The 55840-nt window shown below is 70.0% G+C and carries 56 protein-coding genes and 1 pseudogene (1 of these 57 cut by a window edge); 25 read left to right on the top strand and 32 right to left on the bottom strand.

Going from position 1 to position 55840, the window contains the following annotated elements; all coding sequences use genetic code 11:
* Positions 1 to 1269, bottom strand: the 5' portion of a protein-coding gene (locus ACFWSK_RS15600; RefSeq protein ID WP_383785505.1) for a menaquinone biosynthesis decarboxylase. 189 nt of this gene lie to the left of the window's left edge; the window shows 1269 of its 1458 coding nt (coding positions 1-1269); it begins with the start codon at positions 1267 to 1269; its stop codon lies off the left edge, out of view.
* Between the two features lie 90 nt (positions 1270 to 1359).
* Between ACFWSK_RS15600 and ACFWSK_RS15595 the strand changes: the two genes are divergently transcribed.
* The 3 genes from ACFWSK_RS15595 to ACFWSK_RS15585 all read left to right on the top strand — a co-directional run bounded on the left by ACFWSK_RS15595 (position 1360) and on the right by ACFWSK_RS15585 (position 5585).
* Positions 1360 to 1767, top strand: a complete 408-nt coding sequence (locus ACFWSK_RS15595) for a PLD nuclease N-terminal domain-containing protein (RefSeq protein ID WP_383785502.1) — start codon at positions 1360 to 1362, stop codon at positions 1765 to 1767.
* A gap of 136 nt (positions 1768 to 1903) precedes the next feature.
* Positions 1904 to 4033, top strand: a complete 2130-nt coding sequence (locus ACFWSK_RS15590; protein ID WP_383785499.1) for a hypothetical protein — start codon at positions 1904 to 1906, stop codon at positions 4031 to 4033.
* Positions 4026 to 5585: an ABC transporter substrate-binding protein gene (locus ACFWSK_RS15585; protein ID WP_383785496.1), complete on the top strand. Its 1560-nt coding sequence runs from the start codon at positions 4026 to 4028 to the stop codon at positions 5583 to 5585. Before ACFWSK_RS15590 ends, ACFWSK_RS15585 begins: the two co-directional genes overlap by 8 nt.
* Here ACFWSK_RS15585 and ACFWSK_RS15580 read toward each other — a convergent pair.
* The 8 genes from ACFWSK_RS15580 to hemL all read right to left on the bottom strand — a co-directional run bounded on the left by ACFWSK_RS15580 (position 5582) and on the right by hemL (position 13861).
* Positions 5582 to 6052 carry an SRPBCC domain-containing protein gene (locus ACFWSK_RS15580; protein ID WP_383785493.1) on the bottom strand — a complete coding sequence of 157 codons (471 nt, stop codon included), beginning with the start codon at positions 6050 to 6052 and terminating at the stop codon, positions 5582 to 5584. The genes ACFWSK_RS15585 and ACFWSK_RS15580 overlap by 4 nt on opposite strands.
* 45 nt (positions 6053 to 6097) lie before the next feature.
* On the bottom strand, positions 6098 to 7183 hold the full coding sequence (gene ccsB, locus ACFWSK_RS15575) for a c-type cytochrome biogenesis protein CcsB (RefSeq protein ID WP_383785489.1): 1086 nt from the start codon (positions 7181 to 7183) through the stop codon (positions 6098 to 6100).
* A complete protein-coding gene (locus tag ACFWSK_RS15570) occupies positions 7180 to 8898 on the bottom strand; it encodes a cytochrome c biogenesis protein ResB (protein ID WP_383785486.1) in 1719 nt (572 codons plus the stop codon). Before ACFWSK_RS15570 ends, ccsB begins: the two co-directional genes overlap by 4 nt.
* Positions 8899 to 8902: 4 nt before the next feature.
* Positions 8903 to 9658 carry a cytochrome c biogenesis CcdA family protein gene (locus ACFWSK_RS15565; RefSeq protein ID WP_383785483.1) on the bottom strand — a complete coding sequence of 252 codons (756 nt, stop codon included), beginning with the start codon at positions 9656 to 9658 and terminating at the stop codon, positions 8903 to 8905.
* 4 nt (positions 9659 to 9662) lie between these two features.
* Positions 9663 to 10268 carry a TlpA family protein disulfide reductase gene (locus ACFWSK_RS15560; protein ID WP_383785480.1) on the bottom strand — a complete coding sequence of 202 codons (606 nt, stop codon included), beginning with the start codon at positions 10266 to 10268 and terminating at the stop codon, positions 9663 to 9665.
* Positions 10269 to 10335: 67 nt separating this feature from the next.
* Positions 10336 to 11589 (bottom strand): hypothetical protein, encoded by a 1254-nt coding sequence (locus ACFWSK_RS15555; protein ID WP_383785477.1) that lies wholly within the window; start codon positions 11587 to 11589, stop codon positions 10336 to 10338.
* A gap of 275 nt (positions 11590 to 11864) precedes the next feature.
* Positions 11865 to 12557 (bottom strand): histidine phosphatase family protein, encoded by a 693-nt coding sequence (locus ACFWSK_RS15550; RefSeq protein ID WP_383785474.1) that lies wholly within the window; start codon positions 12555 to 12557, stop codon positions 11865 to 11867.
* On the bottom strand, positions 12554 to 13861 hold the full coding sequence (hemL, locus tag ACFWSK_RS15545; RefSeq protein WP_383785472.1) for a glutamate-1-semialdehyde 2,1-aminomutase: 1308 nt from the start codon (positions 13859 to 13861) through the stop codon (positions 12554 to 12556). Before hemL ends, ACFWSK_RS15550 begins: the two co-directional genes overlap by 4 nt.
* Before the next feature lie 285 nt (positions 13862 to 14146).
* Between hemL and ACFWSK_RS15540 the strand changes: the two genes are divergently transcribed.
* From ACFWSK_RS15540 to ACFWSK_RS15525, 4 genes are all read left to right on the top strand, one after another.
* Entirely contained in the window at positions 14147 to 14731 is a 585-nt protein-coding gene (locus tag ACFWSK_RS15540) for a hypothetical protein (RefSeq protein ID WP_383785470.1), read from the top strand.
* A 68-nt stretch (positions 14732 to 14799) separates the two neighbouring features.
* The gene (locus ACFWSK_RS15535; RefSeq protein ID WP_383785468.1) at positions 14800 to 15156 is read left to right on the top strand and encodes an ArsR/SmtB family transcription factor; all 357 of its coding nucleotides are present in this window, start codon (positions 14800 to 14802) and stop codon (positions 15154 to 15156) included.
* Between the two features lie 171 nt (positions 15157 to 15327).
* A complete protein-coding gene (locus ACFWSK_RS15530; RefSeq protein ID WP_383785465.1) occupies positions 15328 to 16452 on the top strand; it encodes a hypothetical protein in 1125 nt (374 codons plus the stop codon).
* Positions 16453 to 16566: 114 nt separating this feature from the next.
* Entirely contained in the window at positions 16567 to 16881 is a 315-nt protein-coding gene (locus ACFWSK_RS15525; RefSeq protein WP_383785462.1) for a hypothetical protein, read from the top strand.
* On the opposite strand, the gene ACFWSK_RS15520 is transcribed toward ACFWSK_RS15525, so the two are convergent.
* A complete protein-coding gene (locus ACFWSK_RS15520; protein ID WP_383785459.1) occupies positions 16814 to 17386 on the bottom strand; it encodes a TIGR03086 family metal-binding protein in 573 nt (190 codons plus the stop codon). The genes ACFWSK_RS15525 and ACFWSK_RS15520 overlap by 68 nt on opposite strands.
* An 81-nt stretch (positions 17387 to 17467) precedes the next feature.
* Here ACFWSK_RS15520 and ACFWSK_RS15515 point away from each other — a divergent pair.
* From ACFWSK_RS15515 to ACFWSK_RS15500, 4 genes and pseudogenes are all read left to right on the top strand, one after another.
* Positions 17468 to 18280, top strand: a pseudogene (locus ACFWSK_RS15515) (DUF6597 domain-containing transcriptional factor); the annotation flags it as partial.
* A 96-nt stretch (positions 18281 to 18376) separates the two neighbouring features.
* Positions 18377 to 18928 carry a GNAT family N-acetyltransferase gene (locus tag ACFWSK_RS15510; protein ID WP_383785744.1) on the top strand — a complete coding sequence of 184 codons (552 nt, stop codon included), beginning with the start codon at positions 18377 to 18379 and terminating at the stop codon, positions 18926 to 18928.
* Between the two features lie 85 nt (positions 18929 to 19013).
* The gene (locus ACFWSK_RS15505) at positions 19014 to 19793 is read left to right on the top strand and encodes a metallophosphoesterase (RefSeq protein ID WP_383785457.1); all 780 of its coding nucleotides are present in this window, start codon (positions 19014 to 19016) and stop codon (positions 19791 to 19793) included.
* 82 nt (positions 19794 to 19875) lie between these two features.
* Positions 19876 to 20631: a Mut7-C RNAse domain-containing protein gene (locus ACFWSK_RS15500; RefSeq protein ID WP_383785454.1), complete on the top strand. Its 756-nt coding sequence runs from the start codon at positions 19876 to 19878 to the stop codon at positions 20629 to 20631.
* 19 nt (positions 20632 to 20650) lie between these two features.
* Here ACFWSK_RS15500 and ACFWSK_RS15495 read toward each other — a convergent pair whose 3' ends face one another.
* Both ACFWSK_RS15495 and ACFWSK_RS15490 read right to left on the bottom strand, forming a co-directional pair.
* Positions 20651 to 20836, bottom strand: a complete 186-nt coding sequence (locus tag ACFWSK_RS15495) for a hypothetical protein (protein WP_383785451.1) — start codon at positions 20834 to 20836, stop codon at positions 20651 to 20653.
* A 21-nt stretch (positions 20837 to 20857) separates the two neighbouring features.
* Positions 20858 to 21370, bottom strand: a complete 513-nt coding sequence (locus ACFWSK_RS15490) for a hypothetical protein (RefSeq protein ID WP_383785448.1) — start codon at positions 21368 to 21370, stop codon at positions 20858 to 20860.
* A gap of 107 nt (positions 21371 to 21477) precedes the next feature.
* Between ACFWSK_RS15490 and ACFWSK_RS15485 the strand changes: the two genes are divergently transcribed.
* Entirely contained in the window at positions 21478 to 21828 is a 351-nt protein-coding gene (locus ACFWSK_RS15485; RefSeq protein WP_383785445.1) for a YnfA family protein, read from the top strand.
* Between the two features lie 96 nt (positions 21829 to 21924).
* A complete protein-coding gene (locus ACFWSK_RS15480) occupies positions 21925 to 22683 on the top strand; it encodes an SDR family NAD(P)-dependent oxidoreductase (protein ID WP_383785443.1) in 759 nt (252 codons plus the stop codon).
* 62 nt (positions 22684 to 22745) lie between these two features.
* Here ACFWSK_RS15480 and ACFWSK_RS15475 read toward each other — a convergent pair whose 3' ends face one another.
* Positions 22746 to 23939, bottom strand: coding sequence for an RtcB family protein (locus ACFWSK_RS15475; protein WP_383785440.1), 1194 nt, complete (start codon positions 23937 to 23939; stop codon positions 22746 to 22748).
* Between the two features lie 171 nt (positions 23940 to 24110).
* Between ACFWSK_RS15475 and ACFWSK_RS15470 the strand changes: the two genes are divergently transcribed.
* From ACFWSK_RS15470 to ACFWSK_RS15460, 3 genes are all read left to right on the top strand, one after another.
* A complete protein-coding gene (locus tag ACFWSK_RS15470; RefSeq protein WP_383785438.1) occupies positions 24111 to 24962 on the top strand; it encodes a DUF3558 domain-containing protein in 852 nt (283 codons plus the stop codon).
* 200 nt (positions 24963 to 25162) lie between these two features.
* The gene (locus ACFWSK_RS15465) at positions 25163 to 25990 is read left to right on the top strand and encodes a DUF3558 domain-containing protein (RefSeq protein WP_383785434.1); all 828 of its coding nucleotides are present in this window, start codon (positions 25163 to 25165) and stop codon (positions 25988 to 25990) included.
* 239 nt (positions 25991 to 26229) lie between these two features.
* Positions 26230 to 27639 (top strand): DUF2637 domain-containing protein, encoded by a 1410-nt coding sequence (locus ACFWSK_RS15460; protein WP_383785431.1) that lies wholly within the window; start codon positions 26230 to 26232, stop codon positions 27637 to 27639.
* Between the two features lie 96 nt (positions 27640 to 27735).
* Here the strand turns inward: ACFWSK_RS15460 and lysS are convergent, their stop codons facing one another.
* Positions 27736 to 29496 (bottom strand): lysine--tRNA ligase, encoded by a 1761-nt coding sequence (lysS, locus tag ACFWSK_RS15455; RefSeq protein ID WP_383785429.1) that lies wholly within the window; start codon positions 29494 to 29496, stop codon positions 27736 to 27738.
* A 178-nt stretch (positions 29497 to 29674) separates the two neighbouring features.
* Between lysS and argS the strand changes: the two genes are divergently transcribed.
* Positions 29675 to 31447 (top strand): arginine--tRNA ligase, encoded by a 1773-nt coding sequence (argS, locus tag ACFWSK_RS15450; protein ID WP_383785741.1) that lies wholly within the window; start codon positions 29675 to 29677, stop codon positions 31445 to 31447.
* 73 nt (positions 31448 to 31520) lie between these two features.
* On the opposite strand, the gene ACFWSK_RS15445 is transcribed toward argS, so the two are convergent.
* The 3 genes from ACFWSK_RS15445 to ACFWSK_RS15435 all read right to left on the bottom strand — a co-directional run bounded on the left by ACFWSK_RS15445 (position 31521) and on the right by ACFWSK_RS15435 (position 34659).
* Positions 31521 to 31946 (bottom strand): hypothetical protein, encoded by a 426-nt coding sequence (locus ACFWSK_RS15445; RefSeq protein ID WP_383785426.1) that lies wholly within the window; start codon positions 31944 to 31946, stop codon positions 31521 to 31523.
* A 108-nt stretch (positions 31947 to 32054) separates the two neighbouring features.
* Positions 32055 to 33248: a phosphatidylserine/phosphatidylglycerophosphate/cardiolipin synthase family protein gene (locus tag ACFWSK_RS15440; RefSeq protein WP_383785423.1), complete on the bottom strand. Its 1194-nt coding sequence runs from the start codon at positions 33246 to 33248 to the stop codon at positions 32055 to 32057.
* Positions 33249 to 33321: 73 nt separating this feature from the next.
* Positions 33322 to 34659, bottom strand: coding sequence for a helix-turn-helix domain-containing protein (locus ACFWSK_RS15435; protein WP_383785420.1), 1338 nt, complete (start codon positions 34657 to 34659; stop codon positions 33322 to 33324).
* Between the two features lie 371 nt (positions 34660 to 35030).
* Between ACFWSK_RS15435 and ACFWSK_RS15430 the strand changes: the two genes are divergently transcribed.
* Entirely contained in the window at positions 35031 to 35777 is a 747-nt protein-coding gene (locus tag ACFWSK_RS15430; protein WP_383785418.1) for a DUF4232 domain-containing protein, read from the top strand.
* Here the strand turns inward: ACFWSK_RS15430 and ACFWSK_RS15425 are convergent.
* The gene (locus tag ACFWSK_RS15425) at positions 35738 to 36190 is read right to left on the bottom strand and encodes an ATP-binding protein (RefSeq protein WP_383785415.1); all 453 of its coding nucleotides are present in this window, start codon (positions 36188 to 36190) and stop codon (positions 35738 to 35740) included. The genes ACFWSK_RS15430 and ACFWSK_RS15425 overlap by 40 nt on opposite strands.
* 113 nt (positions 36191 to 36303) lie before the next feature.
* Here ACFWSK_RS15425 and ACFWSK_RS15420 point away from each other — a divergent pair, with 113 nt between their 5' ends.
* The 4 genes from ACFWSK_RS15420 to ACFWSK_RS15405 are packed head-to-tail and all read left to right on the top strand — an operon-like array spanning position 36304 to position 38456.
* Complete coding sequence (locus tag ACFWSK_RS15420) at positions 36304 to 37128, top strand: Scr1 family TA system antitoxin-like transcriptional regulator (protein ID WP_383785412.1); 825 nt, start codon at positions 36304 to 36306, stop codon at positions 37126 to 37128.
* Positions 37125 to 37376, top strand: a complete 252-nt coding sequence (locus ACFWSK_RS15415) for a DUF397 domain-containing protein (RefSeq protein WP_383785409.1) — start codon at positions 37125 to 37127, stop codon at positions 37374 to 37376. The genes ACFWSK_RS15420 and ACFWSK_RS15415 overlap by 4 nt, the downstream gene beginning before the upstream one ends.
* Before the next feature lie 24 nt (positions 37377 to 37400).
* Positions 37401 to 38057 carry a 1,4-alpha-glucan branching protein gene (locus tag ACFWSK_RS15410; RefSeq protein WP_383785407.1) on the top strand — a complete coding sequence of 219 codons (657 nt, stop codon included), beginning with the start codon at positions 37401 to 37403 and terminating at the stop codon, positions 38055 to 38057.
* A gap of 48 nt (positions 38058 to 38105) precedes the next feature.
* On the top strand, positions 38106 to 38456 hold the full coding sequence (locus ACFWSK_RS15405) for a hypothetical protein (RefSeq protein WP_383785404.1): 351 nt from the start codon (positions 38106 to 38108) through the stop codon (positions 38454 to 38456).
* A 26-nt stretch (positions 38457 to 38482) separates the two neighbouring features.
* On the opposite strand, the gene hemB is transcribed toward ACFWSK_RS15405, so the two are convergent.
* The 6 genes from hemB to ACFWSK_RS15375 form a co-directional block, all read right to left on the bottom strand.
* Positions 38483 to 39481, bottom strand: a complete 999-nt coding sequence (gene hemB, locus ACFWSK_RS15400; RefSeq protein WP_383785401.1) for a porphobilinogen synthase — start codon at positions 39479 to 39481, stop codon at positions 38483 to 38485.
* 112 nt (positions 39482 to 39593) lie between these two features.
* The gene (locus ACFWSK_RS15395) at positions 39594 to 41261 is read right to left on the bottom strand and encodes a uroporphyrinogen-III synthase (protein ID WP_383785398.1); all 1668 of its coding nucleotides are present in this window, start codon (positions 41259 to 41261) and stop codon (positions 39594 to 39596) included.
* Positions 41258 to 42244: a hydroxymethylbilane synthase gene (hemC, locus tag ACFWSK_RS15390; RefSeq protein WP_383785395.1), complete on the bottom strand. Its 987-nt coding sequence runs from the start codon at positions 42242 to 42244 to the stop codon at positions 41258 to 41260. The genes ACFWSK_RS15395 and hemC overlap by 4 nt, the downstream gene beginning before the upstream one ends.
* Positions 42241 to 43719 carry a glutamyl-tRNA reductase gene (locus ACFWSK_RS15385; protein WP_383785392.1) on the bottom strand — a complete coding sequence of 493 codons (1479 nt, stop codon included), beginning with the start codon at positions 43717 to 43719 and terminating at the stop codon, positions 42241 to 42243. Before ACFWSK_RS15385 ends, hemC begins: the two co-directional genes overlap by 4 nt.
* Positions 43716 to 44486, bottom strand: coding sequence for a redox-sensing transcriptional repressor Rex (locus ACFWSK_RS15380; protein ID WP_383785390.1), 771 nt, complete (start codon positions 44484 to 44486; stop codon positions 43716 to 43718). Before ACFWSK_RS15380 ends, ACFWSK_RS15385 begins: the two co-directional genes overlap by 4 nt.
* Positions 44487 to 44757: 271 nt before the next feature.
* Positions 44758 to 45033 (bottom strand): glutaredoxin family protein, encoded by a 276-nt coding sequence (locus ACFWSK_RS15375; protein WP_383785387.1) that lies wholly within the window; start codon positions 45031 to 45033, stop codon positions 44758 to 44760.
* 159 nt (positions 45034 to 45192) lie between these two features.
* Between ACFWSK_RS15375 and ACFWSK_RS15370 the strand changes: the two genes are divergently transcribed.
* The 3 genes from ACFWSK_RS15370 (at position 45193) to ACFWSK_RS15360 (ending at position 48822) form a co-directional block, all read left to right on the top strand.
* Positions 45193 to 46125: an HAD family hydrolase gene (locus ACFWSK_RS15370; protein ID WP_383785383.1), complete on the top strand. Its 933-nt coding sequence runs from the start codon at positions 45193 to 45195 to the stop codon at positions 46123 to 46125.
* A 513-nt stretch (positions 46126 to 46638) separates the two neighbouring features.
* Positions 46639 to 47415 carry an ECF subfamily RNA polymerase sigma factor, BldN family gene (locus tag ACFWSK_RS15365; protein ID WP_383785380.1) on the top strand — a complete coding sequence of 259 codons (777 nt, stop codon included), beginning with the start codon at positions 46639 to 46641 and terminating at the stop codon, positions 47413 to 47415.
* A gap of 210 nt (positions 47416 to 47625) precedes the next feature.
* Positions 47626 to 48822: a DUF5667 domain-containing protein gene (locus ACFWSK_RS15360; RefSeq protein ID WP_383785378.1), complete on the top strand. Its 1197-nt coding sequence runs from the start codon at positions 47626 to 47628 to the stop codon at positions 48820 to 48822.
* 64 nt (positions 48823 to 48886) lie between these two features.
* Here ACFWSK_RS15360 and ACFWSK_RS15355 read toward each other — a convergent pair whose 3' ends face one another.
* From ACFWSK_RS15355 to ACFWSK_RS15320, 8 genes are all read right to left on the bottom strand, one after another.
* Positions 48887 to 49951: a lysophospholipid acyltransferase family protein gene (locus ACFWSK_RS15355; RefSeq protein ID WP_383785375.1), complete on the bottom strand. Its 1065-nt coding sequence runs from the start codon at positions 49949 to 49951 to the stop codon at positions 48887 to 48889.
* A 15-nt stretch (positions 49952 to 49966) separates the two neighbouring features.
* A complete protein-coding gene (locus ACFWSK_RS15350) occupies positions 49967 to 51025 on the bottom strand; it encodes an NAD-dependent epimerase/dehydratase family protein (RefSeq protein WP_383785372.1) in 1059 nt (352 codons plus the stop codon).
* Between the two features lie 192 nt (positions 51026 to 51217).
* The gene (locus tag ACFWSK_RS15345; RefSeq protein ID WP_003948845.1) at positions 51218 to 51316 is read right to left on the bottom strand and encodes a 30S ribosomal protein bS22; all 99 of its coding nucleotides are present in this window, start codon (positions 51314 to 51316) and stop codon (positions 51218 to 51220) included.
* A 110-nt stretch (positions 51317 to 51426) separates the two neighbouring features.
* Positions 51427 to 51639, bottom strand: coding sequence for a helix-turn-helix domain-containing protein (locus tag ACFWSK_RS15340; protein ID WP_362843200.1), 213 nt, complete (start codon positions 51637 to 51639; stop codon positions 51427 to 51429).
* 128 nt (positions 51640 to 51767) lie between these two features.
* Entirely contained in the window at positions 51768 to 52583 is an 816-nt protein-coding gene (locus ACFWSK_RS15335) for a phosphatase (protein WP_383785369.1), read from the bottom strand.
* A gap of 114 nt (positions 52584 to 52697) precedes the next feature.
* Positions 52698 to 53867, bottom strand: coding sequence for an acetoin utilization protein AcuC (locus ACFWSK_RS15330; RefSeq protein WP_383785366.1), 1170 nt, complete (start codon positions 53865 to 53867; stop codon positions 52698 to 52700).
* Entirely contained in the window at positions 53836 to 55041 is a 1206-nt protein-coding gene (locus tag ACFWSK_RS15325) for an MFS transporter (protein WP_383785363.1), read from the bottom strand. Before ACFWSK_RS15325 ends, ACFWSK_RS15330 begins: the two co-directional genes overlap by 32 nt.
* A 42-nt stretch (positions 55042 to 55083) precedes the next feature.
* Positions 55084 to 55728 carry an HAD family hydrolase gene (locus tag ACFWSK_RS15320; protein ID WP_383785360.1) on the bottom strand — a complete coding sequence of 215 codons (645 nt, stop codon included), beginning with the start codon at positions 55726 to 55728 and terminating at the stop codon, positions 55084 to 55086.
* Positions 55729 to 55840 lie beyond the last annotated feature (112 nt).

The following is a 55840-nucleotide window of genomic DNA, read 5'->3' as shown; positions in this document are numbered from 1 at the left end:
GGCGACGGTCAGGTCCCGTGCGTAGTCGGTGTTCCCCAGCGCCCGCCACGCCACTTCGTGGAGGTCGTGGACGTCGCAGTCGGAGTCCACCACCACGATCAGCTTGGTCAGCGACATCATGTGCGCGCCCCAGATGGCACTCATGACCTTCTGGGCGTGCTTCGGGTACTTCTTGTCGATCGAGACGATCGCGCAGTTGTGGAAGCCGCCCGCCTCGGGCAGGTGGTAGTCCACGATGTCCGGCACGATGATCTTCAGGAGCGGCAGGAAGAACCGCTCCGTCGCCCGGCCGAGCGGCCCGTCCTCGGTCGGCGGCCGGCCCACCACGATCGACTGGATCAGCGGACGCTTCCGCATGGTCACGCAGTCGATCGTCAGCGCGGGGAACGGTTCCTGCGGTGTGTAGAAGCCGGTGTGGTCGCCGAACGGACCCTCCGGCAGCATCTCCCCCGGCTCCAGCCACCCCTCGATGACGACCTCGGCGTTCGCCGGGACCTGGAGCGGCACGGTCTTGCAGTCGACCATCTCGATCCGCTTGCCCTGGATGAAGCCCGCGAAGAGGTACTCGTCGATGTCACCGGGCAGCGGCGCGGTCGAGGCGTACGTCACGGCGGGCGGCGCCCCGAAAGCGATCGCGACGGGCAGCCGCTCGCCGCGCTTCGCGGCGACCTGGTAGTGGTTGCGGCTGTCCTTGTGGATCTGCCAGTGCATGCCGATGGTGCGCTTGTCGTGGCGCTGAAGGCGGTAGAGCCCCAGATTCCGGATGCCGGTCTCGGGGTGCTTGGTATGCGTGAGCCCCAGGTTGAAGAAGGAGCCGCCGTCCTTGGGCCAGGTGAAGAGCGCCGGCAGCTTGTCCAGGTCCACGTCGTCGCCGGTGAGGACGACCTCATGGACGGGGGCCTGCTCGGACTTCACCTTCTTCGGCGGCACGTGCACCATCGAGCCGAGCTTCCCGAACGCCTCGCGGACCCCGACGAAGCCGTGCGGCAGCTCCGGCTTGAGCAGCCCGCCGATCTTCTCGCTGATCTCGGCGTACGACTTCAGTCCGAGCGCCTTGAGGAGCCGCCGGTCCGTCCCGAAGACGTTCATGGCCAGGGGCATGCTCGCCCCCTTGACGTTCTCGAAGAGCAGGGCGGGCCCGCCCGCCTTGTTCACCCGGTCGACGATCTCGCCGACCTCCAGGTGCGGGTCGACCTCGGCCTTGATGCGCTTGAGATCGCCCTCGCGCTCCAGAGCCCGGAGCAGGGAGCGAAGATCGTCGTAAGCCATGCGACCCAGTATCGGCCACCCGCTACCCTGGCCCCGTCACCGGGGCGGGACACCGCGCCCCCTCACCTCTTCTCGGGGGACCCTTCCACCATGCTCAGGGCCTTGATCTACCTTCTGCCGCTGGCACTGACGATCTACGCGTTCATCGACTGTCTGAACACCCCGGAGGACGAGGCCAAGCACCTTCCGAAGCTGGCCTGGGTCTTCATCATTCTGCTGTTCTGGATCGTGGGCCCGATCGTGTGGTTCGCCGCGGGCAAGACGCGCGTGGCTCCCGCCGGAGGCCGTACGCCTTCGGAGTGGCACCGCAACCACCGTCGGACGTGGGTGGCGCCCGACGACAATCCGGACTTCCTGAAGTCGCTCAAGGACGAGAACGAGAAGGACGAGTCCGTCCTCAAGGACTGGGAGGCGGACCTGCGCCGCCGCGAGGAAGAGCTGAAGCGCCGTGACGGCGAGGGCGGGCCGTCCGAGGGCCCGACGCCGCCGAAGGGCTGAGCCCTCGGACGGCCGGGCCCGGCCGGTCACGATTGGGCTCAATCGTTCGAAAATCTCCCCCCGCCTCCAACACCCCGCCGATATCCTGGTGTTGACGCTGTGACAGGTCGTACGGGGTGTCGGCACTGGGGGTGCGGTGGACAGAGAGCTGTACGGCCGCGAGGCGATTTTCGGCAACGACGGCCTGGCCGCACGTCTGACGGGTCTCACTCCGTACGGCTCGGCCAAGGCGCCGTACGAGCACCGCGACGATCCGCCGGTGGTCGTGCTGACCGGTGGACGCGGCATGGGCAAGACGGCGACGCTCAAGCAACTGCGCCATGTGTACCGGGAGATCACCCCGGTCGCCCTGATCGACTGCGAGGCGGTCGCGCCTCCGGAGGACCCGGGGCCGGGCTGGACCCCGGTCACCGGGGCGCTGCCCGCCCTGGCCGTCCAGCTGACGCCGAGGGTGCGGGCGGCGAAGCCGGTGCAGTTCCCCCGGCTCAGCCTGGGCCTCGTGGCGGTGGCGTCCATCGCCTGGAGCCGTGAGGACGAGACGCAGGCGCAGCGCGATCTCCAGTCGCTCGGGCCGGTGCTCGCGACCGTGGACTCCCGGCCCGGCGCGGCGCAGGGCTGGGTCACCAAGGTGCTGACGAAGCTGGCGGCGACGGCGTTCGACGCGGTCGCGCCGCTGGCCGGGCTGATCGCCGAGGCGACCGTCGAATCGGTGCTGGAAGAGACGTTCAGCCGGTTCCAGCGCCGTACCGTCGACTGGTACGGCGCCTATCCGCACGCCGGGGGTGACGGCCGGATCGGGCTGCGGCAGCTCGCGGTCGACTTCGAGCGCGGCGGGGACCTGCGCAGACGGGCCGAGGACCATCTCGTCGGGGCAATGGTCGAGGATCTGTACCGCGCCTACCGGGGTACGGCGCTGGGAATGCGCCGGGGCCGCCCGGTGATCCTCCTGGACAACGCGCACAACGCGCTCGGCCGCCACCTGGTCGAGCCGATGCTGCGGGCGCGGGCGGCGGGCCGCCGCGACCAGATCGTCCTCTTCGCCGCCTCCCGCTCCCGTGACCACGAGGGGCTGCGGCACGCCGTCCACCACCGGCTGCCGGAAGTAGCGCACGCCTCGCACTGGACCCGCGGTACGGAGGTGACCTCGGGGATCCTCGCGGTGGGCCTCACCCCGCTGAGCGCCGCGCACGCCCAGGCCGCCTTCGAGCGCCATGACCCCGCGGGCCGTACACCGGCCGGCCTGGCGCGCGGGGTGCACCGGCTGACCGGCGGCCGGCCGCTGGGGGTTGCACTGTTCGCGCAGGCGGCGGGCGAGGCGGACAGGCCGGGCTCACTGGTGCCGGGAGCACTGCTCGACTGCACGGTCCGGGTCCGCGAGGACCGGGAGCCGGTACGGCTGGCGGACGAACTGCTGGGCCGGCTGCTGCCGGGGCAGCGCCTCGACGTACTGGGCGTACTGGCCGCGGCGCACGGCGAGGAGTCGGCCAGGCTGCTGGCCAGGGTCCGGCTGCGGGGCGAATCCCTGGACGGCGATGTGGCGTTGCGGGTACGGGACGTCCTGCGCGCGGAGGACTGGCAGGTCGGCCCCGGCCACTTCGTCGCCGATCCGTTGCTGCGGTCGCTGCTGCTGCACCGGCTGCGTTTCCAGGACGACGACCCGCCGCGGTACGCGGTGTGGCGCGCCGTCCACGAGTCGCTGCGCGACGTCTACCAGACGGGGAACGCGGCGAGCGCCCCGCACCGGCTGCACGAGGAACTGCTGCTGGGCCGGGACGCGGCGTGCGTGACACATCTGCGGGTGCGGTTCCCGCGTCCTGACGTGCCGGGCTGGCTGGGCGAGCTGCGGCTGATCGCCTCGGCGCCGTATCCGCGTGAGCGCGGGGCGCGGGGGCCCGATCCGCGGCGGGCGGTCGCGCTCGGCCAGGACGTGGCGGCGGGGCCGCTGCCCGAGGAGCGGACGGGCCTCGCCGGGCTCGACGAGGAGGCCGCGGAGCTCCAGTTGCGGATGCGGCGGCTGCTGCACGCCGTGTGGCTGCTGTCCGATCCGCTGGCCCTGCCGGACGACGAGGTGACCGACAAGATGGCGCACGAACTCCGGCAGTTGTCCGGCAGACACCTGACGGGCAACGCGGTGCTGTGGGACGCGGCGACGCACTGGCCGCGGGACGTCAGGGCATGGCGACCGCTGTCGATGCCGCCGGGTACACCGTCGGCCGGGGCACCGGACCGACGGGACCGACAGGGGGACGGTGGCTCGGATGCGTAATCCGCTGCGTTATCGCGTCTGGTACACGACCCGGCAGAGGATCGTCACGACGGTCGTCGTGGCGGCGCTCGTGACGGGGGCCGGGTGGTACGGCATCGACCGCGTGACCACGCCGGAGGACCGGAGCTGTGTGCCGGGTGTGGAGCGCCCGGCGGGCAGCGACGAGTGCGTGGGGGTGTCCGGCTCGGGCTACGACTTCGGGATGAAGAACCTCACGGAGGTCGCCTCGGCGATCGGCCGGGAGAACGGGAAGCTCAAGGCGGGCGAGTACGCGACCGTCGCCCTGCTGCTGCCGCTGACGTCGACCGATCCGTCCCTGGGCACGAAGATGCGGCGCGAACTGCAAGGTGCGTTCGCCGAGCAGTACCGGGCCAACCACCTGTCGAACGCACAGGTGCCGAAGATCCGGCTGGTGCTCGCCAACACCGGGAAGAACAACGTCTTCTGGGAGCCGACGGTCAACCGGCTCAGGACCATGACGGACGCGCCCGACCACCTGCGGGCCGTGTCCGGGGTCGCCACCAGCAGCTCCGAGGTGAAGCTGGCGGTCCAGGCGCTGACGAGGGCGCGGATCGCGGTCGTCGGCACCACGATCACGGCCGACGACATCGCCAACGGGCCCGGCGGGGACCCGTTCCCGGGACTCGCACGGGTCTCGCCCACCAACCGGGACGAGGCACGGGCACTGGCGCAGTACGGCAAGGTGGAGGCCGACAAGGCGCTGCTGGTCGAGGACACACGTACCGGGGACCACTACACGGACACGCTGAAGGCCGCGTTCACGGCGCTGGTGAAGGGCACGAAGTACGAGGCGCAGTTGTTCACCTCGCCCCCGGACGCCACGGACGAGGGCACCACGTCCAACACGTTCAAGCAGATCACGCATCTGATCTGCGATACGGACGCGGAGACGGTGTTCTTCGCCGGGCGCCACACCCAGCTGCGGCAGTTCATCAACGAGCTGGGGCGGCGCGGCTGCCAGAACCGGGCGTTCACCGTGCTCACCGGCGACGAGGGCTCGTACCTCGGCGGGGACGAGAAGCTGGACCGGAGCGCACTCAGCCGGAAGGTGACCGTCCGCTACGCCTCGCTGGCCCACCCGGACGCCTGGGTCGCGAGGAAGGGCGCGCCGGTACCGGCGACGGGCGGCTCCGCGCAGGACTTCCGGGCCTTCCAGGAGCTGCTGGCCCAGGTGGCGAAGAAGCCGGTCGGCCCGATCGGTCCGACCGGCCGGGCCACCATGACGGACGGCCAGGTGATCATCGCGTACGACGCGATGGCGACGGCCGTGCACGGCATCCGGCAGGCGACCCCGGACGGCAGGCGGCTGCCCACGAAGAACGACGTGGGTAACCAGTGGCCGCAGGTGAAGTCCTCGCTGAAGGTGGCGGGGGCCAGCGGGTGGATCTGCCTGGACAACCACGGAAACCCGTACAACAAGGCGGTTCCGGTGGTCGAGCTGACGAACGAGGGTGTGCAGCGGTTCGTGGAGATCGCCTGGCCGGAGGGACGCCCTCCGGACCGCCGCTGCCTGCCGCCGCCGGGGCGCTAGGAGGGTTCCGCGGCCCGGTCTCCCGCGAGCGCGGCGACAAGGCGCTCGAAGTGCGCGTGCCAGGCCACGATGCGGTCCGCGCACCGGGCGTCGTCGCCGCGGAACTCGTGGGTGAAACGGAGGACGACATGATCGCCGCGCGGCGGCTCCAGATGGAAGCGGATGCGGCTGTGCGGCGCCCCGACGGTGTACTCGGCGACCCGTTCGACGTCCCAGGCGGTGACGGTGCCGGAGGCGTCGTCGGCCTCCCCCTCCGGCTCGGTGCTCAGCCGGCGCAGGGTGATCGCACCTCCGATGCGCGGCTCGAAGGGCTCGGCGACGGCGAGCCAGCTCCGCAGCCCCCCGGAACTGGCAACGGCTGCCCACACCCGCGGAACGGGATGGGGCAGCCGCAGCGTGAACCTCAGTACCCGCGTACCGTCGCGCGTCTCGCAGGTACCTCGCTCGATCGCATCGGCCTGGCTCATACCTCCAGGGTGACGCAATCACGCCCGCCCGGCACGGCCTGGCCCTTACACGCCCGCGTACGAGTGCTTGCCGGTGACGAAGATGTTCACGCCGTAGTAGTTGAACAGCCAGCAACCGAACGCGATGAGCGCCAGATACGCGGCCTTGCGTCCCTTCCACCCAGCCGTCGCCCGCGCGTGCAGGTAGCAGGCGTACGCGACCCACGTGATGAAGGACCAGACCTCCTTGGGGTCCCAGCCCCAGTAGCGGCCCCACGCGTCGCCCGCCCAGATCGCGCCCGCGATGATCGTGAACGTCCACAGCGGGAAGACGGCCGCGTTGACGCGGTACGAGAACTTGTCCAGGCTCGACGCCGAGGGCAGCCGCTCCAGCACCGACCGGGCGAAGGCACCGGGCGAGCCGCCGTTGGCGAGCTTGTTCTCGTAGCTGTCGCGGAACAGGTAGAGCAGTGTGCCGACCGCACCGAGGTAGAAGACGGCCCCGCAGATGATGGCGGTGGAGACGTGGATCCACAGCCAGATGGAGTCCAGCGCGGGGACCAGCTGGTCACTGTCGGTGTAGAGCGTGGTGGTCGCGATGCCCAGGTCCAGCAGGACCGTGGTGACGAGCATCAGGCCCATCCAGCGGACGTTCTTCCTCAGCGCGAGAAGGACGAGGTACGAGCCGACCGCCACCGTGGAGAAGGTGATCGAGAACTCGTACATGTTGCCCCAGGGGGCCCGCTGCACCGACATGGCGCGGGCGATGACGCCACCGGCCTGGACGAGGAACGCCACGACGGTCAGCGAGACCGCGATCCGCCCCCACAGGTCACCCCTGAACGTGCCGCCGGCCGCGCCCGGGCCGTCCGGGACGTCCCGGGTCCCGGCGGCGGAACGCGTGACGATCTTCGGGCGCTCGATGACGGCGGTGGCGCCGCCCTTCCGCGCGACCTGCACCTTCACCGTGGACGACGGCGCCGCCGGGGCTCCGGCCAGCGCGGCGGCGGTACGGCCCACCTTGCTGCGGCTGCCGAACACCCACTCCGCGATGTGCGCGAAGAAGGCCAGGGTGTAGACGGCCATCGACGAATAGATCAGCACATTGCTGGTGTGTGCCAGATTCTCGTTGGTTGCGGCGGCGAGATTCACTTCTCAGCCCCTTCGGCAGGTTCTTCGGAAGGTACGTCGGGACCGGAACCGGCGTCGGTCTCCGGGTCGTTCGTGGCATCGGGCGCGGTGGGCGCCAGACCGTTGAGCTCGACCGCGAGATCGGCCAGCTCCTCGGGGAGTTTCGCGGACTCGGACCGGCCCAGACCGGCCATCTCGACGACGGTGACGCCGTCCGCTCCCCGTACCGCCCGGACCCACACGCGGCGGCGCTGGATGAACAGCGATCCGGCGAGCCCGGCGATGGCGGCGATCGATCCGGCGAGCGCCCAGCCGGTGCCCGGCTGCTCCGAGACCTGGAAGCTGGCCCATTCCTCGACGCTCTCGAAGGTGATCGAGCCGGCGCCGTCGGGAAGCTCCATGGTCTCGCCGGGAAGCAGCCGCTTCTTGAGCTTCTGCCCGCCGGCGTCCTTGAACTCCTTCATCTTCGTGGAGTCCAGCTGGTACACGTTCTGCGGCAGGCCCGAGTCCACGCCGAGGCTGCCGTGGAAGCCGTTGAGGGCCAGCACCGGGAACTCCGCGCCGGGGAACTGCGAGAACATCGTGCCCTTGCCCGCGCCGGCGAACGTCGGGACGAAGAACGCCTCGAAGCCCAGCTGGGTCTTCTCGCCGTTCTTGTCGCGGTAGCCATCCATGACCTTGATCGCACCGGTCGAGGTGATGTTGTTGTCGATGGGCAGCAGCGGCACGGCGGTCCGGTAGATCTCCTTGCCGTCACCGTCCTTGACGGAGACGACGGGGGCGTACCCGTGCGAGATCAGATAGACCTTGGTGCCGTCGACGACCAGCGGCTCGTTGACCCGGATGACCGACTTCTTCTGCTTCCCGTCCACACCCTCGGCGTACGTCACACGGGCCTCGAAGGTGCGTGGGGTGCCGCGCTGGGGGCCCTTCTTCTCGTACGTACCGACGAAGTCGTCGAGGGTGAAGCTGAACGGGGCGAGCGAGTCCGTGTCGTACAGCGAACCGGACTTGAAGTCGTCGTACTGGGTGAGCGTGTTGGAGAAGCCGTCGCCCTCGACGATCAGCTTGCCGCCCTCGGACTTGAAGAGCTGTCCGGCGGCGAAGGCCACGAGCATCACGATCAGCGCGATGTGGAACATCAGGTTCCCGGCCTCGCGCAGATAGCCCTTCTCGGCGGCGACCGCGTCACCCACCGCGTGCGAGCGGAAGCGCCGCTTGCGGAGCATGGCGGCCGCGGCCTCGCGGACCTGCTCGGGCTCGGCGTCCGTACGCCACGTCGTGTACGCGGGGAGCCGGGTGAGCCGCTTCGGGGCGCCCGGCGGGCGGCTGCGCAGCTGGCCGACGAACTGGAAGGTGCGCGGGACGATGCAGCCGATGAGGGAGACGAACAGCAGGATGTAGATCGCGGAGAACCACACCGAGCTGTAGACGTCGAACAGCTGGAGCTTCTCGTAGATCGGTGTGACCGTGGTGTGGGTCTTCTGGAAGTCCTGCACCTTCAGCTCGTCCACGCTGTTCTGCGGGATCAGCGAGCCGGGGATCGCGCCGAGCGACAGCAGGAAGAGCAGGATCAGCGCGACCCTCATCGAGGTGAGCTGCCGCCAGAACCAGCGGGCCCAGCCGATGACACCCATCGCGGGAAGCGTGCCGGCGGACTCCTCGCGCGGGGCGGTGGAGAGCTCCTCACCGGCCGCGCCGAGCTCGCGCTCTTCCGTGGTGTTCGTGTTGCTCATGGACTCAGATCCCCACAGTGAAGCCGTTTGACCAGACCTGCATCTCCTGCATGAGGGAGTCCCAGACGCCCGTCAGCAGGAGGATTCCGGTCGCGATCATCATGCCGCCGCCGATGCGCATGACCCATGCGTAGTGGCGCTTGACCCAGCCGAACGCGCCGAGTGCCTTGCGGAAGGCGACCGCCGCCAGGACGAACGGGACACCGAGTCCCAGACAGTACGCGACGGTCAGTACCGCCCCGCGTCCGGCGGTGGCCTGCTGGGCGGAGAGCGACAGGACGGAGGCGAGTGTCGGGCCGATGCAGGGGGTCCAGCCGATGCCGAAAAGGGCGCCGAGCAGCGGCGCCCCGGCCAGCCCGGCCACCGGCCGCCTGTGGAAGCGGAACTCGCGCTGCGTCACGCCCGGCAGGAGCCCCATGAAGAAGATCCCCATCAGGATCATCAGACCGCCGAGGACCTTGTTGAGTACCCCGGCGTGCACCTGGAGCTCCTGGCCGAAGTAGCCGAAGAGGGCGCCGGTGGAGGCGAAGACGACGGTGAAGCCGAGGACGAAGAGCGAGGCCCCCGCCACCACCCTGCCGCGCCGGGCCTCCGCCAGGTCGGTGCCGCTGACCCCGGTGACGTAACTCAGATAGCCGGGCACGAGCGGCAGCACGCAGGGCGAGAAGAACGAGACGAGACCGCCGAGCAGGGCGATGGGAACGGCCACCAGCAGAGCGCCGCTGAAGACGGTCTCGTTGTACGCGGCGAGGGTGATCACCGGATCACTTCTCCGCGATCAGCGGGTCGATCATCTTGCGCAGGTCCTCCGCGTTGAGGGCCTGCAGGGTGCGGGCGGCGAGCTTTCCGTCCCGGTCGATGACCACGGTCGACGGGATGGCCACCGGGTTCAGCGTGCCCTTGGGGAAGCGCAGGATGAGCTTTCCGGTCGGGTCGAAGAAGCTCGGGTAGGTGACGCCGTAGTCCTTCTCGAAGTTCACCGCGGCGGCCTTCTGGGCGTCCCGGGTGTTTATGCCGATGAACTGGACGCCCTGGTCCGCGGTCTCCTTCGACACCTTGGCGAAGTGCGTGGCCTCGGCGCGGCACGGACCGCACCACGATCCCCAGACGTTCAGGACGACGACCTTGCCCTTGTAGTCGGCGACGTCGAGGCTCTTGCCGTCCAGGGTGGTGCCGTCGAGCTTCGGGGCGGCGACGCGCTCACCCTTGGCCACGGTCGAGATTCCGCCGCTGCCGGTCACGAAGTTCGTGTTGCCGCCGCCACCGGCCTTGTTGCCGTCCCCACCGCACGCGGACAGGGTCAGCGTCGCGGCCGCGGTGGCGGCGGCGAGCAGGATGAAGCGGCGTCGGGGTGCGCGGCCAGGGCTCATGTGAAAAGTTTCGCATGACGGATTCGGGGATCTTGCGCACCCCCCTCTCTGCCCGTAAAGCCCCTTGTCAAGGCTGTTTAAAGAAGGCATTCCAGCCGCCCGCGGGTGACTGGCCGACGTCAAGCGTACGGAGCTTCGCCAGCACCGCCGGATCCTGGACGTCGAGCCAGTCGACGAACTGCCGGAAGGAGACGAGCCGCACGTCCGGCTTACCGGCGATGTGCTTGATCACTTCTTCGACGGCATCCATATAGATTCCGCCGTTCCACTCCTCGAAGTGATTGCCTATGTAGAACGGCGCGCGATTCGTCTCGTACGCACGCCGGAAACCGTTCATATAGGCACCGGCCGCCTGCTTGCGCCAGCCCGGATAGCGGGACGGCATGCCCTTGGTCGAATTCAGCGACTGATTGGCGAGGATGTTGTAGTCCATGGAGAGGACTTCGAAGGAGTGCCCGGGGAACGGCATGCCCTGCAACGGAAGATCCCATACTCCCTGGCGCTTCTCCGGCCACATCTGACGGCCACCGGGCGAGCTGGCGTCGTACCGCCATCCCAGCTTCTTCGCCGTCGGCAGGAGATTGTCCTGACCGAGCAGACAGGGAGTGCGTCCGCCGATCAGTTCCTTCCGGTAGTCGAACGGGAGCGGATCAAGGTTTTCCCAGCCGGTGTTGGTCCGCCATTCGGTGACGAAGGAGACCGCCTGGTCGATCTCGCTCTGCCATTGCGCGGGCGACCAGTTGGCGACCGACCCGGAGCCTCCGCAGAAGTGGCCGTTGAAGTGGGTGCCGATCTCGTGGCCGTCGAGCCACGCCTCACGGACGTACTTCAGCGTGTCCTTCACATGGCCGTCGGTGAGATAGCCGATGTCGGAGGCACCGCGGGGATTGTTCGGCGGACGGTACAGCGACTTCTTCGACTCGGGCAGCACGTACAGCCCGGAGAGGAAGAAGGTCATCGCGGCGTCGTGTTCCCTGGCCAGTTCGAGAAAGCGCGGGAACAGTCCGTTGCCGACCTCGCCCGCCCCGTCCCAGGAAAAGATCACGAACTGCGGCGGCTTCTGGCCGGGTTCGAGAGGGACGGGCGCGGAAGGCTGATGCGGCTGCTTTCCGGTATCCGCGGTCGAACCGTCACCGATCAGCCGGATGTCCTTCTTCGGAGCCCCGGCTCCGGGCCCGTTCCCGTCGCCTCCACCGCCGCCCCCGGAACTCTCCGGACGCCCCGGACCACCTTTACCGGAGGATCCGCAACCGGCGATCCCGATAGCGGCCGCGGCTCCCAGCCCGGCGCCCAGCAGACCCCTTCGCCTGATCTCGCGCATATCGTCCCCATCCGCGTCGTTCACCTCACGCCCACACAAACCGGCGAAGGCTTAGATGACCGAAGGAACACGGGGGTTCCGCGAACGGGAACAAATATCGATACGAGACCGGACCCTTACGGAACCTGCACACCAAAGAAGATCAGAACTACGGCCGCGGGAATCGCACACCGCGGATCATGGCCGAGAGCCGCCACACCAAGCCCCTCCGGCACATGAGGACGAAGCGGCACCCGGACGCACCCGGGCACCGCCCCAACCACCCACACCAGCGCCTACGCGCCGAACGCCTTCGACTTCCCCTTCACCGGCTTGGCCCCGGCCAGCAGATGCGCCGGTACGAGATCCCGCGCCGGCTCCGTGTACGCGACCGACACGATCTTGTCGCCCCGGTACGTGAAGCTGGTCAGCGAAGCCAGCGTGCACTGCCGCCGCCGCGGGTCGTGCCACAGCCGGCGGCGCTCCACGAAGCTCCGCACGATCCAGATCGGCAGCTGGTGGCTGACGCACACCGCCTCGTGCCCCCGCGCCGCGTCGCGCGCCGCGTCCAGGGCGCCCATCATCCGTACGACCTGCTCGATGTACGGCTCCCCCCAGGACGGGGTGAACGGGTTGGTGAGGTGCTTCCAGTTCTCCGGCCTGCGCAGCGCCCCGTCGCCGACCCCGAAGGTCTTGCCCTCGAAGACGTTGGCCGCCTCGATCAGGCGCTCGTCGGTGGCGAGGTCGAGGCCGTGCGAGGCGGCGACCGGCGCGGCCGTCTCCTGGGCCCGCTCCAGCGGGGAGGCGACGACATGCGTGACGTCGCGCTTCTCCAGGTGCTCGGCGACCCGGCCGGCCATCTGCCGGCCCAGCTCGGAGAGGTGGTATCCGGAGCGCCGCCCGTAGAGGACGCCGTCCGGATTGTGCACCTCGCCGTGGCGCACGAGGTGCACCACGGTGGTGTCGTCACGGCTCGCGTTCTCGCTCATGCGGTCGCCTCCGCCGCGGCCCGCGCCGCGGCCGGCAGGGCAGCCGCGATGCGCTCGACGGCCGCCGTGTCGTGTGCGGTCGAGACGAACCAGGACTCGAAGGCGGACGGCGGCAGGTAGACGCCCTGCGCCAGCATCGAGTGGAAGAAGGCGGTGAAGCGGAAAGCTTCCTGCTTCTTCGCGTCCTCGTAGTCACGGACGGGCCGGTCGGTGAAGAAGACGGAGAACATGTTGCTCGCCGACGACACCGTGTGCGCGACGCCCTCCTTGGTGAACGCCTCGCCCACCAGCCCCCGCAGCTCCGCGGAGACCGCGTCGATCCTCGCGTACGCGGCGTCGTCCAGCAGCCGCAGCTGGGCGAGCCCCGCGGCGGTCGCGACCGGGTTCCCGGACAGCGTGCCCGCCTGGTAGACGGGGCCGGCCGGGGCGAGGTGCGCCATGACGTCGGCACGCCCGCCGAAGGCCGCCGCCGGGAAGCCGCCACCCATGACCTTGCCGAAGGTCATCAGGTCGGGGCGGACGCCGTCGATGCCGTACCAGCCGGCCTTGGAGGTGCGGAAGCCCGTCATGACCTCGTCGGAGATGTACAGCGCGCCGTTGGCCGCGCAGATCTCCTTCAGGCCGGCGTTGAAACCGTCCAGGGGCGGGACGACGCCCATGTTGCCCGGCGATGCCTCGGTGATCACACAGGCGATCTCCCCGGGCTGCGCGGCGAACGCGGCCCGCACGGCCTCCAGGTCGTTGTACGGCAGCACGATCGTGTCGCCGGCCTGGGCGCCCGTGACCCCGGGGGTGTCGGGCAGACCGAAGGTGGCGACGCCGGAGCCTGCGGCGGCCAGCAGCGCGTCGACGTGCCCGTGGTAGCACCCGGCGAACTTCACGACCTTCGCGCGGCCGGTGAACCCGCGGGCCAGCCGGATCGCGGACATGGTCGCCTCGGTGCCGGACGACACCAGCCGCACCTGCTCCACCGGCTCGATCCGCGCGACGATCTCCTCGCCGAGCGCGACCTCGCCCTCACCGGGCGTACCGAACGAGGTGCCCTTGGCGACCGCTTCCTGGACGGCCGCGATGACCTCGGGGTGGGAATGGCCGAGAATCATCGGCCCCCAGGAGCAAACGAGGTCGACATACTCGCGACCGTCGGCATCGGTGAGGTACGGACCGGTACCGGACACCATGAACCTGGGCGTACCGCCCACGGCCCGGAACGCACGTACGGGAGAGTTCACGCCGCCGGGCGTCACAACGGACGCACGGTCGAACAGCGACTGTGAAACTGGGGCTTCGTATGAATACGCCACTTTGGTCCTGATCTGCGATTCGGGGGTCGGGAGGCCGGGCCGGAAGTCCTGGCCAACGGTGAGCAAGGAGCGCACTCTCCTCGTATCACGAAAGGGAGTCAGCCCCCTCGCGTCTGCGAAACTGGGGCGTCATTAGGGAAAGCTCACACATGCCATGGTGTCAGAGGCACGGACGGTCTTGCGGACAGGTGTTTCACCGCACGCCCGTGGGGGAGGTCACTGACACGATGATCGGGTTGCGCAGCCGGGGCTGTGTCTCCTAAGAAGTAGTCGGGTGGATGAGATATGCATCGCGGTGGCGGAGTGGGCGAAGGGACCGACGACCTGGGGCCCGAGCCTGCCCGGCGAGGGCGGCACCGGCGCGGGGCAGAGCGCGCACAGGGTGCGCAGGCAGGGAACGCGAGAAGTTCCGGAAGCAGGAGCAGTGGCCGCGTGGGGGTGACCTACAAGTACTTCGGGGCCCCCGACGGGGCCACGGCGGCACGCGTGCCCATTTCGATGCGCCCCGAGGAGCTCGGTGGTGACGAGCTGGGCATGGGCGGCATGTTCACGAAGATCAAGCCGGAGACGGTGGCCGCGATGGTCCTCACCGGCATACAGGGCATACCCCTGCACCAGGTCCCCCCGCTCGAACTGGTCGTTCTGCACCCCGACTACGCGGTGGTCAAGCTCCCCATGACGGTCGTCGACCCCCTGCGCGACGTGGGCGAGGAGTCGGTCGGCGCGGCGGCCTTCATCTGGTCCACGGTCCCGGACCGGGGCGGCCCCCGCGACGCGTTCAACGTCTACCAGCTGCTCCACGAGTGGCAGGACTTCTCCCACCGCCTGCACGACGCCGGCCACCAGGCGTACTGCCTGGTGTGGCCGTAGCCGGTCATCACGACGCCCGTCCCCGCTCTCGGCCGCCCCCTTGATTCGACATGTGTCAACATAGACATATGTCGAATGCGAAGGCGTTGCCCCTGCTGGAGTCATCGGCCGCCCCCTGCTGCGCGCCCCTTTCGGAGCGTCCGCTGACCGCCGAGGAGTCCGTCCGTACGGCCACGATGTTCAAGGCACTCGGCGACCCGGTACGGCTGCGCCTCTTCTCGCTGGTGGCGTCCCACGAGGGCGGCGAGGCGTGCGTGTGCGACATCTCCGACGTCGGGGTCTCCCAGCCCACCGTCTCCCACCACCTCAAGAAGCTCAAGGACGCGGGCCTCCTCACCTCCGAACGCCGCGGAACCTGGGTCTACTACCGGGTCGAGCCGTCCGTGATCACCGCCATGAGCCAGTTGCTGACCCCGCGCGGCTGAAGCCCGCACCCTTCGACCGCACCGCACCGTTCGACCGCACCGCACCGTTCGGCCGCACCGCACTCTTCGACAGCCTCCGCACCCTTCGACAGCCTCCGCCGCCAAGTGCCACTGTCGGACCCCCGCCCTACAGTTCCCTTAGATCATCAGGCACTTCGGGAGGGGACCCCCATGACCGGCGCAGTGACCGCTCGGCCCGTCACCACATTCACGGCTCCCCTGGGCCCGGCCGGGAAATCGGTCGACGCCCCTTCCATACTCCGTTGGCCGACCGGCCGCCGGCTGCTGGTGCAGCGCGGTGACACCGAGGCGGCCGTCGTCGACCTGGACGCCGAAGGCACTCCGCAGACCCGCTTCCCGGCCCCCTGGCCCGGCGCGTTCGGCACGTTCACCGTCGCCCCCGACGCCGGCCTCGCGGTCTTCGCCGGGCTGCACGCGGTGCGCGCGGTCGAACCGTCCGGCGCGGTGCGCTGGGAGGTGCGGCACGGCTGCTGGGACGGCAGCTGCCGCGTCCTGCACCACGCGTACGAGGAGTACGCCGCCGGAAGCCGCTCCCACCTGTACGCGGACAGCGGCTCGGTGATGTTCTCCCCGGACGGCTCGGTCGTCTGGGCCCACATCCGCGGCCCGGTCGCCGCATCGGGTCAGGACCCCGAGGCCGTGGACGAATGGCTGGTCATCGACGCCGTCGACGGCAGGGTGCTGGGCCGGGCCGACGCCGAGACGGTGGCCGCGGGGTCGGACCACGTACCGCACCCCGATCCCGCCCTGATGGGGCTCAGCGTCGGCGAGGGACAGGACGGGGCGCCGCTCCTCTGGGGCCGGTGGGACGGCCGGGAACTGTCCGTGGAGCACTTCTGCGAGAGCGAACGCATCCTCGCCTCGGTGAGCCCCTCGGGCAAGCACTTCCTGACGGTGGGCCACGACCTGGCCTCGATCGCCCTGCACGAGATCGCCGACGCCACCGTGGTCGCCGAACTGGACGCCGAAGGCGCTCTGCCGCGCCATCCGGACGCCGGGGAGGACGACCCCGACGCGGAGCAGGTGATGTGGGACTACGTGTGCGGCCACATCGACGAGGACTGGGCCGTCGCCGGCTCGGGGGAGTACGACGAGGAGTACGGCGCCGCCCGGCACTGGCTGCTGCGCACCACGGAGCTGGACTCCGCACGGCCCCTCACCTACCCGACGCCCATATCCGGCGTGCCCTGGGGGCTGGGGGACGGGACCTGGTACACGACCTCGCCGGACGGGGGCGCGTTGCATCTCTGGGCGTTGCACATTCCGCGGCCCTGAGTCCGGCGTACGCCCCCGCTCGGCTCTATCCGGCCAGTCATTGGCCGAAGACCCGTCTGAGCTGACACCCCGAACGTGCCGATGCAAGGGGCATCGACACCGAGGGAGGCCACCGTGGACGACATTCTGCTGGCCCTGTCCATCCCCGTGCTGGTCTTCGCGAGCGGCATCTACGCGGCGTGCGACAGCTGGTGGCGGCGCCGTCATCCGGCGCCGCCACCCCCGTACGCCCACCGGGCGGCCCGGCTGGCCGAGCACGCGATGCTGACCCGGGCCGAGGACATCGTCGACGGGGCGTACGAGACCCTGGCGCCCCTCTACGATGCTCCTGCCGCAGGCATGCCGACGGCAGCCGCGTACGTCACCCCCGGTGCGAGCGCCAGCCCGGATCACGACCGGTCACGGCCAGCACCTGCTCGAAAGCGCTAGCCCCGGCCTGTACGGGGAACGGCTCGCCGAACACCTTGCCCTCCCGGGCCTTCGGCGCCAGCGCGGCGAGAGCGGGTCCCACCTCGTCCACCACGGCCGCGTCGGGCACGAAGTCCTGACCCGTCGCCCTCGCCAGGTCCCAGGCGTGCACCGTCAGATCCCCCAGGACCATGAGCCCGACCGTCCTGGCAGGCAGCCCCATCCCGCCCGCGACGCCGTCCTCGGCGCCGGGCGCGTCCCACGCCGTCACCAGCCGCTCCGTCTCCCGCGCGAAAGCGCCGCGCCAGTCACCCGACACGACATCGGGCGCCTCACCGAAATCCGTCGGCTGCCTGGCCGCCAGCGCCTGGAAGTTGACGACCACCTGGAAGAGATGGCTGAGCAGGGCGCGGACGTCGTACTCGCTGCACGGCGTGGGATCTCCCAGCCGCTCGTCGTCGATGCCCGCCACCACGGGAAGGGCCTGGTCGCGGGCGGCCGCCAGCAATTCACTGATCTTCTGCATGCCTCAGACCGTGGACCCACCGGCCCGTCGGCGTCTTGAACAAACGCGCCACGGACCTCTGGCGCTCATAGGATCACCCGCATGGCCGGACCCCGACGCGATACCCGGGGCATCGTCGACGCCCCCGACCTGTTCACGCACGTACGCTTCCGCCGCCGCGAGCCGGCCCCCGCCCTGCGGCCGTATCTGGAGCACTACTGGCTGATCGACTGGGACCTGTCCCAGCCCTACGTTTCGCATGTGGTGCCGCACCCCTCGGTGAACCTCGTCTTCCAGCGGTTCGAGAGCGGCGACGAGAGGGAACGGACCGGCTTCGCGGAGGTCTCCGGCATCGGACTCGAACTCTTCGCCCAGAAACTGGAAGGGCGGGGGCGCGTCTGCGGCGTGCAGTTCCGGCCCGGCGGATTCCGGCCCTTCGCCCCGGAGAGGCCGGTGTCGGAGTGGACGGGCCGGCGGATTCCCGCCGAGCAGGTGCTGTCCACGCGAACGCCTCCGTCGGCCGTACTCGACCCGGCCGACGAGGACGCCCGGGTCGCCGCACTCGACCGCTGTCTGCTGTCGCTCGGACCCCGCCCCGATCCCCAGGCCGACCGGGCCATGGCCGTGGCCGAACGCGCTCGCGCGGACCGCTCCTTGCGCCGGGTCGGACAGCTGGCCCGCACCGAAGGGCTGTCCGCGCGCTCACTGCAACGGCTCTTCTCGACGTACGTGGGCGTCGGCCCCAAGTGGGTCATCCTCCGCTACCGCGTCCACGAAGCGCTGGAACGCGCCGAGTCGGGCCCGGAGACCGACTGGGCGGCGCTGGCCGCGGACCTCGGCTACAGCGACCAGGCACATCTGGTCAGGGACTTCACCGCGACGGTGGGCGTACCCCCGACGGCCTTCGCCCCGCGCCGGCCTGACCGGCCGCGCGCCGGTCCGGCCCCCGCGCCGACCGTCCGTGTGCTGCCGCGCCCCCCGTTGTCAGTGCCCGGCTCTACAGTCTTCGGCATGGAAAGCGCCGCGTCATCACCGTCCCCGCCGGACCGGCCGGCCTCCCCCGTCCGGATCGTGCCCTGGTCCGACGGCGACCTCGAGCTGCTCCGCCGGGCCAACGCACCGGAGCTGATGGATCACCTCGGCGGACCCGAGAGCGAAGAACAGCTGACGGCCCGCCACGACCGCTACGTGGCGCTGAGCGCGGACCGCACGGGCAAGGGCCGGATGTTCCGGATCGTCCTGGCAGCCGGCGGCGAGGACGTGGGAACGATCGGCTTCTGGGAGCGCACCTGGCAGGGCCGGGAGGTGTACGAGACGGGCTGGGCCGTCCTCTCCGGCTTCCAGGGTCTCGGCATCGCGACGGCGGCGACGGTGGCGGTCGCGGCCGAGGCGCGGGCCGAGCACAAGCACCGCTACCTGCACGCCTACCCGTCCGTGGAGAACGGCGCGTCGAACGCGGTGTGCCGCAAGGCCGGCTTCACGCCGCAGGGCACCTGCGAGCTCGAGTACCCGCCGGGCAACCCCTTGCTCTCGAACGACTGGCGGCTGGATCTGCGCACATGAGCGGACCGGGTCTTGCGCGACCCCTCGGCCTAATGGATGAATACGCATGAACCATTAGCCGATTTCACCGACGGATGGGCACACGATGTTGCTGGCACACATCAGCGATCTGCATCTCGACGGAACCGACCGGGCGACGGACCGGGCCACCCGGGTGGTGACCTACCTCAACTCCCTGGCCCGGCAGCCGGACGCGGTCCTGGTGACCGGCGACATCGCGGACCACGGCGCTCCCGAGGAGTACGCCGAGGCGGCCCGGCTGCTCGCCGCGCTCACGGCACCGGCGCTCCCCTGCCCCGGCAACCACGACGACCGCGCCACCTACCGCAAGGTCCTGCTGGGCGACGAGCACACCGAAGGGGCGGACGGCGTCACCGGCCCCATCAACCGACTGCACCACGTGGCCGGTTACGCGCTCCTGCTCTGCGACTCGACGATCCCCGGCGAGGACGCGGGACGGTTCGACGACGAGACGCTCGACTGGCTGGCCCGCACCCTGGACGACCTGGGTGACACCCCGGCACTCCCGGCCTTCCACCACCCGCCGGCCACGGTCCACCACCCGTACCTGGACTCCACGAACCTGACCAACGCGGCACGCTTCGCCGAACTGCTCGCCGAGCGCCCCGTCGACAACGTCCCTGCGATCCTCACCGGCCACGCGCACACCTCGATGGCGGCCACCTTCGCCGGGCGGCCCCTGCTCGTGGCGCCCGGCGTGATCTCGACACTGCGGCTACCGTGGGAGAGCGGCGAGGGACTCGTCGACCGGATCGCACCGCCCGGGGTCGCCTTCCACGTCCTGGACGAGGGCGTCCGGGGTGCGGGCGGACGGATCACCACGCACTACCGCGTCGTGCCGTGACCGCCCGGCGGGGCGCACCCAAGCGGCCCGCGGCTCCGGAAAACCCTCGCTGCCGCGCCCCGCACAGTGGCATCCTGACGAGGTGAACGGACCGGAGATCGACCTCGAAGTAGCACCTGAGCTGCGACTCTTCGTTGCGCACGAACGCCGGGGCGGGCGCACGAGCGTCACCACCGACGGCTCGTCGACGCTCGGCCATGTCGTGGAGTCCCTCGGAGTCCCGCTCACCGAGGCCGGACAGCTGCTCGTCGACGGCCGCCCCGTACCCGTATCGCACATCCCCAGCGCGGGAGAACTGGTCGAGGTCCGCGCCGTGGAACGCCCCCAGCGCGTCCCCGGCGCCCCGTTGCGCTTCCTCCTCGATGTCCACCTCGGCACGCTCGCCCGGCGACTGCGACTCCTGGGCGTCGACGCCGCGTACGAGAGCGAGGACATCGGCGACCCGGCGCTGGCCACGCTCTCGGCGACGGAGCAGCGGGTGCTGCTCTCCCGGGACCGCGGGCTGCTGCGGCGACGCGAGATCTGGGCGGGGGCGTACATCTACAGCGACCGCCCGGAGTCCCAGCTCCGTGACGTACTGGGCCGCTTCGCGCCGGTCCTGGCGCCGTGGACGCGGTGCACCGCCTGCAACGGGAAGCTGGCGGATGCCGACAAGAGCTCGGTGAGCGCCCAGCTGGAACACGGCACGCAGCAGTCCTACGACGTGTTCGCCCAGTGCACGGAGTGCAGCCGGGTGTACTGGCGGGGAGCCCACCACTCGAACCTGGAAGCCATCGTCGCGGACGCCGTCCGCGAGTTCGGCGGACTCGGCACCGAGGCTCCGGCCGCCGGGAGCTGACACCTGGTCAAGCCCCCTGTCACGGCCGCTCCGCGGCCAGACAGCGCTGGATCGTCGGCGCGAGCCGGGCCAGGAACTCCTCACGAGCGAGCACCCCGAGCCGGATGGCCTGCGCCACGCCCTGGGCCGATGACGCCCCACCGCGGACCTCGGCCCCGACGCCCCGACGCCCCGCCTCCATCGACGCCGACGCGGCACCCGTCATCGCCCCCGACGGCTCACCACCTCAGAAGACGTACGCGTCCCCCGTGGCCGGCGCCAGCACCACGTGCTTGTTGTTCCGCGGCTCACGGTCGGGCATGCCACCGCTCCACATCGTGTCGACCCGGACGACCACCTCGGCAGGCCGTGCCCCGAGCCGCAGATCGAGCGTGGCGCGCCGGGTCTCCCCGTCCGCCGACAACGGGCCCGTCCGGCACAGCACCGTGCTGCGGCCACCCCAGAGACAGTTCTGCGGCAGCCCCTGACGACCCGCCAGAGGCGTGGAGAACCGCAGCCGCACCGTGGCGTCCATCAGATCCCACGGACCGCTGTTCGCACTCTCCAGCCAGACTCCGAGCCGATCACCCCAGAGGGAGACATGCCCGTGATGGGACACATCCGCCTCCGGCACCACACCCCGGGTCAGGGGCGGGACCACGGGCCGGGCCGCGGCCGAGGGCCCCGCCCCCCACAGCACGGTCGCCGCCATCGCCGCCGCGGCGGACACCACCAGCAGAGCTCTACGCGTCGCTACCATGCGGCGAACATACCGATCGCCCCCAATCATCCCTATTTAATGACCGGTTCGACGCGCCTCACCCCACCCGCACGGCCCACGCGTCCCCCACGTGAAACGCTCCCCCCATGCTCGTCGCACGCTCCATCGCCCTCTTCGCCGTCGCCGCGCTCTTCGAGATCGGCGGAGCCTGGCTGGTCTGGCAGGGGGTCCGGGGCAGCGACGCGCACGGCGGACGGGGCTGGATCTGGATCGGCGCCGGTGTCATCGCCCTCGGCCTCTACGGATTCGTGGCGACCCTCCAGCCGGACGGCGAGTTCGGCCGCATCCTCGCGGCGTACGGCGGCGTGTTCGTCGCCGGCTCGATCGCCTGGGGCATGGTGGCCGACGGCTACCGCCCGGACCGCTGGGACGTGATCGGCGCACTGGTCTGCCTGGCCGGCATGGCCCTGATCATGTACGCCCCCCGCGGCCGGTAGACCCCGCGCCGTCGCCGCACCCGTGGCCGGTGAACCCCCGCCCCACCTGCCTGCCTATCCTTGGCCCGTATCGATCAGCCGTCCGAGGAGATCGCCATGGCCGCCACCCCCATCGCCGTCATCACCGGCGCGAGCAGCGGCATCGGTGCCGCGACCGCCCGGCAGCTCGCCGCCGCCGGCTACCGCGTCGTGCTCACCGCCCGCCGCAAGGACCGCATCGAGGCGCTCGCGGCAGAGATCACCGAAGCGGGCCACGAGGCGACGGCGTACGCCCTCGACGTGACCGACAGGACCGCGGTCGACGAGTTCGCCACGGCCTTCCGCTCCCTCGCCGTCCTCGTCAACAACGCGGGCGGCGCGCTCGGCGCCGACCCCGTCGCCACCGGCGACCCCGCGGACTGGCGCCAGATGTACGAGACGAACGTCATCGGCACCCTCAACGTGACCCAGGCCCTGCTGCCCGCCCTCACCGCGAGCGGCGACGGCACGATCGTGATCCTCTCCTCCACCGCGGCCCTCTCCTCCTACGAGGGCGGCGGCGGCTACGTGGCCGCCAAGCACGGCGAGCACGTCCTCGCCGAGACCCTCCGCCTGGAGATCGTCGGCACCCCGGTCCGCGTCATCGAGGTCGCGCCCGGGATGGTCAAGACCGAGGAGTTCGCGACCACCCGCTTCCGTGGCGACACGGAGAAGGCCGCCAAGGTGTACGCGGGCGTCGACGCCCCCCTCACCGCATCCGACGTGGCCGACACGATCACCTGGGCCGTCACCCGCCCCAGTCACGTCAACATCGACCTCCTGGTCGTCCGCCCCCGCGCGCAGGCGTCCAACTCCAAGGTCCACCGCACCCTCTGACCCGGCGCACAGGAGCCCCGGACCGCATCGGTCCGGGGCTCAGGTACGTCGCCGCGCGGGGCTCACCCCTTCACGCAGATGACCTGCTTCAGCTTCGCGACGACCTCGACCAGGTCCCTCTGCTGCTCGATGACCTGCTCGATCGGCTTGTACGCGGCCGGGATCTCGTCCACGACGCCGGAGTCCTTGCGGCACTCCACGCCCCGCGTCTGGTCCTCCAGGTCCTGCGTCGTGAAGCGCCGCTTCGCCGCGTTCCGGCTCATCCGCCGGCCGGCACCGTGCGAGGCCGAGTTGAACGACTTCTCGCTCCCCAGTCCCTTCACGATGTACGAGCCCGTCCCCATGGACCCCGGGATGATCCCGTACTCCCCCGAACCGGCGCGGATCGCTCCCTTACGGGTGACCAGCAGGTCCATGCCCTCGTACCGCTCCTCCGCCACGTAGTTGTGGTGGCAGCTGATCTCCTGCTCGAAGGCGACCTTGGCCTTCTTGAACTCCTTGCGGACGACGTCCTTCAGGAGCCCCATCATGATCGCGCGGTTGTACTTCGCGTACTCCTGCGCCCAGAACAGGTCGTTCCGGTACGCGGCCATCTGCGGCGTCTCGGCGATGAAGACCGCCAGGTCCCGGTCGATCAGACCCTGGTTGTGCGGCAGCTTCTGCGCCTGGCCGATGTGATACTCGGCCAATTCCTTGCCGATGTTCCGGGAACCGGAATGCAGCATGAGCCAAACAATATCGGTCGAATCAATACAAAGCTCGACAAAATGATTCCCCTGGCCGAGCGTTCCCATCTGTTTCGTGGCACGTTCCTGACGGAATTTGACCGCATCGGCGATCCCGTCGAACCGTCCCCAGAAATCGTCCCAGCCCGCCGTCGGGAAGCCGTGCAGCGTCCGCGGCTCGACCATCTCGTCGTGCATCCCCCGGCCCACCGGAATGGCCTGCTCGATCTTCGACCGCAGCCGCGACAGATCACCCGGCAGGTTGTTGGCCGTCAGGGACGTCCTCACCGCCGACATTCCGCAGCCGATGTCCACACCCACCGCCGCCGGGCAGACCGCACCGTGCATGGCGATCACCGAACCGACGGTCGCGCCCTTGCCGTAATGGACGTCCGGCATGACCGCGAGACCCTTGATCCAGGGCAGCGTGGCAACGTTGCGCAGCTGCTGCATCGCCCCGTCCTCGACCGATGCCGGATCGGCCCACATGCGAATCGGAACCTGCGCCCCCGGTACCTCTACATACGACATAACCCCTCGATTCCCCCGAAAAGACTGAAAGCGCAAAACTGGCGCCAAGATCGGCAAACACATCGGCCGACCGGCATTCACAGCTGCGCGTGCGATACACATTGTGTCCACCGGCCGCCATCGGGCGGCAACCTGTTTTCGTATCGAAGGGAGCCTGGGAGCGTGCGACACATGGCGTATGTACCCGGCGTCGCGCTCCTCGCAGCGCTCGTCGTCGGCTGCAGCGCGAGCTCGGGCGGCGATGCCGACGACGCCGACAGCAAGGTGGGCAGCCCGACGATCACGGCCGCCCCGCCCGGCAAGTACCGGACCCTGCCCGAACCCTGCCGTGCGGTTCCGCGCTCCACCCTCAAGGACCTCCTGCCCGGCGCCGCCGAACTGCCAGAGGACCAGCAGGAGAAGGTGTACGAGGGCGCGGCCGCCGTGACCTACGACACCGACCGCAAGGTCGGCTGCCGCTGGAAGGCCGACTCCCCGGACATGTCCCGCAACCTCGTCATCGACTTCGAGCGCGTCGTGTCGTACGACCCCGCTGTGAGCGACGACTACCGGGCCGGCGAGGTCTACACGAAGAAGGAGAGCGCCGCCGGTCTGTCGGCCGCCTCCATCCCCAGCGGGGAGAAGACGACGGGCCAGGGCTCGACGCCCGCCACCCCGTCGGCCGGGAAGAACGCCGGCGGCACGGACAGCGCGGACGGCACGTCCGGCACCGCCGGCCCCACCGACGCGGCCGACCCCACCGACACCGCGAGCACCGGCACCCCTGGCGCCACCGCCGTGGACCTGGAACCGCGCATCCTGGACAACTTGGGAGATGCGGCCTTTCTGGATGATGTACTCACACGGGCAGGTTCCACCGCCCAGCACCGCACGGTGAGCGTGGTATTCCGCACATCGAACGTCATCGTGACCGTCCAGTACGCCGAGCAGCCCACCCTCGTCACCAAGGTCCCCGACAGCAAGGAACTGCAGGAAAAGGCCCGCGCGCTGGCCCGGCAGCTGGCCGAGACGCTCAGCGAATAGCCGTGGCCCGGCGGCCGGGACCGCACCCCGTCCACCTTGGCGAGGTCCGCGACCGAGGCGGCATCCGGCCACCGTCCGTCGTACCGTGGCCCTCCGGACCACCCCGCCCGCCCGGTCGGCCGACGACCGGCCGCCCGACCGCCCGACCTGCCCGACCGAAGACCCGCACGAGACCGCCGTGCCATCCGAGTGAAGGAACCATGCACCGATCAGCCCCGCGACTGTCCCGCATACTCGCCTGCGCCGCCGTCCCGGTGATGCTCGTCGTCGCCGGCTGCTCGTCGGACGACGGCAAGAAGAACGCGGACGCCTCCGCCTCGGCGAGCGCGAAGCCGAAGGCGCCGACCGTCGAGCCCGCGAAGTTCTCCGAGCTGCCCGACCCGTGCAAGGCGATCGCGAAGAAGACGATCTCGTCCCTGGTCCCCAAGGCCAAGGTCAAGGACGGCACGCCGGGCAAGTCCAGCGACGTCTCGGCCCGCGCCGGCTGTTCCTGGAACGGTCTGGACGACAACGGCGTCAAGGGCTCCCAGTACCGCTGGCTCGACGTCGGCTTCACCCGCTTCGTCTCGGACCAGTCCCTCGGCAGTGGCGCCAAGCGCGCGACGGAGGACTACACGAAGCAGGTCGCCAAGGCCCAGGCCACCGAGGACGCGAAGAAGCTCGAGACCGCCGCTGTCAGCGGCATCGGTGAGCAGGCCACCGCCGTCACGTACGACCTCACCAAGACGAAGGAGGACTTCGAGTACGCGACGGTCGTCGCGCGTACGGGGAACGTCGTCGTCACCCTCACCTACAACGGCGCGGGTTACGCGGGTGCCAAGGCACCGTCCGCCTCCGACATCCTGAAGGGTGCCGAGAAGGCGGCGAAGGAAGCGATCGCCTCGGTCGCCACCGCCAACGCGGCCGCGGCCACCGACGAGGACTCCGACTCCGCGACCACCAAGGCGCCCGCCCCTGGCAAGTCCTCCGCCAAGTCCTCCGCCAAGCCGTCCGCCAAGACCTCCGCCAAGTCCTCTGCCAAGTCCTAGGGCACGCCCCTGGAGCGGGGCACCGGAAACCGTCGGCACATCGTGACGTAGCCCGGCAGCAGCCCCAACCGGCCTGTACAGAAGCACTTTCACGAAGCCCGGCACCCCCTGGGGAGCCGGGCTTCCCCCCTCCCCGCGCAACGCGTGCCCCACGCATGTGCCAGGCTGTGCCCGCGCCGGACGTACTGAGTCGGGCGGAGGGCAGCAGCCCAGGACAGAAGACGGGGAGGGGATCGCGCGTGGCCGCGATGCAGCTGACACGCACGCACCGGATACTCATCGGAATCGTCATCGCCGGTGCGGTGCTCATCGCCGCGATCGGATTCGCGGGCTCGTACGCGGCCGTCCGCGAACTGGCCGTGGAAAAGGGCTTCGGGTCGTTCTCGTACGTCTTCCCGATCGGCATCGACGCGGGCATCTGCGTCCTGCTCGCGCTCGACCTGCTGCTGACGTGGATGCGCATCCCGTTCCCGCTGCTGCGTCAGACCGCCTGGCTGCTGACCGCCGCGACGATCGCCTTCAACGGCGCCGCGGCCTGGCCCGACCCCCTGGGCACGGGCATGCACGCCGTGATCCCGATCCTGTTCGTCGTCTCCGTCGAGGCCGCCCGCCACGCCGTGGGCCGGATCGCGGACATCACGGCCGACAAGCACATGGAAGGCGTACGCCTCACCCGCTGGCTGCTCTCCCCGATCCCCACCTTCAAGCTGTGGCGCCGGATGAAGCTGTGGGAGCTGCGCAGTTACGAGCAGGTCATCAAGCTCGAACAGGACCGGCTGATCTACCAGGCCCGCCTCCAGGCCCGTTACGGCCGCAGCTGGCGCCGCAAGGCCCCCATCGAGTCACTGATGCCGCTGCGCCTGGCGAAGTACGGCGTCCCGCTCGCCGAAACCGCTCCGGCCGGGCTCGCGGCCGCGGGCATCGAACCGGCGCTGCTGCCGCCGGTCGTCCCCGTCCAGCCGCAGGCCGAACTGCCGTACACCGCGCCCCAGAAGACGCAGCCGGGCCAGGAACACCAGCAGGGGAACGAGCAGGACTCCGAGCGCGAGTTCGAGCGCGACTTCGAGCGGGACTTCGAGCGGGACTTCGAGCAGGGTCACGAGGAAGAACAGCACGGCGCGCCCCACCCCCAGCAGTTGCCGCACGAGCAGCGGCAACACGGACACGAAAGCCCCTGGTTCGCGGCGCCGCAGGTGCCGGAGGGCGCGTACGAGGGCGCGTACAACCCGACGTACGTCGAGGGTCTGGAGCCCACCCCGGTGATGATCCCGTCGGGCCCCGGCGGCCGCACCCGTCCCCTCGGTGACGTGGGCACGATCGGCGCGGTCCCCCACCCCCGCAGCGCGGAGCCCCAGCAGACGCACCCCTCGGAGGAGCGGTTCCAGCAGGTACGGGAGCAGCCGCGGGAGCCCGAGGAGGACCTGGCGGAGTGGGCGCAGGAGGACGCGGAATTCGCTGAGATCGCGTACGAGGAGTTCGCGGCGTTCGTGAAACAGCACAACGACTACCCGAGCGTCGAGGCCCTCGACATACACGTCGTGGACGTCCACAACCTCAGGCACCCGCGCAGCGCGGCGCTGATCCGCCGCTTGATGCCGGAGTTCAAGAACCGTTACCACGCGGTACTCGAGGCGGATCACATCGCGTGAACCGGCCATGCGGCCCGTCCGGCGCTTGAGGACGGAAACCGGTACGGCGGAGGGCCGTCACCCAGTTCACCGGGTGACGGCCCTCCGCCCATGGCACTACGCGCCGAGCAGCCTCCGCACCCGGTCCGCCCCCACCGCGAGCAGCAGCGTGGGCAGGCGCGGCCCGGTGTCGCGGCTGACCAGCAGCCGGTACAGCAGCGCGAAGAACGACCGCTGGGCCACCTTCAGCTCCGGCGTCGGCTTGGCATCGGCCTCCAGCCCGGCCAGCACCTTCGGTACGCCGTAGACGAGCGTGGTCAGCCCGTCGAGCGACCAGTGCGAGTCCAGCCCGTCCAGGAGCAGCCGCAGCGACTCGCGGCCCTGCTCGTCCAGCGAGCCGAGGAGTTCCTTGTCCGGCTCGTCGCGGACGATGGTGCGCGCCTCGGGCGGGACCTGGCTGGTGATCCAGTTCTCGGCGCGGTGGAGACGGGGCCGCGCCTCGTCCAGCGAGGTCAGCGGATTCTCCGGGTCCAGCTCGCTGAGAATGCGCAGCGTCTGGTCCTCGGCCCCGGCCGTGATGTCGGCGACCGAGGCGAGGGTGCGGTACGGCAGCGGGCGCGGGGTGCTCGGCAGCTCACCGGCGGCCGTGCCGATGGCCCGTGCGTACGCCGCCGCGTCGGCCGGCAGGACGGAGCCGTCTGCGACCTTGCGCGCCAGCGAGTCCCACTCGTCGTACAGCCGCTGGATCTCCTGGTCGAAGGCGATCTTGAAGGACTGGTTGGGCTTGCGGCGCGCGTAGAGCCAGCGCAGCAGTGGCGCTTCCATGATCTTCAGCGCGTCGGCGGGCGTCGGGACGCCGCCCTTGCTTGAGGACATCTTCGCCATGCCGGAGATCCCGACGAACGCGTACATCGGTCCGATCGGCTGCACACCGTCGAAGATCTCGCGCACGATCTGGCCGCCGACGACGAACGAGGAGCCGGGCGAGGAGTGGTCCACACCGCTCGGCTCGAAGATCACGCCTTCGAACGCCCAGCGCATCGGCCAGTCGACCTTCCAGACCAGCTTGCCGCGGTTGAACTCGCTCAGCCGGACCGTCTCGGCGAAGCCGCAGGCCGAGCAGGTGTAGTTCAGCTCGGTGCTGTCGTCGTCGTAGGAGGTGACGACGGTGAGGTCCTTCTCGCAGTTGCCGCAGTAGGGCTTGTACGGGAAGTAGCCGGCGGTGTTGCCACTGCCGTCGTCCTCGTCCGCCGCGCCGGAGCCCTCGGCGGCCTCCAGCTCGGCCTCGTCGACCTTCTTCTGCTGCGGCTTCTTGCCGCCCTTGGCCGCCGCGCCCGGGTCCTTCTTCGTCCGGTAGCGGTCGAGGATCGCGTCGATGTCGCCGCGGTGCTTCATGGCGTGCAGGATCTGCTCGCGGTACGTGCCCGCCAGGTACTGCTCGGTCTGGCTGATCGCGTCGTACTCGACACCGAGGTCGTCCAGCGCCCCGGTCATGGCGGCCTTGAAGTGCTCCGCCCAGTTCGGGTACGCGGAACCCGCCGGGGCGGGCACCGAGGTCAGCGGCTTGCCGATGTGCTCGGCCCAGGTCTCGTCCACACCGGGGACCCCGGCCGGCACCTTGCGGTAGCGGTCGTAGTCGTCCCAGGAGATCAGGTGCCGGACGGTGAGGCCGCGGCGGCGGATCTCGTCGGCGACCAGGTGCGGGGTCATGACCTCGCGGAGGTTGCCGAGGTGGATGGGGCCCGACGGGGACAGACCGGAGGCGACGACGACCGGTTTGCCAGGCGCACGACGCTCCGATTCGGCGATGACATCGTCCGCGAAGCGGGAGACCCAGTCGGTCTCGGTGCTGGTCTGACTCTCGGCCACGGTCGGCACGTCCTTCTCTCGTGTAGATCCCGTCGGGGGGCACCGCCCATTCTCCCAGGTCCCACCGACAGCGCGAAAACGGCTTTAGGCGGCGGGGCGAACCCCGCACGCCGCCGCGTAAACCGCTTTACACCCCGTGGGATACTTGGGCGATCCCTCGTACCCCTACGGAAACGGCAGCCAGCTCATGGCCTCGGTCAATTCCCTCGCTTCCACGCTCCAGCAGCAGCTGGCGGACGCCCTGACGGCAGCACTGCCGGATGCCGGCACCGCGGACCCGCTGCTGCGCCGAAGCGACCGGGCCGACTTCCAGGCCAACGGCATCCTGGCGCTCGCCAAGAAGCTCAAGGGCAACCCGCGCGAGCTCGCGTCCCAGGTCACGGCCGCCCTTCCGGCGGGCGACCTGATCAAGGACATCGAGGTCTCGGGGCCCGGCTTCCTCAACATCACGCTGACGGACAAGGCGATCATCGAGACGCTGGCCGCCCGCGCCACGGACGGCGAGGGCCGTCTCGGCGTCCCGCTCGCCGGGAATCCGGGCACGACGGTCATCGACTACGCCCAGCCGAACGTGGCGAAGGAGATGCACGTCGGCCACCTGCGGTCGGCGGTCATCGGCGACGCGATGGTGCAGATCCTGGAGTTCACCGGCGAGAACGTGGTCCGGCGCCACCACATCGGCGACTGGGGCACGCAGTTCGGCATGCTCATCCAGTACCTGATCGAGCACCCGCACGAGCTGGACCACCGGGGCGGCGCCGACGACGGCGAAGCGGCCATGTCGTCGCTGAACCGCCTCTACAAGGCATCGCGGGTCCTCTTCGACTCCGACGAGGAGTTCAAGGCCCGCTCCCGCGACCGGGTCGTGGCGCTCCAGGCGGGTGACCCGGAGACGCTCGCCATGTGGCAGCGCTTCGTCGACGAGTCGAAGATCTACTTCTACTCCGTGTTCAACAAGCTCGACATGGACATCCGCGACCCCGACGTCGTCGGCGAGTCCGGTTACAACGACATGCTCGAAGACACCTGCCGGATTCTGGAGGAGACGGGCGTCGCCGTCCGTTCCGAGGGCGCGCTGTGCGTGTTCTTCGACGACGTGAAGGGCCCCGACGGCAACAAGGTCCCGCTGATCGTCAAGAAGACGAACGGCGGCTACGGCTACGCGGCGACCGACCTCTCCGCGATCCGCGACCGGGTGCGGAACCTCAAGGCTGACTCCCTCGTGTACGTGGTGGACGCCCGGCAGTCCCTGCACTTCAAGATGGTCTTCGAGACGGCCCGTCGCGCGGGCTGGCTGGGCGGGGACGTGAAGGCGCACCAGCTGGCCTTCGGCACCGTGCTCGGCAAGGACGGCAAGCCGTTCAAGACCCGTGAGGGCGAGACGGTCCGGCTGGTGGACCTGCTGGACGAGGCGATCGACCGGGCGACGACGGTGGTCCGTGAGAAGGCCGAGAAGGTGGGCCTCACGGAGGACGAGATCGTCGAGAACGGCCGGTACGTCGGCATCGGGGCCGTGAAGTACGCGGACCTGTCGACGTCCGCGGTGCGGGACTACAAGTTCGACCTGGACCAGATGGTGTCGCTGAACGGCGACACGTCGGTGTACCTCCAGTACGCGTACGCGCGTATCCGCTCCATCCTGCGCAAGGCCGGCGACGCGAAGCCGGTCGCGCACCCGGAGCTGGAGCTGGCCCCGGCCGAGCGCGCGCTGGGTCTGCACCTGGACCAGTTCGGCGAGGTCCTGTCCGAGGTGGCCGCCGGGTACGAGCCGCACAAGCTGGCCGCGTACCTCTACCAGCTGGCGTCGCACCTCACCACGTTCTACGACCAGTGCCAGGTCCTGAGCGACGAGAATCCGGCCGAGGTCGTCGAGAACCGGCTGTTCCTCGTCGAGCTGACGTCCCGCACGCTCCACCAGGGCATGAAGCTCCTCGGCATCCGCACCCCCGAGCGTCTCTGAGCACTCACCCTGTTCATGGAGATACCGAAGGCCCCGCACGACACGTGCGGGGCCTTCGGCCATGAACGGGCGGCTACTGGGGCTGTCCCAGCCCCCAGCCGGACACATCGGCCAGTCGGCCGCGCCACAGCGGCATCGACACGGAATTCACGGCACCGACCACCAGCGTCGCGTTCCGCAGGTGAATCCACCGTGGCAGCTGGGAGTCGTCCTCGGCCCGGAGTTCCTTGATCCCCTGGTCCACCGTCTCGGGAAACTCGGCGATCAGGTTCGCCGCGTCGCCCGCCGCCTGGCGCACGCTCCTCGCCCATTCCGACTTCCACGCCTCGTGGCCGATGATGTCGCCGTACAGCACTCCGCTGGGGACGTTGAGCGTGATCGGCAGGCTCGACCGCAACTCACGGTCGAGCAGCTGGATCAGCAGCTGAAGCTGGAGATCGGGGACCGGCTCGGTGATCACCGATGTCGAGTCCTGCGATGTCCCGGCGGACTCGTTCATGGGTATCCCTTCCATACGAGAGCACGGTGGCGCTCATTTTCGAACGTCATCTGCCCGGCACCGGTCCGGACACACCCGCGCCGGACACACCCGTACCAGGCCACTGCGTCACAGGTACCGGCGTATCGGCACGACGGCGGCCTCACGGGCACGCTGCGTCCATGACCGGCGCTTCCACCGGCCCGGCCGGATCAGCTCGCTCTGCCGCAGGTCGTCCTCGAAGTGACCGTCCAGCGTGGCGGTGAGTTCCGGGTCCAGCACGGCCAGCATGACTTCTTCGTCGTGGTCGAGCGAGCGCCGGTTGAAGTTGGTCGAGCCGATCAGCGAGGCGACGCTGTCGACCGTCATCACCTTGGCGTGCATCATCGTCGGCTGGTACTGGAAGATCTTCACCCCGCAGGCGGTGAGGTCCTCGTAGTAGTGCTGTCCGGCGAGCTGGCAGACCCGTTTGTCGGTGTGCGGCCCCGGCAGCAGGATCTCCACCGTGATACCGCGCCGCGCGGCCGCGCAGAGCAGTTCGATGAAGTAGGCATCGGGTGCGAAGTAGGCGGTGCAGATCCGCACGCGCTCCTCGGCGGACTCCAGCATGACCCGGAACAGGGTCTGCATGTCCTGCCACCCGAAACTGGCCGAACCCCGCACCACCTGCACCACCGCGTCGCCGTGCGGGGTGCTCTCCACGAAACGGTCCCGGGCGTCGAAGAGTTCGTCATGGCACTCCGCCCAGTTCTGGGCGAACGCCGCCGCGAGACCGTCCACGGCCGGCCCGCGCAACCGGACATGCGTGTCACGCCACTCGTGCTCGTCACGGGCGTCACCGCACCATTCCTCGGCGATCCCCACCCCACCGGTGAAGGCCGTCTCCTCGTCGACGACGAGTACCTTGCGGTGGCAGCGGTGGTTCTGCTTCAAGGGCGAGAGATACAGCGGCTTACGGAACCAGGCGATCTGGACGCCCGCCTCCTCCATCATCGCCAGCTGGTCCTTCTCGATCAGCCGGCTGCCGAAACCGTCCAGCAGCAGCCGCACCCGGACCCCGGCGCGGGCCCGCCCCGCAAGCGCCTCGGCGAAGTCGCGGGCTATGTCCCCGCGCCAGTACACGAAGGTCATCATGTCCACGGTGTGCTCGGCGCCACGTATCGACGCGAGCATCGAGCCGAATATCTCGTCCCCGTTGCGCAACACCACGAGACCGTTGCCCTCAGTAGCGGCGATGCCGATCAGCCGCTCCAGCCTTCGCCGCAGGCGCAGTATGCGTTCCGCGAAGAGGGGGTCCGGTCTCTCACCTGAGCTGCGGGACATCGTTCACCTGTCCGTATAGGGAATGGAATGCCGACCGACTGTACTCCCGCTCTCTCCCTCTTCCCCACCACCCTCAGTAGTCCCGCAGGACCCACGTCTTCTTCTCGGCCCAGTAGTCGTACAGCGGCCGGTCGTTCAGGCTCATCGTCCGAAACGGCTTCCCGTTGTCGTCGATGCGCATCGTGCCGCTCCGGTCACCGCTGCTCCAGTCCAGTTCCAGATACCAGCGGGCGTCGTACGTCTGGGTGCGGGCGTACACCACCAGAACCACCGGATCGTTCGCGGACGTCTTGAGCGGCAGTGGATTGGCGGGCAGCGTGCGTTCCCCGTTGTCCGTCGGGACGGCCTTGAACAGGGGACGCGCGGCATCGAGATTGACCTCGTACGTGGACACCAGCACCCCGCTCCCGCAGCCCTGCAGCATGGAGTAGGCCAGCCAGGCCGGCGCGGCCGTGCGGCCCACGACCCGTACGTGCATGGCTTGGAGGACGACGGCGTCCGCCTCCTTCCCCTGCACGACCACGTCGATGCGCTTCAGCCCGCCTGGTACGGCTCCGAGAGCACCGGCCCAGACCCCCGCGTCGGGCTCGTAGGGCGGCGGCGGCACCCGCTCCGGCTTCCGGTCCAGCATGTAGGTCTGGTCGCACTTGTCCTCCCAGGTCTCCGGGCGGATGTGTACGGCGAGCGGCAGGCCGGTCTTCGCTCCGGCGCCGCCGGACGTCTCCGGCCTCACCGTCCGCGACGGCTCGGCCGACGCGGAAGCCGGCGTGGACGCGCGCGCGTCCGAGGGCGAGGGGCTTCCCGACACCTTCCCGTCCGTCGTCGCGGTGCCGGACGGCTTCCCCTCCCCGCCCGGGCGGGGCGGCGCGCCGGCGTCCGTCTCCTCCCCCTTGCCCGAGGCGACCGTGCCGCTGCCCTGCGGGGGCGCCATCTTGACGAGTGCCACGGTGGTGGGGACGGCGAGCGCCACGACGGCCGCGGCGACGAGCGCGAGGCGCAACGGCCGGTTGCGCCGGCCGGGAGCACGGTTTTGTACGGGTTCCGGTACGTGCTCCGGTACGAGTTCACGCTCCGGTTCCGATTCGGCCGCGGCGGACACCGTGTCCTCCGGTGCCTCCGCCTCCGCCTCTGCCTCCGGCGCCGCTACCGCCGCCGGCGCCTTCCGCCGCTTCGCCTCGTCCGCCAGCATCCATGCCCGGTGCAGCGCGACCAGTTCGTCGCCCGACGCACGACAGACCCGCGCGAACCGTTCGACGGGCGCGTAGTCGTGCGGAACGGCGTCCCCGTTGCAGTACCGGTGGACGGTGGAGGTGCTCATGTGCAGCTTCTGGGCCAACGTCCCGTAGCTGAGTCCGGACCGCTCCTTCAGCCCCCTCAGCAGCGCCGCGAAGTCCTGGATCTCTGTGCCCACCCCGACCGTTCCCCTCTCTTTCCTTCCCGGAACGGCGTTCCAGGCAGGTGCTGTTCGCGCAGGTCAGAGGAGGCGCGAACGTTCCAGCGTCCCGCGTGGCCCAGCCACCGTTGCGACCGAATTCCGGGCCCGGACACGATGTGGACACACCGCGGCGTTCTCCGCGACCCGTACATCCCACCCTCACCGCCCCGGGAGCCGCCGTGCGTACTCGACCTGCCTTCAGCCTGACCGACGTACTCGCCACCTGCGTGCTGATCACCTGCGTCACGGTCGTCGCCGCACTCCTCTGAACGCCAGTACACCCGCCCACACCACAAGGCGCCAAACGGCGCCCCGCACTTACGCCTTCGAACGGGGAGAACCACCTCATGCGCAACCTTCGCTTCCGCCGCGCCGCCCGCACCTCCGCCCTGGGCACCGCCGCACTGATCGCCGCCGCCCTGTCACTGACCGCCTGTCAGGGTGACGGCGCGGCAGCGGCGGACGACGCCGCCGTCGACCCGGCGGGATCGGCATCCCAGCAGCCGGCGGAAAGCTCCGCCACGCCCGCCCCGGCGTCCGGCACACCCGAGAACACGGCGAAGGACACGAACGGTTCGGATTCCGCTTCCGGTGACGTCAAGGGTTCCGGTCCGGGCTCCGTGCAGCCCGCCGCGAAGCAGCCGCGGAAAACCGGCGACAGCGGCCCCACCACCCTCGCCTGCGACGGCGGGAACACCAGGGTGACGCTCGCCCCCGTGACCCGCCCCATGAACCACATGCTGCTCACGGTGACCAACACCGGCTCGAAGGCCTGCAACGCCTACTACTACCCGTTCCTGCGCTTCGGTGACGCCCAGTCGGCCCCGCGGGCCGTCGAGGCGAGCAAGCCGCAGGCCGTCGTCACCCTCGCCCCCGGCACTACCGCCTACGCCGGTGTCATGACCGAATCCGCGGACGGAAGCGGCACGGGCGGCTACTCCACGAAGGACGTGACCGTCAGCTTCCAGGGCCGCGAGGGCTCCGGCTCCAGCGGCCCGTCCACGGACATCACGCTCGGCAAGGAGGTGTACGTCGACAGCACCGTGTTCGTCACCTACTGGCAGACCTCCATGGACGACGCCCTGATGCACTGACCGTCACCCGAGCGGGGCTTCCAGAAGGCGCACCACACGACCTTCCCGGGGCTCCGCTCCCGTACGCCCCACCGGTCGGCCAGCACGTCGACGAGCAGCAGCCCGCGCCCCGACTCCCCCGCGGGCTCCCGCACCGCGGGCTCCCCGTCTCCGCTGTCGTGCACCTCCACCGACAGCGCCCGCCCCGCATCCTCCAGCCTCAGCCGCACCAGATACCCGCGCCCCGGCGGCACCCCGTGCACCAGCGCGTTGGTGGCCAGCTCGCTCACGCACAGCAACACGTCGTCCAGCCGCGCCCCGAACCCCCAGTCGACTGCGGCCTCCCGTACGAACTCCCTTGCCGCCGGGACCGATCGGTGCTCACGCCGGTAGAACCGCTCGCGCAGCAGCGAGAGTTGCGTCGTCTCGTTCACGGGACGAGAGTCACACTCCGTGACTACGCTGCCGCAGTACGCGCACCCGTACAGATTTCTTGTACGGGTCGCCCATGCGTGAAGTACGGACGACGGTGGGGAGTGGGGACCGTATGCACCCCAGGAAGCGGCAGCGCAAGAACGCGTCGGCGATGAAACTCGTGGGCAAACTGGTCGGCGTGTTCCGCACCGCGGCCGGCCTGACCCAGGCCCAGCTGGCGGAGATGGTGGGCCACCAGGCGGAGACGATCGCCTCCATCGAACAGGGCCGACGCGCGCTGCTGCCGGAACTGGCAGGCCAGTTGGACCGGCTGCTGGAGACGAAGGGGGCGCTGGAGACGGCGGTGGAGAACATGCCGGAGATCGATCTGATCCCGGCGTGGGCGGAGGAGTATCTGGATCTGGAACGGGAGGCACTGGCGCTGTCCTGGTTCGAGAACCAGGTTCTGCCGGGCCTGCTCCAGACCGAGAACTATGCGCGGGCGGTGTTCCGTACCGACGTCCCGGCGCTCGGCGAGGAGGAGATCGGGCAGCGAGTGGCAGCTCGGATCGAGCGTCGGGAGATCTTGCAACGAAGCAAACCTCCAACGGCGAGCTTCGTCTTCTCCGAGGCGATCCTGATCGACCGCCTCGGTGGCGACCAAGTGCACGGCGAAACCCTGCGGCATGTGCGCTCCTGCATCGATATCCCAGGCATCGCTATCCAGGTCATGCCCCTTGGCCGCCGAACACACGCAGGGCTTTCGGGACCCTTCATCCTGCTTGAGACCCCAGACCACCAACGTCTCGCCTACACGGAAACGCAGCGCGGCAGCCAGCTCATCTCCGCCCCCAATGAGGTGAGCATCCTGGAGCGCAAATATGCGATGCTGCGAACGCAGGCCCTCAACACCGAAGACACGAAGGGCCTGTTGGACCGGCTGCTAGGAGAGCAATGAGCACCGCACGCAAGTGGTTCAAGTCCAGCTACAGCAGCGAACAGGGCGGGGCCTGCCTCGAAGTCGCCTACACCTGGCAGAAGTCGAGCTACAGCGGCAACGAGGGCGGGCAGTGCATCGAGGTCGCCGCCCACCCCGCCGCCATCCACGTCCGCGACTCCAAGAACCCCGACGGACCCACCCTCACCGTCGCGCCCACCACCTGGGCGGCCTTCGCCGGCTTCGCCGCCGACCGGCGACTCGTCTGACTCCACGGGAGAGCTACCACCGCCATGGCTGTCATCCACAACACCACCACGCTGACGCCCACCAAGCTGGAACTCCTCGCCTCCTGGCTGCCCGGCCAGCCCTGGTACCTCGGCAAGAGCGAGCAGCCCGAACTGGCCAGGACCGGCGGATTCCGGCTGGACGACCCGGAGGGTGAGGTGGGGATCGAGTTCATGACGGTCACCGACACCTCCGGGGACCAACCCGTCATGTACCAGGTGTTGTTCAGCTATCGCGGCGCACCGATCGTGGGCGGCGACGAGGCGCTCATCGGTACGACCGAGCACGGGGTACTGGGGCAGCGATGGGTGTACGACGGGGTGCGCGACCCGGTCCTCGTCGCCCAGCTGTTCGCGCTGATCGTCGGCGAGGCCGAGCCGCAGATGCAGAGCACGAGCGACACCCCCGACCCGTCCGTCACCGGGTGGTTCGCGGAGACCGTCGCCAGTGCGGCGCTCGCGTCCACGACCGTGACCGACGACCCGGACGGTACGGACCTTCTCGTGGAGACAGCCGACGACGGGCGTCAGCTGACCATCCACATCAACCGCGTCCTCCAGCCCGGCCGGCCCGCCGAGGCCCAGGCCCTCGGTCACGTCACAGCGGACGCACCCCTGCCCGACGGGACCAAGGCGCGCACGGTGTTCGCCCTCGTCCGCTGAGTACGAGAGCTCATGCGGCGATCCCGGGCGCCGAGTTGACTCGTACACGTGCCCGATGACCTCACCCACGCGCGTGACACGCGCGCCTGGATCGCCCCGCTCGTCTCCACGCTCGTCACGCTGCCGCTCGCGTTCTTCGCGCTCGTCACCGGCGGGCTCTCGCCGATGGCCTGCGACTCCTGCTCGGAGGCCGACCCCGACCGCTTCGACGCGAGCTTCGGCCCGGCGTGGACGCTGCTCTGCTGCGGCCTGGCGCTCTCGCTGATCCTGCTCATGGCCGCCTGGGCGCTCCCCTGGCGCAAGGGGAAGGCAGCCCGCCGCGTGCTCATCACCGTGCTCGCCCCCGCCACGGTGCTTCTCACGTCCGTGACGTTCGCGGCCCTGCTCGACACGCCCTGACGATCAGGCGCGGCCGAGGCCGGCCCTCAGCCCCGTGCCAGCCGCTGCGCGACCTCGGTGGCCCAGTACGTCAGGATCATCTGCGCACCCGCGCGCCGGATTCCGGTCAGGCTCTCCATGATCGCGGCGTCCCGGTCGATCCAGCCCCGCTCCGCGGCGGCCTCGATCATCGCGTACTCACCGCTGATCTGGTACGCGGCCACCGGCACGTCCACCGACTCCGCGACCTTCGCCAGGATGTCCAGGTACGGTCCGGCAGGCTTCACCATGACCATGTCGGCGCCCTCGTCGAGGTCGAGCGCCAGCTCGCGCAGGGACTCGCGGGTGTTCGCCGGGTCCTGCTGGTACGTCTTGCGGTCGCCCCTCAGCGACGAGCCGACCGCCTCGCGGAACGGCCCGTAGAACGCGGACGAGTACTTCGCGGTGTAGGCGAGGATCGACACGTCCTCGTGCCCGGTCTGGTCGAGCGCGTCACGGACGACGCCGACCTGGCCGTCCATCATGCCGCTCGGCCCTACCACGTGGGCGCCCGCGTCCGCCTGGACCTGCGCCATCTCCGCGTACCGCTCCAGCGTGACGTCGTTGTCGACGCGGCCGTCCTCGGTCAGCACACCGCAGTGCCCGTGGTCGGTGTACTCGTCCAGACAGAGGTCGGACATGACCACGAGGTCGTCGCCCACCTCTTCCCGCACCGCCCGCAGCGCGACCTGCAGGATTCCGTCCGGGTCGGTGCCCGCCGTGCCCGTCGCGTCCTTCTTCTCGTCCAGCGGGACACCGAAGAGCATGATCCCCGAGACGCCGGCCGACACCGCGTCGAGGGCGGCCTTCCGCAGGGTGTCCAGGGTGTGCTGCTGCACGCCGGGCATGGCCGAGATGGCGACAGGCGCGTCGATGCCCTCGCGTACGAACGCGGGCAGGATCAGGTTCGCCGGGTGGAGGCGGGTCTCGGCGACCATGCGTCGCATCACGGGCGTCGTCCGCAGCCGCCGGGGGCGGGAGCCGGGGAAGTTTCCGTACACAGTCATCCTTCGACGATAGACCCGTACACACCACCGTCTTACCGACACCCGTGCCGGAAAACGGAGCGGGGCCCGGCCGCCGAAGCAGCCGGACCCCTAACACCTGCGACCGAACCGGTCAGGTCGTCGTACGACGCCTCCGCGCACCCGGACGCCGCTCGCTCGGCCGGGTCACCGGGTCACCGGCCTCCTTGGCCGCGTCCCGGCGCTGCGCGCCGAACGCCGCGAGCGCCTCGGCCAGCTTGTGCACCGACGGCTCCGGGGACAGCACGTCGACCCGCAGGCCGTGCTCCTCGGCGGTCTTCGCCGTGGCCGGGCCGATGCACGCGATCACCGTCACGTTGTGCGGCTTGCCGGCGATACCGACGAGGTTTCGCACGGTGGACGACGAGGTGAAGAGCACCGCGTCGAACCCGCCGCCCTTGATGGCCTCACGCGTGTCGGCGGGCGGCGGCGAGGCGCGGACCGTGCGGTACGCGGTGACGTCGTCGACCTCCCAGCCCAGCTCGATGAGGCCGGCCACCAGGGTCTCGGTGGCGATGTCGGCACGCGGCAGGAAGACACGGTCGATCGGGTCGAAGACCGGGTCGTACGGCGGCCAGTCCTCCAGCAGCCCGGCGGCGGACTGCTCACCGGACGGCACCAGGTCCGGCTTCACGCCGAAGTCGATCAGCGCGGCGGCCGTCTGCTCACCGACGGCCGCGACCTTGATCCCGGCGAAGGCACGGGCGTCGAGCCCGTACTCCTCGAACTTCTCCCGGACGGCCTTGACGGCGTTGACGCTCGTGAAGGCGATCCACTCGTAGCGCCCCGTGACCAGGCCCTTGACCGCGCGCTCCATCTGCTGGGGCGTACGCGGCGGCTCGACGGCGATCGTCGGCACCTCGTGCGGCACCGCGCCGTAGGAACGCAGCTGGTCGGAGAGCGAAGCCGCCTGCTCCTTCGTGCGCGGCACGAGCACCTTCCAGCCGAACATCGGCTTGGACTCGAACCACGCGAGCTGTTCGCGCTGGGCGGCGGAGCTGCGCTCACCGACCACGGCTATGACGGGCTGGTGCCCGTCCGGTGAAGGGAGCACCTTCGTCTGCTTGAACAGCTGGGCGATCGTGCCGAGGGTCGCCGTCCAGGTGCGCTGGCGGGTCGTCGTGCCGGCGATCGTGACGGTCAGCGGGGTGTCGGGCTTACGGCCCGCCGAGACCAGCTCACCGGCGACCGCGGCCACCGAGTCGAGCGTCGTGGACACGACGGCCGTGGCGTCGCTCGCGCCGACCTCGGCCCAGCAGCGGTCCGAGGCGGTACGCGCGTCGACGAAACGGACGTCGGCGCCCTGCGCGTCGCGCAGCGGCACGCCGGCGTACGCGGGCACGCCCACGACGTTGGCGACACCGGGCACGACCTCGAAGGGCACGCCCGCGGCGGCGCAGGCGAGCATCTCCGCGCCCGCGTGCCCGTCCAGGCCGGGGTCACCCGAAATGGCTCGGACGACCCGCCTGCCGCCCTTCGCGGCCTCCATGACAAGATTGGCCGCATCCCTGAGAACGGGTACCCCGACGGTTGTTGACGCCACGTCAACAACCGTCAGCTCAGGCGTGCTTACGCCTGCCCGCGCATGGCAGCGGACGACGTCGAGGACATGCGGTTCCGCGACAAGGACGTCCGCGCTCGCGAGCGCCTCGACGGCGCGCAGAGTCAGCAGTCCCGGGTCGCCGGGACCGGCGCCGAGGAAGGTGACGTGCCCTGCGGGCAGGACAGGAAAGTCGGATACGGCGGGGCCGGTGGGGCTCAAAGTGCTCGCTCCCCCATAAGACCGGCCGCACCCTTGGCAAGCATCTCGGCCGCGAGCTCGCGACCGAGGGCCGCCGCGTCGTCGGGCGACGTGGGGACGGGACCGGTGGTGGACAGCTGCACCAGCGAGGAACCATCGGTGGAACCGACGACACCGCGCAGGCGCAGTTCGTTGACAGTCTGACCGTCGACCAGGAGGTCGGCCAGCGCACCCACAGGTGCGGAGCAGCCGGCCTCCAGGGCGGCGAGCAGGGCACGCTCGGCGGTCACGGCGACCCGGGTGTACCGGTCGTCGAGCTCGGCGAGCGCGGCGGCGAGGTCCGTGCTGGTTGCAGCACATTCGATCGCCAGTGCTCCCTGACCGGGAGCGGGCAGAACGGTGTCGACCGGCAGGAAGTCGGTCACCTCACCGGTCCGGCCGAGGCGGCTGAGCCCGGCGGCGGCGAGTACCACCGCGTCGAGCTCCCCGCTTCGTACAAATCCGATACGCGTATCTACGTTGCCCCGGATCGCCACGGTCTCGATGTCGAGGCCGTGGGACCGGGCGTACGCGTTGAGCTGCGCCATGCGGCGCGGCGAACCGGTGCCTATGCGGGCGCCGGACGGAAGCTGCTCGAAGGTCAGCCCGTCCCGCGCCACCAGCACGTCACGCGGGTCCTCGCGTTCCGGCACGGCGGCCAGGACGAGACCTTCGGGCTGGGCCGTCGGCAGGTCCTTGAGCGAGTGGACGGCGAAGTCCACCTCGCCGCGCAGGAGCGCTTCGCGCAGTGCGGCGACGAATACGCCGGTCCCGCCGATCTGCGCGAGGTGCTCCTTGGAGGTGTCTCCGTACGTGGTGATCTCGACGAGCTCGACGGCACGCCCGGTCACCTCCCTGACCGCGTCTGCGACCAGGCCGGACTGCGCCATGGCGAGCTTGCTGCGGCGGGTTCCCAGCCGGAGCGGCACCGGGGCCGGCGCGCCCAGGGATGAGTTGTCGGTCATGACCGCCCTCTATTCGGGTCGTTCAGGTCTGCCCGGGAGACGGCGGCGACCGTCTGCGGGTCAAGGTCGAAGAGTTCCCGCAGCGCATCGGCGTACCCGGCGCCGCCGGGCTCACTGGCGAGCTGCTTGACCCGCACGGTGGGCGCGTGCAGGAGTTTGTCGACGACGCGGCGCACGGTCTGTGTGATCTCCGCGCGCTGCTTCTCGTCCAGATCGGGGAGGCGTCCGTCGAGCCGCGCGATCTCGCCGGCCACCACATCGGCGGCCATGGTGCGCAGGGCGACGACGGTCGGGGTGATGTGCGCGGCGCGCTGAGCGGCGCCGAAGGCGGCGACCTCGTCGGCGACGATGGTGCGCACCTGGTCCACATCGGCGGCCATCGGAGCGTCCGCGGACGCCTCGGCGAGCGACTCGATGTCGACGAGGCGCACACCGTCGACGCGGTGGGCCGCGCCGTCGATGTCACGCGGCATGGCCAGGTCGAGCAGGGCGAGCCGGACGGGGCCGGAGCGCTGGGCGGGCACGGTGGCCCGGCGGGCGGCCCGTTCCTGCGCGGCGGAACCGTTCTCCACCCACGCGGCGTGCTGGTCCAGCTCCGCGGTGGGGGCGAGGGGCACTGCGGGCGCCTCGGCGGCCGCGTCGAACGCCACTCCGAGCGCGTCGGCGACGGCCTCGGCGGTCAGGACGAGACCGGTCGCACCGGTGCAGGAGACGACGACGTCGGCACGTGTCAGTTCGCCGGAGACGGCGGCCATCTCCACGGCACGGGCCGCGGTGCCGCTCTGTCCGAGGATCTCGACGAGCCGGTCGGCGCGGGCCCTGGTGCGGTTGGCGACGACGATCTCGGCGACACCGGTACGGGCCAGGGTGGCGGCGGCCAGCGAGGACATCGAACCGGCGCCGATCACCAGGGCGCGCTTGCCGCCCGCCCAGTCGGTGACGTCGGCACCGTCGGCGAGCTGCTCGAGACCGAAGGTGACGAGCGACTGCCCGGCCCGGTCGATCCCGGTCTCGCTGTGCGCGCGCTTGCCGACCCGCAGGGCCTGCTGGAAGAGGTCGTTGAGCAGGCGTCCCGCGGTGTGGAGCTCCTGCCCCAGCGCGAGCGCGTCCTTGATCTGGCCGAGGATCTGGCCCTCGCCGACGACCATCGAGTCGAGGCCGCAGGCCACCGAGAAGAGGTGGTGGACGGCCCGGTCCTCGTAGTGCACATAGAGATAGGGAGTGAGCTCGTCGAGACCGACCCCGCTGTGCTGGGCGAGCAGCGTGGACAGCTCGGCGACGCCCGCGTGGAACTTGTCCACGTCCGCGTACAGCTCGATGCGGTTGCAGGTGGCCAGCACGGCCGCCTCGGTCGCGGGTTCCGCGGCGAGGGTGTCCTGCAACAGCTTGGCCTGGGTCTCGGCGGCCAGCGAGGCCCTCTCCAGTACGGAGACGGGGGCGCTGCGGTGGCTCAGACCTACGACGAGGAGGCTCATGCCGGCATCACGGCGGGCATGTCCCCGTCGGGTCCCTTCCGGCTCACGGGAGTGGCGCGCAGAGGCGGCGCGTCGGCCTGCTCCGCGTTGTTCCCGGCCGCTTCCTCACCGGCCTTGCGCTGCTCGTGGAAGGCGAGGATCTGAAGCTCGATGGAGAGGTCGACCTTGCGCACGTCGACCCCGTCGGGCACGGAGAGCACCGTGGGGGCGAAGTTCAGGATGGACGTCACGCCCGCGGCGACGAGCCGGTCGCAGACCTGCTGCGCGGCACCGGCAGGCGTGGAGATGACACCGATCGACACACCGTTGTCGCTGATGATCTTCTCCAGCTCATCGCTGTGCTGGACGGCGATCCCGGCGACGGGCGTACCGGCCATGGCGGGGTCGGCGTCGATCAGGGCCGCGACGCGGAAACCACGGGAGGCGAAGCCGCCGTAGTTCGCGAGGGCGGCGCCGAGGTTACCGATACCGACGATGACGACCGGCCAGTCCTGGGTGAGCCCGAGCTCGCGGGAGATCTGGTAGACGAGGTACTCCACGTCGTACCCGACACCACGCGTGCCGTAGGACCCCAGGTAGCTGAAGTCCTTGCGGAGCTTGGCGGAGTTGACCCCCGCCGCCGCGGCGAGTTCCTCGGACGAGACCGTGGGAACCGAGCGCTCGGAGAGCGCCGTCAAAGCGCGGAGATACAGCGGAAGTCGGGCGACGGTGGCCTCGGGAATTCCTCGGCTACGGGTCGCCGGTCGGTGATTTCGGCCAGTTGCCACGGTGCTCCTGCGGGATGAGCGGGGCTGCAGGCGGCCGTATGTCCCAGGACCGCCCCGTCGAATGCAGGCTATGTCTTTGTGAACGCGTGCACAAAGATGGTGTCCGTTTTGTCCGGTCAAAGTGACCGGGGTCACGCGCATTCCCTGCGCGATCCCGGAACCATGGACCGCATCAGCCCGTTGCGGGCGCGAAGGGGGCAAGGCGGTACACACTCCTCATGTCTACGCCCCCGAGACCACTCAAAACGCCCATGATGTTACCGGGTTTCAGTCAGGCACCCAGCGCCTTGCGCAACCTGCCCGGGTCCACACGCCAGAACGTGTGCTGTTCGTCATCCACGAGCACCACCGGAATCTGCTCCCAGTACTCCCTGTACAGCGCCTCGTCCTGCGTGATGTCCTTCTCCACCCACGACGCGCCGGTCTCCGCGCAGACCTCGCGCACCACGAGCCTCGCGTCGTCACAGAGATGGCATCCCGGCTTGCCCACCAAGGTCACCACGCGGTCCGCGGGCTTCTTCTTCGTACGACGCAGCAGTGCACTCATGCCTACATTCTGCGCCTGTCCGTACCCACCCCACGGGCCCCGGACTCCCCCGCCCCCGCACGCCCGGAATCACCCGTTTAACAATTCGGCCTCGGAGAGTTCACGCCTTCGCATCCCAGCAGGTCGGGCAGTGACGAGCAGACTGGCTATGCTCACGACATGGCCGCTCTTGGATGGCTCACACCCCGTAGGCGCTCCGCGACAGCACGGAGCGTCCTGGCAGGCGAGGCAGCAGCCGAGGCAGCGCGGAAGTCATCGCTCCTCACCGACGAGTCCCTCCTTCCCACCGAGGCCGAGGAACCCGCGTTCCCGGTGACCGGCGACGACCGCGCCGCCGCCTTCTTCGACCTCGACAACACCGTGATGCAGGGCGCCGCGATCTTCCACTTCGGCCGCGGCCTGTACAAGCGGAAGTTCTTCCAGCGCCGCGAGCTGACCCGCTTCGCGTGGCAGCAGGCGTGGTTCCGGCTGGCCGGCGTCGAAGATCCGGAACACATGCAGGACGCCCGCGACAGCGCCCTGTCCATCGTCAAGGGCCACCGCGTCTCCGAGCTGATGTCCATCGGCGAGGAGATCTACGACGAATACATGGCCGACCGCATCTGGCCAGGCACCCGCGCCCTCGCCCAGGCCCACCTGGACGCCGGACAGAAGGTCTGGCTCGTCACGGCCGCCCCGGTGGAGACCGCCACGATCATCGCCCGCCGCCTCGGCCTGACCGGAGCACTGGGCACGGTCGCCGAATCGGTCGACGGCGTCTATACGGGCCGCCTGGTCGGCGAGCCGCTGCACGGCCCCGCGAAGGCCGAGGCGGTACGCGCCCTGGCGGCCGCCGAGGGCCTGGACCTGGAGCGCTGCGCCGCCTACAGCGACTCGCACAACGACATCCCCATGCTCTCCCTGGTCGGGCACCCGTACGCGATCAACCCGGACACCAAGCTCCGCAAGCACGCCCGCGCCCTGGACTGGCGCCTGCGCGACTACCGCACCGGCCGCAAGGCGGCGAAGGTCGGCATTCCGGCTGCGGCCGGCGTGGGCGCCCTGGCCGGCGGCACCGCCGCGGCGGTCGCCATGCACCGCCGCCGCCGCTGACCCACCCGGCGCGAGCGTCCGCGTGCCGCCCTCCCCCTGAAGCGACCGCAGCGACCGCGCCCCGACGCGCGCCCCCGCCTCGCGCCTCCCTACTTCCCCTCGGTACGGGACCGCTCGTACGAAACCGCGGCCTCCCGCGTGCCCGACGGCAGCCCGTCGGGCGGCCGGACAGCCTCTCGCGGGCCACGCCCGGGGCCGCACGGCCGATCGGTACGCCCGTCCGCGTCTCCCCGCCCACCGCTCCGGCCAGTCGGATTGCCATGCTCCGACCACAACCCGTCGCGCCTACAGGCAGATCTCGAAGTAATTCGATCAATACTCGATCACGATGTGCTACTGGAACAGTCACTTAGAGGTTATAGAAGCGACGTAACCGGTGATTTTAGCAACTGGGTGTAGCGCCGCCTGTACGAAGCGTTATTCTCCTCAGACGCATGACGGAGCCCCTCACCCGCTACGACGAGTGACGGTTTTCGAACTGCACGTGATGGAAGCTCTGCCTCTGGGAGTCCCGTGTACCCACATGTCGGGGTTGACGCCTCGGGCCTGGCTGCGCTGCGCGCAACGGTCATCGACCGCTTGCGCGGCTTCGTCCCCACCGCGTACGCCGTCCCCGCTTTTGCCGCCCCTGCACCCGTCGGCCCCTGCTATGCCCTGGCCGAACGGAGTGCGGCGGTCGGAAGACGCAGCAACCGCGGCGCCACGACCACGTCAACCGTTCGTCGGCCGACGGCCGACAGCGACAGCGCTCGCATGATGGATCTTGTCGAGCGCGCACAAGCCGGCGAGGCGGACGCCTTCGGCCGCCTGTACGACCAGTACAGCGACACCGTGTACCGGTACATCTACTACCGCGTAGGAGGGAAGGCGACAGCGGAGGACCTCACCAGCGAGACCTTCCTGCGCGCGCTCCGCCGCATCTCCACCTTCACCTGGCAGGGCCGCGACTTCGGCGCCTGGTTGGTCACAATCGCTCGAAACCTGGTCGCCGACCACTTCAAATCCAGTCGTTTCCGACTGGAAGTGACCACCGGCGAAATGCTCGACGCCAACGAGGTCGAGCGAAGCCCCGAGGACTCCGTCCTGGAGTCCCTCTCCAATGCCGCGCTGCTCCAGGCCGTGCGCCGACTCAATCCACAACAGCAGGAGTGCGTCACCCTGCGTTTCCTGCAGGGCCTCTCGGTCGCCGAGACGGCCCGGGTGATGGGCAAGAACGAGGGCGCGATCAAGACTCTGCAGTACCGCGCCGTCCGCACACTCGCCCGGCTCCTGCCGGACGACGCCCGTTAGACCGACCCACGGTGATCGGCTCATGCCGCACTGGTCCGATCATCTTTCGTGCGTAACCCAAGTGCCGCGCCGCTCGTTGTGCCGGTTGCAGGCCCCCTGTCGTCACACCATGACCGCTTCCGCTCACTCAATCGAGTGGAAACGCTCAAGGTACGCAACCTTCCGGACGCTCAGGGGAGTCGACCGTCATGACGAGAGGAGGTGCCGCCAGTGATCGCAAACGTTTCGGCACACCGGCGGGCGAACGCCTTCGCCCAGGCCATGGAGGAGCAGTCGCTCCAGGGTGCGGCGGCCGTACAGCCCGAGGAACCGGCCGAACAGGCCGACCACGGACCGCTGTTGGCCCTGGCGAACGGCCTCGGTGAGCTACCGAAGCCGAAGTTGGACCCCGAGGTCAAAATGGTGCAACGAGCGCAGCTCGTCGCCGCCATGGAGGCCATGTTCGCCGAGGGCGGCGCGTCCACGGGCCCTACGGTGCCCGAACAACGGGGCAAGGGGGCCCACCGGGCCTCCCCGCTCCGGAAACTGCGCCCCCGCTCACGCTGGGCGAAAGGACTCACCGCCGGCGGACTCACCGTAGGTGTGGCCGCAGGAGCCTTCGGCGGAGTGGCCGCTGCCAGTTCGGACGCCCTGCCGGGTGATTCCCTGTACGGGCTGAAGCGCGGCATGGAAGACATCAACCTCGGTATGGCCAACGGCGACGCCGACCGCGGCGAGACATACCTGGACCAGGCATCCACCCGGCTCAGTGAGGCACGCCGCCTCATGGAGCGGGGCCGCTCGGGCGAAATGGACCATGAATCACTCGGTGAGGTCAGGCGCACACTCAGCCGCATGACCCACGACGCCACGGAGGGCCACCGCCTTCTGCACACGGCGTACCAGCGGGACGGCTCCATCGGTCCCATCCAGACACTGGACTCGTTCTCCCGCTCGCACCGCGAGAGCTGGAGCAACCTCCGGGACCGGCTCCCCGTACAGCTGACCGACATCAGCGACAAGGTCAGCTCGGTCTTCGAGGCCATGGACGAAGAGGTCGCCCCCCTCCAGGCGCTGCTCCCCAGCGCCCCGGAGCGGAGCGAGGAGCCTCGCCGGACCGGCACCCCGCAGGACGCCACCGGCCCGTCCGGTGGCGGCGCACCCGCGCCCGCCTCGCCCACCGCACCGGAGGGCCGTACGGACCAGAGCACCCAGCCCGAACCGTCCGGCTCCGGCAGCAGCCCGTCCGACGGACTGCTCGGCGGCGGTACGGACGGCCTGCTCGACGACCTCCCGACGGACGAGGTCACCCCGTCGTCCCCGGACGGCAAGGTCAGCATGCCCCCGTCCCCGGACGTCACCCTCCCGCCACTGCTCCCCGGCCTCCTGCCGGGCCTGGGCATCGACGGCGAGGACCTGAAGCCGTGAGCACCGCCGGGCTGGGCCCGTCAAAGGCCCAGCCCGGCCACGCCCCGCTCCGCCCGGCGACGGGTCAGAAGAACACCGACCGCCGCTGCACCAGCAACTTGTACAAGGTGTGCTGGATCTGCTCCCGCACCTGATCCGTCAGGTTGAACATCAGCATCGGGTCCTCCGCCGCCTCCGGCGGATAGCCGTCCGTAGGAATCGGCTCCCCGAACTGGATCGTCCACTTCGTCGGCAGCGGCACCGCCCCGAGCGGCCCCAGCCACGGAAACGTCGGCGTGATCGGGAAGTACGGGACCCCGAGCACCCGCGCCAGGGTCTTCGAGTTGCCGATCATCGGATAGATCTCCTCCGCGCCCACGATCGAGCACGGCACGATCGGCACCCCGGCCCGCAGCGCGGTCGACACGAAGCCGCCCCGCCCGAAGCGCTGCAGCTTGTACCGCTCGCCGAACGGCTTCCCGATGCCCTTGAAGCCCTCCGGCATCACCCCCACGACCTCGCCGCTCTCCAGCAGCCGCTGAGCGTCCTCGGCGCACGCCAGCGTGTGCCCGGCCTTGCGGGCCAGCTCGTTGACGACGGGCAGCATGAAGACCAGGTCCGCGGCGAGCAGCCGCAGATGCCTGTTGGCCGGATGGTGGTCGTGCACGGCGACCTGAAGCATCAGCCCGTCGAGCGGCAGCGTCCCCGAGTGGTTGGCCACGATGAGCGCCCCGCCGTCGGACGGGATGTTCTCGACGCCCTTCACCTCGACCCGGAAGTACTTGTCCGCGAGCGGCCGGAGCATCGACATGAGGACCTGGTCGGTCAGCTCCTTGTCGTAACCGAACTCGTCGACCTCGTAGTCACCGGTGACCCGTCGGCGCAGAAACGCCAGCCCGCCGGCGATCCGCCGGTCCCAGCCGCTCCCCGCCGCCTCCTGGGCCTCCCGCGGCGGCACCGCACCCTCTCCGGCCGCCTGGGCGCCCAACGGCACCTCCCCGCCCGGAAGGGCGCTCACAGGCGCCCCACCGGCCGCTGCGGGCCCCGCTGCCCGACTGCTGCCCGACCCCGTCCTGCGCCGCGCAGGACGCTGCGCGCCCCCCGACCGCGTGCGGTCGTCGTCGAACGGAATGACCTTGGCATCCGTCATCGTCGATGCGCTCCTCTACCTGGCGCCGTGAGTTGAATGTGCCCCGCCCGCGAAGCGCGACTCCGCGAGCCGGTCGACGGCCCTGCCCACCGTCTCGGGCGGCAGCAGCCCCGGACCCCGGCTGCGTGCGAACTCCGCGAACGTCTCCGCCGTACTGAACCGCGGGAAGAAGCCCAGCGTCTCGCGCATCTGCACGGTGGAGACCACCCGCCCGTGCGTCAGCAAGCGGATCTGCTCCGGCGAGAAGTCCGTCATGCCGATCGTGCGGAGCGCCGAGCCCACCCAGGTGACGGCCGGCAGCAGCAGGGGCACCGTCGGCCGCCCGAGCCGCCGCGAGCACTGCGACAGGAGCAGTACCCCGTCGCCCGCGATGTTGAAGGTGCCGCTGTTCAGCGTCCCGCGCCGCGGTTCGTGCGAGGCGATCCGCAGGACGTCGATGACGTCGTCCTCGTGCACGAACTGAAGTCTCGGGTCGTACCCGAAGACCGTCGGCAGTACGGGCAGTGCCAGATAGTCGGCCAGCGGCGAGTCCGGGTCGGGCCCCAGGATGTTCGCGAACCGCAGGACGCAGACGGCGACATCCGGCCTGCGGCGCGCGAAGCCCCGTACGTAGCCCTCGACCTCGACGGCGTCCTTCGCGAAGCCCCCGCTCGGCAGGGACTTGGGCGGGGTCGTCTCGGTGAAGACCGCCGGGTCGCGCGGCGCGGAGCCGTACACGCCCGTACTGGACTTGATGACGAGCCGTTGGACGGTCGGCGATTTCTGGCAGGCACCGAGCAGCTGCATGGTGCCGATGACGTTGTTCTCCTTGACGGCCGTCCGGCCGCCCGCGCCGAGCGCCTTCCCGGAGACATCCAGATGGACGACCGTGTCGACGGAGTGTTCGGCGAGAACCCTCGCGATCGCCGGCTGCCGGATGTCCGCCATGACGAACTCGGCCTCGCCGAGCTGATGCCCGGGCGAGACCGCGTCGACGGCGATCACCCGGTCGACCTCGGGATCGCGCTGGACGCGCCGCACGAAGCGGCCTCCCAGCTGCCGGGCCACTCCTGTGACGAGCACGACCTTCCCCAAGATCAGCGCCTTCCGTCGGTACGTGAAGCGGGTGCCCTGCGGATCGGGGCACACCCCTGACCGTCACCGTAGCGGGTGAACGTTCCCGTGTGACGACTCCATCGCGGGCCTTGCCGAAGGCTTGGCCCGAATAGCGCCGCAGCCCCCCCGCCAGAACGGCGGGAGGGCTGCGGTTTCACGAACTGCGTTCGCTTACTTCTTGTTGCGACGCTGAACGCGCGTGCGCTTGAGCAGCTTGCGGTGCTTCTTCTTGGCCATCCGCTTGCGCCGCTTCTTAATAACAGAGCCCACGACTACCCTCGCTCACTTCTTCTTCACTGGTGCGGGGCGTCTGGGCCCACACGACCTACGTCGGCCTAGCCTACCCGCCACTGGGTGAGGGACGTAATCCGAGGGCAATGTCAGGCCGACTCCACCCCCACGAAGGACTCGCGGAGATACGCGTGAACCGCTTGTTCCGGGACCCGGAAGGACCTTCCCACCCGGATCGCCGGCAGATGACCGCTGTGCACCAAGCGGTACACGGTCATCTTCGACACCCGCATGACCGAGGCGACTTCCGCCACGGTCAGAAATTTGACCTCGTTGAGAGGTACCTCGCTGCCAGCAGCCATGACCCACCTGTACCTTCCGCACGCGACGCGCACCGGCTTCCCCTCCGGTGACTCTTCGTCGATGTGCGCTCACTCCCCAGATTAGGGGCGGGTGATGCGAGTGGGGAAGAGGAGAGACCATCGGGCGCCTACTGTGACAGACACGCCCGATTGAGTACATAGCGCGTCAGCGGGCGGTAGTAATCGGAGTGCACGGCATCATCAAGCGGAACGGCGACGGACACCCGCCCCTCGGCCTCTCCGACGAACAGCGCGGGATCGTCCGTATCGGCCAGCCCGATCGCCTCAATGCCCAGCTGACCTGCCCCGCAGACCCATCCGTGGTCCCCGACCACCAGCTCCGGCAGCAGCCCGTGACGGTCCGCCGCATCCTCTAGCGCGGCCCGAACCGGCAGCGGCGAGTGGGTATGTGCGCCGGTGACATCATCGGGAGGCCGCGCGCCCGGTTCGCGCACCAGCGCGACGCCTCGTACGTAGTCGATGCTGTACGTACGTACGCCGAACCGGGTCGTTATGTCGACACATCGCCCCTGCGCTGGGGTGAGCACAGGACACCCCGCCGCCGACAAAGCGTCTGCCAGCTCGGCGTAGAAGCCGAGCAGCCGGTGCGGATGACCCGTCCCGAACAGCACCGGAGCCCGTCGGCCCACAGCCCCCGCCAGCCGGTCGGCGAACGCGTCCAGGGCGGCCAGGGTGAGCTCCGGATCGATCACATCAGCACCCGAGACACACGCGGGATCGGGCGAGACCCCGCACTTGTCGGCCATGAGCCGCAACAGATCCCGCTCGCCCCAGGCCCCATCCGCGCCGAGCCCGAGGGTCACCCTGGGGTCCCGGGCCGCGAAGAGCCGATAGCTCCGCAGACTGTTCTCCCGCGTGGTCGCCACGGGCCCGGCCAGCCGGGCCGCCAGCAGATGAGCGCGCAGCGCTCCGATGCTCAACACCCTCCCGATGCTCCCGCACCGGACCGGTCGCAGCTCCAAAAGACCTAACAGGCCCCACAGTTGGCGTAATCATTCCACGCCGCACGCCACTGCCGGCCGGAACCCGACACGCCGTCAGGCCAGCAGCCCCCGCAGCGGGAACGCCGCACGCCGGGTCGCCAGCACCGCCTGGTCGAGCCGGTCCGCCGGATCGTAACCGGCTTCCCACGGCTGCCAGGACGGCGTACGGCCGTCCGTCATCCGGGCCGGCCCCAGCTGCCGGGTCCGTGCGTAGACCTCGTCCTTCCAGGAGGCCGGAACCATCGACTCCGGGTCCACCGGCGCATGCGCGGCGATACCCACGAGATGGGTCCAGGACCGCGGCACCACATCGACCACCGCGTACCCGCCGCCGCCGAGCGCCACCCACCGGTCCTCGGCGTACTCGTGCGCGAGATCGTGGCACGCCTCCATGACGGCACGCTGCGCGTCCAACGACACCGCCAGATGAGCCAGCGGGTCCTCGAAGTGCGTGTCCGCCCCGTGCTGGGTCACCAGCACCTGCGGCCTGAAGTCCGCCAGCAGTTCGGGCACCACCGCGTGGAACGCCCGCAGCCACCCCGCGTCCCCCGTACCGGCGGGCAGCGCCACATTCACCGCACCGCCCTCACCGGCCCCGCCCCCGGTCTCCTCCGGCCACCCGGTCTGCGGGAACAGCGTCCGAGGATGCTCGTGCAAGGACACCGTCAGCACCCTGGGGTCCTCCCAGAACGCCGCCTGCACCCCGTCCCCGTGGTGGACGTCCACATCGACGTAGGCGACCCGCTCCGCACCGAGCTCCAGCAGCCGCGCGATGGCGAGCGCCGGGTCGTTGTAGATACAGAACCCAGCGGCGCTACCCGGCATCGCGTGGTGCAGACCGCCCGTGAAGTTCACCGCGTGGGTGGTCTCGCCCCGCCACACCGCTTCGGCCGCCCCCACCGAGAGGCCGGCGATGAGCGCGGACGCCTCGTGCATCCCGGCGAAGGCCGGATCGTCCACCGTCCCCAGACCGTACGCCTGGTCGGCGTCCTTCGGGTCGAGGGAAGCGGCCCGCACGGCCGACACGTAGTCCTCGCGGTGCACCAGTCTCAGCGTGGAGTTCCCGGCCGCCTTGGCCCCGCGCACGTCCACCGCGCCGTCGAGCCCGAACGCCCGCACCAGCCCCATCGTCAGGGCGAGTCTGACCGGGTCCATGGGATGGCTGTCCCCGAAGTCGTATCCCGTTACTGCGTCATCCCACATCAACTGTGCGCGGCCGCTCATGCCCGCCACCGTATCGGGCATGCTCCGAACCGAACGACCGGGCATACACGAGCGTCGCCAGCACCAGCACCATGGGCACGAGCATCGCCCCGCGATAGCTCCACGCGTCCCCGAGCGCCCCGACGAGCGGCGACCCCACGAGGAACCCCACGTAGTTGAAGACGTTCAGCCGCGCCACGGCCACATCGCTGGCTCCCGGGAACATCCGCCCGGCGGCCGCGAACGTCTGCGGCACGATGACGCACAGGCCGAGCCCCAGCAGCGTGAAGCCCAGAAGCCCCACCCAGGCCCCGGGCGCCACGGCCACCACGGCGAAGCCGACAGCAGACAGCACACTCCCGCACCGCACCACGGCCACCGCCCCGAGCCGCCGCACCCCGAGGTCCCCGACGGCCCGCCCCAGCAGCGTCGTCACCATGTAGACGTTGTACGGCAGCGTCGACATCTGCTCCGAACCGCCCAGCACGTCCTGGAGATACTTGGCACTCCAGTTGGAGACGGTCGAGTCCCCGATGTACGCGAAGCTCATCACCAGACACAGCGGCAACAACAGCTTGAACGGGACAGCCGCCCGCCGCCCCTCCCCACCGGCCGGAGGGACCACGCCCTCGCCCTTCCCGTCGGTGTACCAGCGGCTCCCCACCAGAGCGGCGGGCAGCAGCACGGCAGCGGCGGGCAGATAGGACACCAGCAGGGACAGATCCCAGTGCGCACCGGCCCACGCCATCGTCGCCCCGGCGATGCCACCGAGGCTGTACGCGGCGTGGAACCCGAGCATGATGCTGCGCCCGTACACCCGCTGAAGGCTGACACCCATCATGTTCATGGACGCGTCCAGTGCCCCGACGGCGAGCCCGAACGCCCCGAGCGCGGCGGCGACCTGCCACAACTCGCCGCCGGCGCCGACCGCGAGCAGCGACAGCAACACGACGGGCTGCGTCCACCGCAGTACGACCCCGGGCCGCACCCGCGCGACCACCTTCTCGGTGACCACGCTGCCGACCCCCGCGAGGATCGGCACGGCGGCCAGGAATGCGGGCAGCAGCCCGTCGGATATCCCGTACTGGTCCTGAATCGCGGGGATGCGCGTCACGAGCAGGGCGAACGCCACTCCCTGCACGAAGAAGCTCAGCACCAAGGAGGCCCTGCCGTGCCGCAACCGCGCGTCTGTCATGGCCGCGAGCGTAGGGCCACCGTCTACCGGTGGGTAGATGGATCAGGCGAGCAATTCCGGGAGTTGGGAGATGTCGGAGAAGTACCCCGTCACCCCGACGAGCCGGTCCGCCGGCATCATCGACGTGAATCCGTACACATCCATCCCGGCGGCGCGGGCGGCCTCGACGCCGAGCGGGCTGTCCTCGATGACGACGCACCGCTCGGGCGCGACGCCCATCCGATCGGCGGCGTGGAGGAACAGGTCGGGTGACGGCTTGCCCTGGCCCACGTCCTCGGAGCTGAAGATCCACTCCTCCTCGAACCACTGGTCGAGGCCGGTCTTCCGGTGGCCGACCCTGATCCGTTCGTGGGTCGCGGACGACGCGACGCAGTACGCCACCCCGTCGGCGACCAGCTTCCCGAGCAGGTCCTGGACTCCGTCCACCGCCACGAGCTCCCGCTCGAAGGCGGCGAAGACACGTGCGTGGAGCGTCTCGTCGAAGTCCGCGGGAAGCTTCTGTCCCGTCCGCTCCTCGACGAGGTCGTGCACCCGGTGCACGGCGGACCCCATGTAGTCGTGGAGGGATTCCTCGTACGAGGTGGGGTGTCCGAGCTCGGTGAGGTAGCCGGCGAGGATGGTGTTGGCGATCGGCTCACTGTCGACGAGCACACCATCGTTGTCGAAGATGACCAGTTCGTAGCGCATGGTTCGAGCCTAGACGCTCTGAACGCAGAAAAGCCCCGTGCCACAAGGGCACGGGGCTTTCCCGGAATAATTGTTCGGCGGCGTCCTACTCTCCCACAGGGTCCCCCCTGCA

The sequence above is a fragment of the Streptomyces sp. NPDC058620 genome (genome assembly GCF_042717135.1).
Taxonomy (GTDB): domain Bacteria; phylum Actinomycetota; class Actinomycetes; order Streptomycetales; family Streptomycetaceae; genus Streptomyces.
The sequence above is the reverse complement of the archived record's forward strand: the minus strand, read 5'-3'. Positions and strand labels throughout refer to the sequence as shown.

Coding starts and splice junctions, on each gene's coding strand:
- ACFWSK_RS15595 (WP_383785502.1), top strand. CDS start 1,360: ATGCTCAGGGCCTTGATCTACCTTCTGCCGCTGGCACTGACGATCTAC.
- ACFWSK_RS15585 (WP_383785496.1), top strand. CDS start 4,026: ATGCGTAATCCGCTGCGTTATCGCGTCTGGTACACGACCCGGCAGAGG.
- ACFWSK_RS15580 (WP_383785493.1), bottom strand. CDS start 6,052: ATGAGCCAGGCCGATGCGATCGAGCGAGGTACCTGCGAGACGCGCGAC.
- ACFWSK_RS15570 (WP_383785486.1), bottom strand. CDS start 8,898: ATGAGCAACACGAACACCACGGAAGAGCGCGAGCTCGGCGCGGCCGGT.
- ACFWSK_RS15560 (WP_383785480.1), bottom strand. CDS start 10,268: ATGAGCCCTGGCCGCGCACCCCGACGCCGCTTCATCCTGCTCGCCGCC.
- ACFWSK_RS15555 (WP_383785477.1), bottom strand. CDS start 11,589: ATGCGCGAGATCAGGCGAAGGGGTCTGCTGGGCGCCGGGCTGGGAGCC.
- ACFWSK_RS15550 (WP_383785474.1), bottom strand. CDS start 12,557: ATGAGCGAGAACGCGAGCCGTGACGACACCACCGTGGTGCACCTCGTG.
- ACFWSK_RS15540 (WP_383785470.1), top strand. CDS start 14,147: ATGCATCGCGGTGGCGGAGTGGGCGAAGGGACCGACGACCTGGGGCCC.
- ACFWSK_RS15535 (WP_383785468.1), top strand. CDS start 14,800: ATGTCGAATGCGAAGGCGTTGCCCCTGCTGGAGTCATCGGCCGCCCCC.
- ACFWSK_RS15530 (WP_383785465.1), top strand. CDS start 15,328: ATGACCGGCGCAGTGACCGCTCGGCCCGTCACCACATTCACGGCTCCC.
- ACFWSK_RS15520 (WP_383785459.1), bottom strand. CDS start 17,386: ATGCAGAAGATCAGTGAATTGCTGGCGGCCGCCCGCGACCAGGCCCTT.
- ACFWSK_RS15510 (WP_383785744.1), top strand. CDS start 18,377: ATGGAAAGCGCCGCGTCATCACCGTCCCCGCCGGACCGGCCGGCCTCC.
- ACFWSK_RS15505 (WP_383785457.1), top strand. CDS start 19,014: ATGTTGCTGGCACACATCAGCGATCTGCATCTCGACGGAACCGACCGG.
- ACFWSK_RS15495 (WP_383785451.1), bottom strand. CDS start 20,836: ATGACGGGTGCCGCGTCGGCGTCGATGGAGGCGGGGCGTCGGGGCGTC.
- ACFWSK_RS15490 (WP_383785448.1), bottom strand. CDS start 21,370: ATGGTAGCGACGCGTAGAGCTCTGCTGGTGGTGTCCGCCGCGGCGGCG.
- ACFWSK_RS15485 (WP_383785445.1), top strand. CDS start 21,478: ATGCTCGTCGCACGCTCCATCGCCCTCTTCGCCGTCGCCGCGCTCTTC.
- ACFWSK_RS15480 (WP_383785443.1), top strand. CDS start 21,925: ATGGCCGCCACCCCCATCGCCGTCATCACCGGCGCGAGCAGCGGCATC.
- ACFWSK_RS15475 (WP_383785440.1), bottom strand. CDS start 23,939: ATGTCGTATGTAGAGGTACCGGGGGCGCAGGTTCCGATTCGCATGTGG.
- ACFWSK_RS15470 (WP_383785438.1), top strand. CDS start 24,111: ATGGCGTATGTACCCGGCGTCGCGCTCCTCGCAGCGCTCGTCGTCGGC.
- ACFWSK_RS15465 (WP_383785434.1), top strand. CDS start 25,163: ATGCACCGATCAGCCCCGCGACTGTCCCGCATACTCGCCTGCGCCGCC.
- argS (WP_383785741.1), top strand. CDS start 29,675: ATGGCCTCGGTCAATTCCCTCGCTTCCACGCTCCAGCAGCAGCTGGCG.
- ACFWSK_RS15445 (WP_383785426.1), bottom strand. CDS start 31,946: ATGAACGAGTCCGCCGGGACATCGCAGGACTCGACATCGGTGATCACC.
- ACFWSK_RS15440 (WP_383785423.1), bottom strand. CDS start 33,248: ATGTCCCGCAGCTCAGGTGAGAGACCGGACCCCCTCTTCGCGGAACGC.
- ACFWSK_RS15430 (WP_383785418.1), top strand. CDS start 35,031: ATGCGCAACCTTCGCTTCCGCCGCGCCGCCCGCACCTCCGCCCTGGGC.
- ACFWSK_RS15420 (WP_383785412.1), top strand. CDS start 36,304: ATGCACCCCAGGAAGCGGCAGCGCAAGAACGCGTCGGCGATGAAACTC.
- ACFWSK_RS15415 (WP_383785409.1), top strand. CDS start 37,125: ATGAGCACCGCACGCAAGTGGTTCAAGTCCAGCTACAGCAGCGAACAG.
- ACFWSK_RS15410 (WP_383785407.1), top strand. CDS start 37,401: ATGGCTGTCATCCACAACACCACCACGCTGACGCCCACCAAGCTGGAA.
- hemB (WP_383785401.1), bottom strand. CDS start 39,481: ATGACTGTGTACGGAAACTTCCCCGGCTCCCGCCCCCGGCGGCTGCGG.
- hemC (WP_383785395.1), bottom strand. CDS start 42,244: ATGACCGACAACTCATCCCTGGGCGCGCCGGCCCCGGTGCCGCTCCGG.
- ACFWSK_RS15385 (WP_383785392.1), bottom strand. CDS start 43,719: ATGAGCCTCCTCGTCGTAGGTCTGAGCCACCGCAGCGCCCCCGTCTCC.
- ACFWSK_RS15375 (WP_383785387.1), bottom strand. CDS start 45,033: ATGAGTGCACTGCTGCGTCGTACGAAGAAGAAGCCCGCGGACCGCGTG.
- ACFWSK_RS15370 (WP_383785383.1), top strand. CDS start 45,193: ATGGCCGCTCTTGGATGGCTCACACCCCGTAGGCGCTCCGCGACAGCA.
- ACFWSK_RS15355 (WP_383785375.1), bottom strand. CDS start 49,951: ATGACGGATGCCAAGGTCATTCCGTTCGACGACGACCGCACGCGGTCG.
- ACFWSK_RS15340 (WP_362843200.1), bottom strand. CDS start 51,639: ATGGCTGCTGGCAGCGAGGTACCTCTCAACGAGGTCAAATTTCTGACC.
- ACFWSK_RS15330 (WP_383785366.1), bottom strand. CDS start 53,867: ATGAGCGGCCGCGCACAGTTGATGTGGGATGACGCAGTAACGGGATAC.
- ACFWSK_RS15325 (WP_383785363.1), bottom strand. CDS start 55,041: ATGACAGACGCGCGGTTGCGGCACGGCAGGGCCTCCTTGGTGCTGAGC.
- ACFWSK_RS15320 (WP_383785360.1), bottom strand. CDS start 55,728: ATGCGCTACGAACTGGTCATCTTCGACAACGATGGTGTGCTCGTCGAC.